Here is a 57,671-nt window from a genome sequence, read left to right on the forward strand (position 1 = left end):
CGAACTTCGCAGATAGAGAATCGGACTGAATTAAAAAGAATCAATCGATAAGGGAAGTTCGTATAATATAAACTAAAACCCCCTCCGCACCAAGCGAAGGGGGTCATTAATAATCTATTCGTAACTCTTCTCAAGCTCGTCTACTAATGTTCCGACATATGCGACGGCTTTTTTGATTGGGTCTGGGGTGGACATGTCGACTCCAGCGTATTTCAGGAGTTCTTGCGGCGTTTTGGATCCGCCCATTTTTAATACTTCTAGCCAGCGGTCGATTGCTGGTTGGCCTTCTTCTTTAAAGAGCTGGAAAACGGCGGTTGACGCTGTGAGTCCGGCTGAATAAGTGTACGGATATAAGCCCATGTAATAGTGTGGCTGACGCATCCAGGTTAGCTTCGCGCCTTCATCGATTTCAACTGCATCGCCCCAGAAATTCTCGAGTGCTTCTCCTTTTTGTTTGGACAATACATCTGCCGTCAGTGGGACGCCTTGTTCTGCCAAGTCGTAAACGCGGCGTTGGTATTCGCCTTCTAATAAGTGTGTAACGAAATTGTGATAGTACGTGCCGAGCAATTGTAAGATAACCCAACGGCGCATGCGTGGGTCGTCTGTTTGTTCTAATAGATGATCAGCAAGTAGTAATTCGTTAATGGTTGACGGTGCTTCGATGAAATAAGTTGATGGACGTGTGTTAAATACATGCTGGTGTTGATTTGCTAAGTGTAAATGGCCAGCGTGTCCAAGTTCGTGCGCTAAAATAAATGCTCCGCGCATCTTGCCGGTGAATGTCAGTAATATATAAGGGTGAACGCCATATGGACTCGCACAAAATGCACCGGTTGATTTACCGATATTATCAGCATAATCTACCCAACGATCTGACAAGCCTTCCTTCATAATCTCCTGATATTCTGGTCCCATTCGATCCAACGATTTTAAAATCGTCTCGGAAACTTCTTCATAAGAGGAAGCAGGATCAAAGTCTGGATCCAGTGGCGCCTTCAAATCTACAAACGACAGCTTCTCCAGTCCGTACATTTTCTGCTTTAACTTTGCGAATCTGCGCATATGCGGTGCTAATTCTTTTTGGATCGTATCCAATTGATTGTGATACATTTCCTCAGATACTTTTTGCGATTGGAGCAACATTTGCGTGACATTTTTATATCCGCGAGCTCGTGATAAAGTGACTTGCTTTTTCACTTCTGTTGCATAGGTTGCAGCGTACGTGTTTTGGTACTGTTTTAGAGTATCGACAAAAGAATGATAAGCCTTATGGCGCACTTCCGTATTAGGTGTTAACTCATATTCATCTTCAAACAAAGCGAATGAGTTCGAATACTCTTCGCCATCTTTTGTAGTAAACGAGTCAAAGTCCATATCAGAGGATTTACTACGTTGGTAAATCATATATGGTGCCTGATGAACTTCACTTAATGATGCTAAGACTTCTTCTGTTTCAGGTGCTAAAGTATATGGCTTTCTTTCCAATAAATCTTCTAATGAGTTGCGAAAAACTTCTAACTCACTATTTTCTTGTAAATATCTTTCGACTGTTCCTTCAGGCAAGGCAAGCACTTCTGAATCAAAGAAGGAGACTTGGGCACTAATCTTCGCCCCAGTTTGAGCTAATTTCCCAGCATTCGCTTGATTGACTGGGTCTGTGCCATCCTCAGATGAACGCAAATTGGCATAAGTTCCAACTAAGATCATTTTCTTCTGTAGTTCTGCTTGGGCCTCCAAACAACCTAATAATTGTTCTGCGCCTTCATGTAATTTTCCTTTATATTGTGTTACTTCAGGTACGAGATTTTCCAATTCATTTAAAGCTTGCTCCCATTCATCATTGGAAGCAAACAGATCCTTTAAATTCCACGTTTGCTCTTCAGGTACTTCCGAGCGGTTTAATCTTTTTGCCATTTTTTTAAAATTCCTCCTCAAATATATTTCGAAATCCTAAATATTATTATAGAATAAACATAGGGTATCTGTCACACAAATCTGAATGTTTTTAATCATAAATTAATTTCCACCTCTAGACGGAGATGAAATCCAACTTCCAAATGCTTTCATTTCAACTTCAATCGATTAACATTTAGGTATCCAACTAAAAGGAGGAGTTTCATGTTAAGTAAATCAGTTGTACAAGATGTCATCAGCCAGGCATTACAAACAGGCGGTGATTTCGCAGAGGTATTTGTAGAAGACACGTTTAAGAATAATATCTCGCTTCAAAGCGGGATCATTGATAAAAGTTTATCAGGAAGAGATTTTGGTGTTGGAATACGTGTTTATAAAGGTTTTCGTAGTGCGTATACATACACAACGGACTTTTCGCGCGACAGTTTATTGAAAACAGCTAAAAATGCTGCACAAGCAATTGAAGGGGAAGGCCAATTGAAAGCTTCGGAGTTGAAGTCAGAGCGAGCGCAACAGCTTCACCCGATCCTTCAAATGCCTCAAACAGTTGAAAAAGCACGCAAAGTTGCCGTAATGAAAAACGCGTCAAATATCGCTACTAGCTATCACGACGCGATCTCTCAAGTAGTTGTAAGATACATGGATGAAGAAAGAAATGTACTCATCGCGAATTCGGATGGGAAATTTATCGAAGACCAACAAGTGCATAGCCGACTAGCGATATCCGCCGTCGCGTCGAACGAAAGTGACATGGAGACGGGATCTTATGGGCCTGGTCGATTACAAGGTTTCGAGTTTATGGAAAATATGGACTTAAACCATTATGCAAAAGAAGCGGCACGAATTGCTGTAACAAATCTTGGTGCGGATCCGTGTCCGAGTGGTAAATTCCCAGTAGTTATCGACAATGAATTCGGAGGGGTTATTTTCCACGAAGCTTGTGGACATGGATTAGAAGCGACCTCAGTTGCGAAAGGGAAATCTGTTTTCTCCAATCAAATAGGACAGCGTGTAGCTCCAGATATCGTCACATATATTGATGATGGGACAATAAAAAATGAGTGGGGATCAATCAATATAGATGATGAAGGAAATCCTACTCAGAAAAATGTGTTAATCGAAAATGGAATTTTAAAAGGATACCTAGTGGACCAATTAAATGGTCGCATCATGGATACCCCTTCGACAGGATCTGGTCGTAGAGAGTCGTATCGCTATGCACCAACTTCTCGTATGACGAACACCTATATCGCTAATGGGGAGTCTACTCCTGAAGAAATTATTGCGAATACAGAAGATGGAATTTACGCGAAGTACATGGGCGGAGGTTCCGTAAACCCGGCGACAGGTGATTATAATTTCGCAGTCAATGAAGCGTATTTAGTTAAAAACGGAAAAATTGACCGTCCAGTTCGAGGAGCGACATTGATCGGAAATGGTCCAAAATCTCTTCAGGCTGTTGATATGGTTGGTAATAACTTAGGTCATGGTGCAGGTATGTGTGGGTCACTAAGCGGGAGTATTCCAGTTAATGTTGGTCAACCGACACTTAGAGTGAGTGAAATCACTGTCGGTGGTCGAAAGGAGGAAGCGTAGATGGATATAAAAGCATTTAAAGATCAGTTATTTAAACAGGGGCAAACTCAAGGGTTTGATGATATCGAATTGTATTACGAGTCAAGTGAAGGGTTAAACTGCCAGTTGGATTTAGGTGAAGTAGATCAATTTTCCACGCAAGAAAAGATCGGTGTATCGCTTAGAGGGAACTATCAAGGAAAAATTGGTTATGCTTACACAGAAAAAATCGATGAAACTTCCATTGACTTTTTAATAGAAAATGCTATTGAAAACGCGAAAATCATTGAAGAGAAAGAACAAAATGAAATCTATGCTGGTGATGGAGCATACGAACAAATGAACTTCGTCTCTAATGAAATTTCACAGCTGACAAACGATGAAATCATTTCTTTTCTAAAAGATTTTGACCGGGAATTATATGCGGCAGATGAGCGTGTCGTAGGAACGAACTTCTTCCAAGTACAAAGGCAAGATTTGAAAACAGCTATGTTTAATACACAAGGTTTGGAACTTGAGGATCACAAGAATTTCTTATTCTTTTTCTTAATGGTAATTGTGAAAGAGAATGATGTGAAGAAATCAGGTACTTATGTGAATGTTGTACATGACTGGAGCAAGCTAGATGCTAAAACGTGTGCAGAAGAAGCAGTAGCGGAAGCGGTATCTTATTTAAATCCAAAAGCTGTAGAAAGCGACAATTACCCTGTTGTTCTTCGGTATGATGCAGTAAGTAGCTTATTAGCAACCTTCACATCTAACTTCTCAGCGGAAACTGCGCATAAGGGATTATCAAAACTGAAAGACAAAGTAGGGGAGAAAATCGCTGGAGATAATATCACCTTAATTGATGATCCTTTTCTTGAAAATGGATTAGGTAGTAGAACATTCGATGGAGAAGGTGTTGGTTCGAAGCGGTTAACAGTAGTGGATAACGGCTCTTTAACTACATTATTCCATAACCGCAAGACAGCCAAAAAAGATGGAATGGAAACAACCGGGCATGCTTCTAGAGCTTCTTATAAAAGTTCGATCGGTGTGGAACCATCTAACTTCTATTTGAATCCTGGAACAAAGTCATATGAGGAACTCGTTAAATCCGTTGATGAAGGAATCATTATTACTGATTTACAAGGGTTGCACTCAGGAGTGAATCCAGTCTCGGGTGATTTCTCACTTGCTGCGAACGGGTATTATGTGAAAGACGGAAAGCAGCAGTATGCAACGAATTTAATGACTGTTGCAGGAAACTTTTATGATTTGTTAAACCAAGTGCGTGAAGTAGGTTCTGATTTAACATTTAAAGGTTCGACAGTGGGTGCTCCTTCTTTATTAGTAGATGGATTATCCATTACAGTAGAATAATTTACTTAAAAAAGGCTCACGCTTAACTAGTGAGCCTTTTTTTATGTAATTATAATAAAACAACAATATATCTTACGCTTCCCGATATTTCCCGGGAAATAGTCATGAAATAAACAATAGGGAATCGTTGCTATTATATAGGTTTTTTTGCTATGATTGAAAGTATTGTGAAGCGTGAAAAAGTACGGGGGTGCAAGTAATGACAAAGATAACAAAAGATGATGTAAAGCACGTTGCAAAACTTGCTAGGTTAGAGTTTTCTGAAGAGGAACTGGAGAGATATACAGACCAGTTAAGTTCTATTTTGAATTTCTCTGAACAGCTAAACGAATTAGATACAACGGATGTAGAACCGACGACGCACGTATTAGATATGAAAAACGTGATGCGTAAAGATGAAGCAAAAGAGTGGATCAAAAAGGAAGACGCATTAAACAACGCACCAGATCAATTAGACGGCCAGTTCCGCGTGCCTTCTATTTTGGATTAATAGGGAGGATCAGTCATGTCAGTATTAGATTTATCAATTAAAGAAATGCAAGAAAAGTTAAATTCAAAAGAAATTTCTGTAACAGATATCGTGAAAGCATCTTATGAACGTATTAAAGAAACGGAAGCTAAAGTACAAGCCTTCGTAACTTTAAACGAAGAAGAAGCTTTAAAAGAAGCGAAACGACTAGATGAAGAAGGAATAGATGAAAAGAAATTCCCTCTCTTTGGTGTTCCATTAGGAATAAAAGATAATATTATGACCAAAGGAATTCGAACGACTTGTTCTAGCCAAATGTTATCTAATTTAGACGATCCATTATATGATGCTACTGTTATTCATAAATTAAAAGAAGCAAAATCAATAAACATAGGTAAATTAAACATGGACGAATTTGCAATGGGTTCTTCTACAGAGAACTCCAGCATGAAAATCACACGTAACCCATGGGATTTGGACTATGTTCCAGGAGGTTCAAGTGGTGGTTCAGCGGCAACAGTTGCTGCAGGACAAGTACCTTTCTCTTTAGGTTCTGATACAGGTGGTTCTGTGCGTGAACCAGCATCTTATTGTGGAGTAGTTGGCATGAAGCCTACATACGGACGTGTATCGCGCTTTGGTTTAGTAGCATTTGCTTCTTCTTTAGACCAAATTGGCCCGATCACAAGGACGGTAGAGGACAATGCACGTATTCTAGAAGTGATTGCTGGAGAAGACGAAATGGACTCTACGAGTGCTAATATCGAAGTACCTAAATTTACAGAAGCCCTAACAGGTGATGTAAAAGGACTTAAGATTGCCGTTCCGAAAGAATATTTCCGTGAAGGCGTAGACTTAAAAGTACAAGAAAAGATTCATGAAGCATTAAAAGTTTTAGAAAACCAAGGTGCAGAGTGGGAAGAAGTTTCCTTACCTCACTCTAAATATGCAATTGCAACATATTATATGATTGCTTCCTCAGAGGCATCAGCGAATCTAGCACGTTTTGATGGGGTTCGTTATGGTCGCCGCGCAGACGATGCAAAAGATATGATGGAAATGTTTACGAAGTCTCGTAGTAAAGGGTTTGGAGACGAAGTGAAACGTCGTATTATGTTAGGTACTTTCGCACTTAGCTCAGGATACTATGACGCTTATTATAAAAAAGCACAACAAGTTCGTACGTTAATAAAACGTGATTTTGAAAATATATTTGAAGACTTTGATGTAGTCATTGGCCCAACTGCTCCAACTACAGCTTTTAAAATCGGTGAGCAAATTGAAGATCCTTTAACGATGTATGCAAACGATATTGTAACTATCCCAGTCAACTTAGCTGGAGTACCAGCGATTTCTGTTCCTTGTGGATTCCATGAAGATAACGGGATGCCAATTGGACTTCAGATTATCGGAAAACATTTTGATGAAAGCACAGTTTATCGCACGGCACATGCATTTGAACAAGCAACGGATTACCACACGAAGCGTCCTGAGATCGGAGGTACGAAATAATGAACTTTGAAACGATTATTGGCCTAGAAGTCCACGTAGAATTAAAAACAAACTCAAAGATTTTCAGCCCAAGTGCCAACGCTTTTGGAGATGAGCCAAACAGCAATATTAATCCGATTGATCTCGGGTATCCCGGCGTTTTACCTGTTTTAAATGAAGAAGCAGTTAACTATGCGATGCGCGCTGCTATGGCACTAAATTGTGAAATAGCTACAAACACTAAATTTGATCGTAAGAACTATTTCTATCCAGATAATCCGAAAGCATACCAAATCTCTCAATTTGATCAGCCGATCGGGGAAAATGGTTGGATTGAAATTGAAGTGAATGGCGAAAAGAAGAAAATTGGAATCACTCGTCTGCACTTAGAAGAGGACGCTGGAAAATTAACACATGGAGAAGATGGTTATTCACTCGTTGACTACAATCGTCAAGGTACGCCACTTGTAGAAATTGTTTCCGAGCCAGATATTAGAACGCCAGAGGAAGCATATGCATATTTAGAGAAGTTACGTAATATTATTCAATTTACAGGCGTTTCTGATGTAAAAATGCAAGAAGGTTCCCTACGTTGTGATGCCAACCTTTCGTTACGTCCATATGGCCAAGATGAATTTGGTACGAAAACAGAACTTAAGAACCTAAACTCATTTACATTTGTGCAAAAGGGACTTGAGTTTGAAGAAAAACGCCAAGAAAAAGTTCTTCGCCAAGGAGGAGAAATCCTTCAGGAAACGCGTCGTTATGAGGAGAAAACAAAAGAAACAATTTTAATGCGTGTGAAAGAAGGTTCAGATGATTATCGTTATTTCCCTGAGCCAGACTTAGTACCTCTATACATTGATGAAGCGTGGAAAGCTCGGGTTAAAAATTCTATTCCTGAATTACCAGATGAGCGTCGAAAACGTTATGTCGGAGAACTTGGTTTAGACTCCTACGATGCCGGAGTATTAACGAATACGAAGGAAATGTCCGATTTCTTTGAATCTGCCATTAAAGAAGGTGCCGATGCGAAACAAGCTACAAACTGGTTGATGGGCGATATCTCAGCACACATGAATAAACAACAAGTAGAGCTTCAAGATTTAGAGATTACACCAGAATCTCTAGCGAAAATGATTAAATTAATTGATGCTGGAACACTTTCCTCTAAGATGGCTAAGAAAGTAGTCACAGAACTACTGAAAAATGGTGGCGATCCTGAAGAAATCGTGAAAGAAAAAGGACTAGTGCAAATTTCAGATGAAAATCAATTAACGGAAATCATTACAGAAGTGTTAGATGCGAACCAACAATCGATCGAGGATTATAAAAACGGTAAAGACCGCGCACTTGGTTTCTTAGTAGGACAAGTGATGAAGAAAACAAAAGGTCAAGCCAACCCACCAAAGGTAAATAAGATTTTAATTGAAGAAATGGATAAACGATAAAGGTTTTTTACATTTATAGGTGAGAGGGGATTAGTCATATGTCGTTTCGATTTAAACGGATTGATCATATACAATTAGCAGCACCTAGAGATACAGAGCCAGAAGCAAGACAGTTTTTTAGTGGAGTATTAGGTTTTGAAGAGGTAGAGAAACCAGAGGCTTTAAGAAAAAATGGAGGAGTTTGGTTCGCTTTTGGCGACCAACAAATCCATGTGGGAGTAGAAGAACCATTTCATCCAGCTGAAAAAGCACATCCAGCTCTAGAAGTGGATGACTTAGATGCCTTGTTACAACATCTTGATGAACATCGTGTGCCCTATCAATCTGATGAAAAACTTCCAGGAGCCAAACGAATTTATTTAAGCGATCCATTTGGCAATCGAATGGAAGTCTTAGAGTGGATCAATTAGTTTGATAGAAGTATAGTAGAAATAGATGAATAGAAACGAAGGTGAGTCTATGGAGCTGAAACGCGCACGATTAATTTATAACCCAACAGCAGGAAGAGAAGCAATGAAAAAAGCGCTTCCTGTTGTATTGGAACGCTTAGAACAGGCAGGATATGAAGCTTCTGCACATGCGACGACAAAAGCGGGATGTGCGATTGACGCTGCCATTACTGCTTGTGAACGCAAATATGATATTGTCATTGCTGCTGGTGGGGATGGTACCGTTAACGAAGTGGTAGATGGGATGGCAAAACAATCTTATCGACCGAAGCTAGGGATCATTCCAATGGGCACAACCAATGATTTCGCGCGAGCAATTCATATTCCACGTGATGTGGAGAAAGCCATGGATATAATTATTAATGGATACTCCAAAAAACTCGACATTGGACGCGTAAATGACCATCATTTCATGAATATAGCTGGTGGGGGCAAATTGACAGAGCTAACGTATGAAGTACCTAGTAAGTTAAAGACTGTCCTCGGGCAATTAGCTTATTATTTAAAAGGCGTAGAAATGTTACCTTCCATCAAGCCAACTCGAGTTCGAATAGAGTATGACGGAGAAGTTTTTGACGACGACATGATGCTTTTTCTAGTCGCTAATACAAATTCGATTGGTGGATTTGAAAAGCTTGCTCCAAAAGCAAAGATGGATGATGGGTATTTTGATTTGTTGATTTTAAAGAAAATCAATATGGCAGAAGCTGTAACCGTTGCGAATAAAGCCTTACGTGGACAACATATTGATAGTGATCATATAATTTATAAGCATGCACAGACGATCAAAGTAGAGTCTCAGAATGAAGTTCATTTGAATTTAGATGGCGAATATGGTGGGAAGCTACCAGGAACTTTTGAAAATCTCTACCAACATATTGAATTTTTCTTACCAGAAGAAGAGGAAGATAATGCGTAAAAGGGGTCTAAAAGTGACCTCTTTTTTGCTTTATTAAATGATACTCTACATAATTAATCATCAATGGATAAGGATGGATACACATGGCTAAACAAACTGCACCAGTAGAGAAAAATGAATTTATAGACGTTACCTTTTCTGATTTGACTCATGAAGGGGATGGAGTAGCAAAGCTTGATGGCTATCCAATTTTTGTTCCATATGGTCTGCCTGGTGAGAAAGCAAATGTGAAAATAATTAAAGTGAAGAAGAATTTTGCGTTCGGCAAATTAATTGACGTGCTTGAAGCTAGTGAAGAGCGAGTAGAACCCCCATGTGAAGTCTTTTATCAATGTGGAGGGTGTCAGATCCAACATATGAGCTACCAACTTCAGTTGAATATGAAGCAAAAGCAAGTACAAGATGTCATGCGGAAAATTGCTCACTTACCTGACGTTCCTGTCCATCCAACGATTGGAATGGACAACCCATGGAATTATCGCAACAAGGCTCAGATTCCTGTCGGGAAACAAAATGGGAAAGTTGTCACGGGCTTTTATCAAAAACGGAGTCACCAGATTATCGATTTGGAACAATGTCCAGTTCAGACAGATATAAACGATCTCATTATTCGAGAGATGAAAGGGATTATCGAGGAACTAGGCATCGAACCTTATGATGAACACCATCACAAAGGCGAAATCAGGCACATCGTAGTGCGTTCTGGTCATCATACCGACGATGTGCAGGTAGTCGTGGTCAGTCGCACGAAAGGCCTAACGAAAGAAAAGCAATTAGTCGAAAAGATCCGTGCGATCAGCCCTCAAATTAAAAGCATTATCCATAATCACAATCCAAAGCAGACAAACGTGATTCAAGGTCGAGATAGCAGAACCCTGTTCGGGGATGCGGAAATTACTGATTATGTGGAAGACCTGTCGTTTTCAATCTCGTCCCAGTCATTTTACCAAGTGAACCCGGAGCAAACGGAAAAACTTTACCAGCAAGCGTTGAAGTTTGCTGAATTAAGCGGAAAAGAAACTGTAATCGACGCTTATTGTGGAATCGGCAGCATCTCACTCTTCCTAGCCAAACATGCGAAGAAAGTCTATGGCGTAGAAGTTGTACCCCAGGCTGTTGATAATGCTAAGGATAACGCTAAACGCAATCATATCGATAATGCCGAATTCTACGTCGGAGAAGCGGAAAAAGTAATGCCGTGGTGGAAATCGCAAGGTCTCAATCCGGATGTCATTGTAGTCGACCCACCACGTAAAGGCTGCGATGAAGACTTACTTCAAGCGATGATCGACATGAACCCAGAGCGAATTGTCTATGTTTCTTGTAACCCTTCTACGTTGGCGCGCGATCTTAAATACTTGGATGAAGGCGGTTATGAAGCAAAGCAGATTCAACCTGTTGATATGTTTCCACAGAGTAATCATGTGGAGAGCGTTACGGAGGTTGTTCGGAAACATTAGAACATCGAGAATTTTTGAAGTTTAATTAAGTTTTTTGAAAATTTATGAAATAATAGTGTTATAATTTACTAACAAGTCAAGAATTTGGTGGAGTCGATATGACAAATACAACTGAAGTGTCAAATGAAAGTCATTTTTTTGCAGTGTTGAAATCAGCAATGAACTTACCTGGTGTGAAAATTAATAGAAATGATTTCTTAAGAAAAGAATTATCGATCTATTATCCAAAAAGTGTAGTTAATTTGGCAATTGAAAAGAATCCAGCAGCTGCAGGAATCCCAAAAGAAAAAATAGAACAGATAGCAAAATCTTGTATAAATTATGAAACAAATAAAGTAACTTTCTTATCAGGGGCTGCAGGTATTCCAGGAGGTATTGCTCTAGCTGGAACAGTTCCTGCAGACACAGCACAATATTTTGCACATATAGTTCGTATCGTACAGAAACTTGTATATTTATTTGGATGGAAAGAATTATATAACGCTAATGAGGAATTTGATGATGAAACTACCAACCAACTAACACTTTTCTTAGGAGTGATGTTTGGTGTGAATTCAGCGAACGTTGCGGTCAGCAAGTTGGCTAAAGTTGCAGTAGTAAAAGTAGAAAAGGATATTGCAAAGCGAGCTCTTACAAAGGGCACAATTTATCCTATAGTTAAGAAAATTGCAGAGAGATTGGGCGTAAAAATGACTAAGGAAGTTTTCGCTAAATCAGTAGGTAAGGTAATACCTCTTATTGGAGGAGTTATATCAGGCGGTCTTACATACGCAACCTTTAAACCTTCAGCAATAAGGCTTAAAAATTATTTAATACAACTACCTATTGCAGATGTGGAGTCTTATAAATCTGATCAAACAGATATAATAGATGCGGATTTTGTTGAAATTAATGAAGATTAAAAGGAGTGTAGAATAGCAGTAATTTGGTCATATGCTTTTAAACAAACAATTTTGCGATTGTAAAGAAGATTGACCAGCTTTGAAATGAATTTATTTAAACGCGCTTCGGGATAGCCCTGAAGCGTTTTTGTATGTACAAAGGTAAAAAAAGCGGTATCAGGTATTCCTTTTATGGCTATCACATTTAATCAAAAAAATGCACAGATAATCGGTGTGAAATCTGATAAAATTAAAGTATAAGTTATTATTAATCAATTATTGTTGAATAAAGGTTTTTTATGGACAAAAAATCTGATAGTAACTCTTGCTAGTTATAAAACTTAAAAAAGATATAGACATAGGAGCGATTAAGTAATGGGAACAGAATTAAATCAAAAACTATTCAGTGCTGCGGATAACCTTCGCAGTAAAATGGATGCTTCAGAGTATAAGAACTATTTGTTGGGTTTAATCTTCTACAAGTATCTGTCTGATAAGCTATTGTTAAAGGTAGTTGAACTGGCGGATGAACCGATAGATACATATGATACACCCGAAAAACAAACAGAGCTCTATCAAGATTTGTTGACTGATGAAGATACTAAAGAAGACTTGATTGCGACATTGGTGGATACACTTGGTTATGATATTGAACCGGCGTATTTGTTTAACGTGCTTGCAAAACAAGCGAAGAAGAATGTCTTTCAGTTAAACGATTTGAATAAAGCGTTTATCCAGCTTTCCACAAAGTATGACGCTTTCAGTGGTTTATTTGACGATGTAGATCTACAGTCTAAGAAACTCGGCTCAGACGATCAACAGCGTAATGTGACAGTGACGGATGTAGTAAAAAAGCTCAATGATGTTGACCTTATAGGCTATGAAGGTGATGTTATTGGGGATGCTTACGAATATTTAATTGGCCAGTTTGCATCTGAAGCCGGAAAAAAAGCAGGGGAGTTCTACACACCCCACATGGTTTCTGACATGATGTCACAGATAGTAGCGATTGGTCAGGAAGATAAAAAGTGGTTCAGTGTATTTGACCCGACGATGGGTTCAGGGTCATTGATGCTGAATGTGCGGAATTACCTCAACCACCCAGATAAAGTGAAGTATCACGGCCAGGAATTAAATACAACAACCTTTAACTTGGCTAAGATGAACTTGATCTTGCATGGTGTGGATCCGGAAGAAATGAGGGTTCGTAATGGAGATACACTGAATAAGGATTGGCCAACGGATGAACCATACACATTTGATTCAGTTGTCATGAATCCACCTTATTCAGCGAAGTGGTCTGCCGATACTACATTCCTAGATGATTCGCGTTTTAACCGTTACGGCAAACTCGCTCCGAAATCGAAGGCTGATTTTGCCTTTGTCTTACATGGTTATTACCACTTAAAAGAAACAGGTACGATGGCAATTGTTCTCCCTCATGGAGTTCTATTCAGAGGGGCTGCAGAAAGTGTAATCCGTAAAAAGTTGTTGGAAGACGGTAGTATTTATGCAGTTATTGGTATGCCACCAAATTTATTCTTTGGAACATCGATTCCAACGACTGTTTTGATTTTGAAGAAGAACCGCAGTACGCGTGATGTATTATTTATCGATGCTAGTCGGGAATTTATCAAAGGTAAAAATCAGAATAAGTTAACAAAAGAGAATATAGAGAAGGTTGTTGATACTTACAATAAGCGTGAAAGTATCGATAAATACGCTCACCTTGCGACGTTTGATGAAATTAAAGAGAATGACTATAACTTAAATATCCCCAGATACGTTGATACGTTTGAAGAAGAAGAACCTGTGGATATGAAAGTTGTTGGTACTGAAATGAAAGAAATTCAACAGAGTAAAAAAGTGTTGCAAAAGAGTTTGTTTGAAGATATTTCTTCTATGAAATACAGCGAAGAAGATGTTGCGTGGATTCAAGGGGCAATAGAGGTGTTTAATTATGAAAAATAGTAAAATACCAGTCATTCGATTTGTTGGTTATAAGGGGGATTGGGAACGTTCTAAATTAAGAGATCTAGTGGAAAAAGCTTATGGTGGAGCTTCAATAGGTCCAACTGATTACGTATCTACGGGTATAGCAACAGTTCCAAAAGGAGCTGTTAATTCAAGTGGAATTGCTAACTTATCTGGTAGTAAGCATATTAATGAATATTTCTTTGAGAAGAACATCAGTTCAGCTGTCTATAATAATGACTTGGTAACCGCCTTAAGAGACTTAGTTCCAAGTGCGCCGAATATGGGAAGAATAGTAAAGGTATATGGAAGAAAAGAAAAATATTTGATGCCTCAAGGAGTCTATAAGTTGACATTAAGACATGATACAAATGAAAATTTTTTGATTTCTTATTCGAACTCTGAAAAATTCCGGAAAATTATTTCTCAGAAAAAAAATGGTTCAACTCAGGTGCATTTAAGAACTTCTGAATATTTAGAGATTGAAGTCATAAGGCCTGAAAAGCAAGAACAACAAAAAATCGGTCAATTCTTCAAGCAACTCGACGACCGAATCACCCTTCAACAACACCAAATCGAATTATTAAAAGAAAGCAAACAAGGATTTTTGCAGAAGATGTTTCCGAAAGATGGCGAACGTGTGCCTGAGGTTCGGTTTGGTGGGTTTCATGGGGAGTGGAATCCTGTGACATTAGGCTCTATAGTAGAAAGAATTACAAGAAAAAATAAAGACTTAGAATCTACTTTACCCTTAACTATTTCAGCTCAATTTGGACTTATAGATCAAAATATCTTCTTTAATAAACAGGTAGCCAGTAAAGATATGAGTAATTATTTTCTAATTAAAAAAGGAGAATTTGCATACAACAAAAGTTATTCACAAGGATATCCGCTTGGTGTAATTAGAAGACTTGATTTACATGAAAAAGGTGCTTTGTCAACATTATATATAGCTTTTAAACCGGTAAACGTAAATTCAGATTTTCTATTATCTTATTACAACACTAATAAGTGGCATAGGGAAGTTATGAAACGTGCTTCGGAAGGGGCACGTAACCATGGATTACTAAACATATCACCAAAAGATTTTTTTGAAACAGAATTAAAGTTACCTAGTGAAATAGTGGAACAACAAAAAATAGGAGAATTCTTCAAAAAACTCGACGATACAATCGCTATTCACGAAAAAGAACTCGATCTATTAAAAGAAACCAAAAAAGGATTCCTACAAAAAATGTTCGTTTAGGAGGTGATACATATGCAAAATCTATCACATCGTTCGGAGGCTGAAATTGAGAACCATCTGATTGAGGTACTAGGAGAAGGCTATAACCAGTGGACGTTTCGTGATGACCTAAAATCCGAAGCCGATCTTTGGAAAAACCTTCGGCAAAAGATCACACAGAATAATCTTTCTGAACTCGGTGACCATCTGTTAACAGATAAAGAGTTTGAGGCGATCAAGACAGAATTGCTTTTACGCACGCAAACGCCTTTTGATGCTGCCAAATGGTTAAAAGGGGAGAATGGTATTGCCCGGATTACGATTGAGCGTGAGAACAGTGACTTGGGCTTCGTTTCACTCATCCTTTACTCCAATCAGGATATTGGTGGCGGAATCTCTAGTTATGAAGTCGTCAATCAAATTGCGAAAAAGAGTGCTACAGGTGAAGGTAGAGATCGTCGTTTTGATGTGACGCTTCTTATCAACGGGCTCCCAATCGTGCAGATCGAACTAAAAAAAGTAACGGCGAAAGACGGCGTCTATCAAGCCTTTAACCAAATTAAGAAATACTCTGAAGAAGGCGTGTTCCGAAACAATATTTTTTCCACTTTACAATTGTTCGTTGTCTCGAATGAACAGACTACAAGGTATTTCGCGAATGCCATGCCAAAGAATATGCACAAGAAATTCATGTTCAGTTGGCGAACGAAGGATAACAAGAAAGTGGAGAACCTTTACGAGTTTTGTAAACAGGCACTGAATATTCCGGATGCACATCGATTGATCGCTAACTATACGATTGTCAGTGAAGATCAGGACAACAAAACCCTGGTGGTGTTGCAGCCTTATCAAATTCACGCCATTGAAGCTTTATTTACTGCAGCCAATAAGCATCAGTCTGGTTATGTGTGGCACGCCACGGGATCTGGGAAGACACTCACAAGTTTTGTTTCGACGAAACTGTTGGCTAAGAAGTCAGGTATCGACCGGACAATAATGCTTGTCGACCGGAAAGACTTGGACAATCAGACGACCAATGAATTTACCAAGTTTGCTTCAGAATTTAATACTGGGATTTCTTCAGGAAACAGCCCTGCCAACAGTTTAATTGTCGGAACCGGTAGTTCTCAGGAGTTAAGTAAAACACTTCTTGCTGATGCGAACTCGAATGTCGTTATAGTCACGACTCGTCAGAAACTGGATGCAGCTTTAAAGCATGCAAAGATGCAGGAAGAACAAAAGGGGTCGAATCGATATCAAAAACTGATGGGCCAGCATATTGTGTTCATCGTGGATGAATGTCACCGTGCATTGAGTGCCGAGAATATGGAAGAGACCAAAGCTTTCTTTCCGAACTCTACATGGTTTGGCTTTACAGGAACTCCGATCTTTGAAGAGAACAAAAAACAGGCAAAAGGGAAACTGGCCAGAACGACCCATGATCAATATGGGGAAGTTCTTCACACCTATACGATCAAAAACGCATTGGAAGACGCCTCAGTCCTTGGTTTTCAAGTGGAGCACGAAACGACCGTTGAACCTGTATCGTTGAATAATTTGATTTATAGTAAACTTCAGGATAATGAAAACTATAGCAATAGCTCAGCTGAATCTATTAACAAAGAAATTGATGAGATGTCCGGTATTGAGAAGGAAACGTATATCAACAAGAGCTTTTATGAACTGGATGGACATATTGATAAAGTCATCAAGAAAATTCTTCGTCCAGACAATGCGTATACCAAGTTTGATTTTAAGAATGGAAAGCCGACAAAATCAGCTATTCTCACAACTAGCTCCATTGATATGGCCAAGCGTTATTACCATGCTATTAAAGCCATGACAAAAGAGGATAATTGGATGGATCAAGTATTCCCAGACCGACCAATTCGAGAAGGGCGTACTATGGATGACCCGGATTTCCCCCGTATTGCGATTACGTACTCTTTAGATGAGAATACGGAAAATGCCATGGAGCAACAGGAAGAAATGCAGGAGATTATCGATGATTATAACCGATACTACCAAACTGCCTGGTCTCTACAAGATATTGAACGTTACAACGGCGATATTAACAACCGGTTGGCCAGAAAGCGTGCGGAATTTAAACAGCATGGGCGTCAGGTGGATTTAGTTATCGTTGTGGATCGTTTATTGACAGGCTTTGATGCCCCAACTATTCAAACATTATTTGTGGATCGGAATCTTGAATATGCTGGATTGATCCAGGCATTCTCAAGAACGAATCGGACGTATCCAGATAAGACAAAAGGGCTTATTGTCACTTACCGTAAGCCATTTACGATGGAAGAGAATGTGGCAAAAGCAACCAAGCTGTATTCGGAAGTCAAAGAAGAATCCGGATTAATCTATCCAAGCTATGATTCTGCTAAGAAACGTTTCAAAAAGGCTCACAAACAATTCGTGCATATCGTTGAGAATGAGGGAGAAATTGATGAACAAGCGTCAATTGAAACCCGTGTAGACTATGTGAAAGCCTTCCAGGAGTTAAATAACGCGTACGAAGCTTTAGTCACTTATGATAGCTATAATAACGACATGTACACATCAGAAACCTTGCAACAACAGGTGGATGTCTTAAAAGAAGAAGTTGGAGTTTATGAAACAGTGAAAGGGTCGTTAGTAAAGGTTGCTAGTGAAGAGGATCCTGAGGAAGAACCTGACTTTTCTGAGTTAACCTTCTACAGTAATGACAAAGCTAAGCTATACGACATTGATTCAAGCTATATCGATCAGTTACTAGGAACCTATGAAGCTAATAATCCCGATGTACGTGACGAGATCGAAAAAGCTCTTCAGAAATTAAATAAGGCTGAAACCGTAAAAGATGTCTATCGGGAGATTTTGAATGCTATTGATGAAGAGGAAATTGCGGATGAGGATGATATATTCGCAGTGAAACGCAGTTACTTTACGGGCAAAAAAGAAATAATTGTCGAAGGATTCAGTACGTACTGGTGTGTTTCAACTAATGAACTATATGCCTCAGCCGTTCAGTACATGATCGGAATGGATTCGATTCCGAATATGAAGAGCATCATCGAAAGTAAAGATTATGAGACATTTAAGACCCAACACCCTGACGTAAAACCATTTCAGTATCCACAAATGATGAAGCGTGAGTGGCAAAAGGTACTGGATGAACAAATTGTACCGCTGGATGATGAGTTGAGGTAGAAGCATTTAAACTAGCCGATTATAAATAATTTTGAGGAAAAAGCGAATTATAGAATGATAGTAAAAAGCACCATACCCGTTGTTACTGAAGGGAAGATTTAACTTCAGTCAAACATGGGTAAGGTGCTTTTATTAAGCTCTACAAGAATATGTGGTCTTTATATAGTAGTTTACTTCAATTTCTTATGAGCTATAATCTCAGAAACCACAAAAGCAAGGTCGTCATTTCCATAGAGAGATAACACTTCAAGCACAGTTTCCGAATCAATATAATCTGACTCGTACCTTGACACGGTTAGTTCTAAGGCATCGGTCAGTTCTTTATTAACTTCCTGATATGGATAGGCTTCTTTATAAATAACTACAGGATCTAATTCATGATTGATGCACCATTGGGCGAATATCAAGATCATCATTCTTTCGCCTTCTTGGTAATTGCGAATAACTTCTTCTTCACGGCTCCGGTCCATATAGACTCTCCCTCCTCTAGTAGAACAAGAAAAACTCTTTTTATAAAGAAATATAGATAGTTTTAAAAAATTAAATTCTATTAAAAAAGGAATCCGTTCATAGTTCCCTTTCCTAATTATCTCTACTTTAATAACTCATGCTTCACCAACACTGCTCTAATCATAAAATAACTTACATCGTCTCCAAGTGTTTCTTTAATCGGTTTCAATTTTATCTCAGAAGGTGTAACCCCTTCTACTTCAGCTAATACATGCCGTTCAATTTCTTCTGAGAATAACTGATCGAGATCCCATTCATACCCTTCTTGGTAAGCCTTAAAGAGATGCTTTTCAATTGTAATGGTTGAAAACCCACGTTCTTTTGCGATTTCCTCGATTGTGCTGCCGTTTTGATAAAAACCTAATGATATCAAATGGCTAGGTCGATCATCTGCTGTTGATTTTTTCTCAAAAGTAGGAATTACTTCTGTGACAACATCCTCATTTTTTTCATGTGCGTTCCTGAATTCATCCAACTTGTCTAAAAACAGTTCCCCATATTGCTCATATTTCCGTACGCCAATTCCTTTAACTTGAAGCATATCCGACTTCGTTCCAGGTAGTTGCCCTGCTAGCTCCTTCAACGTTGCATCGGAGAAGACGACAAATGGAGGTACTTCCTGCTCGTCGGCAATTGATTTACGTAATTCACGTAAAGCTTGGAACACTTCTTCTGAAAAGCTTGTTTCCAAAGGTTTCTTCGTTTCTTGAACTTTCATGTAGACAAGTTCTTCATTTTTTAATACTGCTACGGACATTTTGGTTAATTTCAACACTGGGAATTGGGCATCTGTAATCGTTAAATACCGATCAGCTACTAAATAGTTGATCAATTGGGAAATCTCTTTTTCTGTATATTGTTTGAGCAGTCCATAGGTTGATAGGTTTTGAAAATTAAAATCGATTATTTTTTGGCTCTTGGATCCTTTCAACACCTTGGCAGTCATAGAAACGCCGAATCGTTCGCCCATTCGTTTGACACAGGAGATAATCATCTGTGCTTCTTTGGTCACATCTTCTTGCTTGCGATCGTCCAAGCAATTACTGCACTTTCCACAAGGCTCACTTGCTTCCACATCTTCAAAGTAATCTAAAATATATTGCTGCAAACAAGATGTCGTGTGGCAAAAGTCGATCATGTCTTGTAGTTTTCTATATTCCTGTGATTTCTTTTCCTCTTCCAGTGAAGATTGTTCAATTAGGAATTTCTGAAGCTGAACATCTTGAGGCGCGAACAACAAATGACATTCACTATCAATGCCATCTCGCCCAGCTCGTCCCGCTTCTTGGTAATAAGACTCAATATTCATTGGCAAGGCATAGTGAATGACGTAACGGACGTTTGATTTATCGATTCCCATTCCAAAGGCGTTCGTTGCAACCATCACTTGAAGGTCATCGTTTGTGAAAGCAGATTGAGCTTCTTTTCGCTCGTATTCAGAAAGTCCTGCATGATATTTTCCTGCTTTGATTCCTTTTCCTTTTAAAAAGGTATAAAGCTGGTCGGTCGTTTTTCTAGTCGGTGCATAGATAATCCCCGCTTCTCCAGTTAGATTCTTGATCAAATTCATCACATAATCCCTTTTATCAGCACCTTTGACGACATTAAAACTCAAGTTATCTCTGCTGAATCCAGTTACTACTGCATGATCATTATGGATTGTTAAAAGATGTTTAATATCTTCAATCACTGTCTGGGTAGCTGTTGCGGTCAGTGCGATATAAGGAGCTTGGTTTGAAAGCTTTTGAATAGTCGGGACAATTGACCTGTAACTTGGGCGAAAATCATGACCCCACTGGGAGATACAGTGCGCTTCATCAAAAGCGATCAAGGATAGTTTCATTCTGTTCAATGACCGAAAAAACACGCCCGATTCAAAACGCTCTGGTGCCACATAAACAAGCTTGTATTCTCCGTTTACCATCGCTTGAAGACGAGATTGTTGTTCTTCATTACTAAGGGAACTATTAATATATGTAGCTGGAATTCCAACCGTATCTAGCGCATCCACTTGGTCTTTCATTAGGGAAATGAGAGGGGAGATGACGATTGCGGTTCCATCTAAAACAAGACTCGGAATCTGGTAACATAGCGATTTACCTCCACCAGTTGGCATGATAGCGAGTGTGTTTTGTTTATGTAAAATATGATTAATTACCTCTTCTTGACCATGTCTGAAGGAGGAATAACCGAAGAATTCATTAAGTTTGTCGGTGGCTTGTGTAAGCATGGGGAATCATCCTTTGTTTTTAATAAGTAAGTGTAGTAAGTATATCACGCAGATAGGTGGTTTGGCTGTAGGGGAAGGCAAGTAGTTTCGAGGAATAAGATTTGTGGATAAAGTGGAAGTATCGTCGTTAATGTATGACTTTCGGACATGTTCCTATCACTTTCGTGCATAACGTCCAGACTTTCGCACATACTTTGGTAATTCTCGCACATAAGTACTGAGTTTGGAACATAAGAGAAGATTTCCGAGCATATCTCTTCCACATTATAAAATTGATGGTGGCCATTAGTTAATGACCACCTCACATATGAAAAAATTATTCCACTGTCACACCAATTTTATCTAAAACAAACGCATACGTTTCTGCCGCTTCTTTCAAATGATTGAAGCGACCAGAAGCGCCGTAATGCCCGGCACCCATATTCGTTTTCAATACAATCGTATGGTCATCTGTCTTAAATGTTCGTAGGCGAGCAACCCATTTAGCTGGTTCCCAAAAAGCGACACGGGGATCATTAAGACCAGTGGTGATATATAAATGCGGATAGGCTTTGGCTTCGACATTATCGTAAGGACTATAGGACTTCATATAAAAATAGTCATCCCTCGTACGCGGGTCGCCCCATTCATCCCATTCTAATGTAGTAAGTGGAATTGTTTCATCGAGCATCGTTGTAACGACATCGACAAACGGTACTGCCGGCACAATGACTTTGAACAAATTGCCTGCCATATTAGCAACCGCACCAACCAACATCCCACCAGCACTGCCGCCAACCGCAGCCAATTGACCTGGTGTTGTATACCCTTCATTAATTAAATAATTAGCGACTGCAACAAAGTCAGTAAATGTATTACGCTTTTGCTGCATTTTTCCGTCCTCATACCAATGTCGACCCATCTCAGAGCCACCACGGACTTGAGCAGTCACAAATACAACTCCTTGATTTAACACCGGAAGTCGGTATGGGTTAAAATGAGGGTCTTCCGTGGCACCGTATGATCCGTATCCATCAAGAATCAACGGTGCTGTTCCAGAATCGAGTGCCCCTTCTCGGTAAACCACGGTCATCGGCACACTTACTCCATCGTCAGCTTTTGCCCACCACTGCGCTTGACGGTAATCGGAAGGATCGTAGTCCCCACTGACAGGTGCTACTTGTAGTTGATGCCTTTCACCTGTCTTTAAAGAGATGCTATAAGTTGTTTTCGGAGTAAGTAGCGATTGATAGTGAACGATCACTTCTTCTGCTTCATAGCTTTGTCCAGATTCGACCGAGACGGTGTAGAGAGGCTCATCCCACTCCAATTTAACTAATTCGCCGTCTTTCACATACCAAATTTGCGTTAAACCATTTTCGCGTCCATATAGAAACAAGCTATCACGAAACGGATACATAGCGAGAAGATAACGGTTTTCATTATAAGCAACAACATTTTCACGGAATTGTAAGTTGTCTAAGGGACATCGCAGCAGTTGGAAATTCACCGCGCCTTCATTAGTCAAAATCAGCAAGTCATCTCCCCAGTGCTCCACATCATATTCAATTCCTTTGCGGCGAGCATCAATTAGTTGAATTCCAGATTGAGGATCATGGGCATCAATCATGTGCATTTCAGTCGTGGTTTTTGAACGTGTTTCTACAAAAATAAATTTCCCACTTTGTGATTTGAAAATATGTAACACAAACGTAGTGTCTACTTCTTCGTAAATAAGTTCATCTTGATCAATATTCGTCCCCAATTGATGACGCCATAGACGATAAGGGCGCTGTTGTTCATCAACGGTTACGTAAAAGATATATTGTCCATCATAACTCCACTCCATACTACCAAATAAATAAACGTTCGGAATCGTGTCTGCTAAGTGTTCACCCGTTTCGAGATTTTTAATTTTAAGGGTGTAACGATCGGAACCGTCTCGATTTTCTAAGTATGCAAGCAAACGATGGTCAGCGCTTACCCGTTGAATCGTAACATTTAGATAGTCACTCGTTTCCGCTAACTCGTTCACATCGAGAGTCACTTCTTCAGAAGCATCCGCTAACTGCTCGCGACTTGCCGCTTTTTTACGTGCATGCATAGAATACTGCAGGTCTTTATCAATTCTCGAGTAATAAAAAAAGTTACCATGTTGAACAGGTGCCTCAGATTCAGAGTCAGGAACACGTTCGATCATTCGCTCATAAATTTTATCGGTTTGTGTTTTAAGCGGGGTCATGACCTCGTCAAAATAACGGTTCTCTGCTTCAAGATAATCAATAACGTCCGGATTGTTCCGGTCTCTCATCCAATAATAATCGTCTTCTCGCACATCTCCATGCAAATCATGAGGGTGGGGAATACGTTTTGCAATCGGTGGTTTCATATAAATCTCCTCTCTTTCTACCTATATATTTCGATAAATCATTTGGAAAAACCTTCTTATACAAAAATATTGATAACCAAAAATATGGTAAATATGATAGACTTGGATTACAAAAGGTGGATTTACTCTTAAAAGGAGCTGAACATAAATATGCCATTATCACAGGATGAAAAGTTGAACTTACTGGAAACGCTAGAAGATCGCTTTAATGTCAATCAACATCGCCATGAAAAGGTGGATTGGTTAGATGTTAAAACAATTCTTGAAGGTTCTGAAGAGAAGCTAGTTACGCTATCCAAGATGGAGGCGTCAGGTGGCGAGCCTGATGTTGTAACGTTAAATGGTTCAAAGGAAATTCTATTTATCGACTGTTCTAAAGAAAGTCCAAAAGGGCGTCGAAGTGTATGTTATGACAGAGAGGCTTTAGAATCCCGGAAGAAACATAAGCCAGAGAACAGCGCAGTAGATTTGGCAAATGAAATAGGTATCCAAATATTAGATGAGGAGCAGTATAGTTATCTACAACAAATAGAAGCGTTTGATTTAAAATCATCAAGCTGGATTCAAACTCCGAAACGAATCCGGGACCTAGGTGGCGCCCTATTTTGCGATCGTCGCTATGATACCGTATTTGTGTACCACAATGGGGCGGAGTCCTATTATAGTGCTAGAGGATTTCGGGGAATCCTGCATATTTAAGATTCTCAGATTTTAGGGGGATGCATTATGTTGTTTAACGAAGTATTCATGCACGTTTCATTATTAATTTTAGTGGTCATTGCAGTAGCTCTTGGTTTTATCTTCTTTATGTCTACATTTTTTAAGAACAAAAAACTCTCGTACCTTGTTTTAACTGGTCTTATTTTGGCTTCCATTTCACTGATAGCTAACGGATTTGAAATATCAGTTTTCATGGGAATTGGAGCTGGAATAATCTTTATTGCCTTAGGAATTGGTAGCTACATTACAATTAAAAATAAACAAGAAAGCGTGTAAGGTAGCATAGAATTAGTCTAATCTATTCATTTTATCTACCATTTCTTCAAAGCTTAACGGACCAATATGGGCTGGCATTTGTAAGATTCCTTCTGAGTTAATAAAATAAGTGGTTGGCAATGTCATGATTTGATACTCAGCAGTTACTATTCTTGAGGTGTCCAATAATATTGGAAAATTAACACCGTCAATTTCATTAATAAAGTTACTGATTTGATCTTGGTTTGTTTCTGTGGTAACTGCATATACCTCTACAGGTTCGTCCGAATAGTAATTCATAAACTTCACCATATCTGGCATTTCATCTCTGCATGGTTCACACCAAGTTGCCCAGAAATTAAGCATGATTTTATTCCCTCGCAAATCAGATAGTTTTACTTTATCTCCATTTAAGCTTGTTAACTCAAAATTAGGCACAGCTTCGCCTACTTCCACACCACTTAAGTCAATATCAACGTCATCAGGTAGTACATAGATATGGTCAGAATCAGAAGTGTCCCTATCATCTAATTGTTGAAAGATAAGTAAAATTATTAAAGTCGAAAGTGTTCCGATTGCTATTATAGTCTTAAGTTTCATTTTACAACCACCTCAATATAGAGAACGCTTAATAATAAACAATGAATTTCTACCTCTCATACTTGTTCATTTAAAATAGATGATGACGTACTCATTTTACCAAATAAAAGGATATTTGTGTGAAATATAGAATAGGGTTTATAAAGGGGGAATTTGATGAATCATGGAAACTATGACTCGCAGCGTACGATGGTGGAAGCAGAATCAAGAAAGATGGATGCAGATTACAGAGCCCAGAAAAGCTTTCTTAATGACGAAGATGTTTCATTTGGTGCATGGCTTGGGATTCTACTTTTAATCGCTATTCCATTTATAAATATCATTTTCTTAATCGCACTTGCAACAGGAGAGCGAAATGAGAGCTTGAAGAACTTTGCGAAAGCAGCACTGCTTATTATCGTAGTAGGGTTTATTTTAGCAACTATATACAATATGGTTACATTATAGCTAATTAAATTATCATTTATTAGGAAAAGTAGGAGGCTCCTTATTGTATAAACATAAATCAAACATTCGACAATCGTTAGCATCTGCTGAGTCTAAAAGAATTGAATCCGAACGTAACCATAATGGTAGCGGTGGGTTTCGAATTAACGAACAAGTATCCTTTGGGGGATGGGTTTTTATTCTGTTCCTCCTTGTCATTCCAATTGTAAATATCATTGCGTTAATCGTTCTAGCTGTGGATGAGAAAAATGAAAGCTTGAAAAATTTTGCGAGAGCCATGCTTGTAATGATTTTGATTGGCGGGATGGGTGTATGGTTTTACAATGCTATCGTGTAACAAGCTATAGTGAATAGAAGTTACGTAAAATCAAAAAAATTTCTATTTTACACCATGATAAAAGGAGTTAATACATTTTCATGTTATCCAAATCAAAATTACAGCGCGTTACATCTTACATACTCACTAAACTTGCAGGTTCGGGTTTTCTTTTCTTACTTATAATTATTTTTAGTTTATCTTCTCAGAATTTTGGTTTCTATGAGCTATCTAAAACTTTAGAAGAACCATTCATGTATTTCCTGTTTTACGGTTATGCTATTTTTGCTTCTCTTATAATTGATTTGATTTTAGTAAATGCCCCAAAGGAGTTATATTCTTTCAGAGCTATTTTGTATCCTATTTTTGGATTTCTCTTTTTCCTTGTTCATTCCTTTCATTATTGGGCTTTTTTATTGGGAGCAATAGGGGCTACCATAGCACTTATTTATTGGATGGCTACATATTTTGCTGAAAAATATAGCTTCTTTAAATGGGGATTTTCTATTGGAATTCCTTTGTTTATATTGATAATAATAGTAGTTGATCACACTCAAATTGAAAATCTACAAGAAACGAAGGGTGATCAAAGCTACCATGCGAGTGTCGATTATTTTAATGGAGAGCTTTCTATCCCAATAGATATTGAAGACAGCGAAGCTTTTTTATTTACTTATAAGGTAGAAGCAGAAGCAAATAACCACGGTTTTAGTATTGAATACGATGGCAGCTATATTCCTCCTGTACATAAAATAGAAGAGGATGTGTATAAAGTGGAAACGGAAGAGGATGGAACATATCACTTCGTTTTTACCGGTACTAATTTTGAAGGTGAACTCCTTTTAAAATGGGTCTTAATGGAAGAGTGATACCCCTGAAAAGGGTATAAGGACCATCTGGAACAATGATTAATCAGTAAGGAGGGCACGTCATGGACTACACAGAGGCTTTTGAAACGAAATGGATAAGGTACACGTTCAATATCATGCTCGCAATTCTAATAGTAATAGCATTTTATTTCTTAGACCAAGGTAATGATCAGTTAGGTTTGATTCTAATTTTGATTATTATGATGAAAACTTTTCGTCAAATAGTAAAAGGGGTTAAGGATAAAAAGAAGTATAGTTTGATATTTGAAGTGTTGTTCTTCGCTTTTTGTTTAGTATTCTTAATTTGGGCGGTAATCATAGATTTATAGTTGGTTGATAAATTACACTAGGTTTAGTGAAATTTCTTCTTAGCCTTGTAAGTATCCATTTAATCTTCAAAAGGCACATATTCCATAGGTTCTGAACAATGTTCGTATCCATTTCTACGATAATAATCAATTGACTCGTCACTCGGCCACACGAATACAAACTCATATTGTTGTTGATCAACCCAGCTGTGGATTGCCTGTAAAACCTTACTACCAATACCTTTCTTTCGGTAGGATGGGAGGGTATATGTATTGGTTAGGTAAGCGAATGGACGTGTGACTCTACCTGGTCTTGGGACTTTATGAATTAATTCGATATAAATATGCGAAATAATCACGCCATCTTCTTCAGCTACCCAAATAAACCATGTATCTTGATTAATCGCATGCACTAGAAAAGCGTGACATTCTTTTTCAAACTCTTCATAAGAAGCCTTTCTCTTACTCTCATCATATTCAATCGTAAAATCCCATCTCATTTTAATTAGTTGTTTCAAATCTTTCATTTCAGCAAGTCTGATATTCACATTATCATTTCCTTTCGAGGGTTCATATAGTTTATTTAGAAGTAATTCGTAAAAAATAGCCATCTGGGTCAGCTATTTTAAATCCTCTCATATCCCATGGGTAAGTCTCTACCTCCACTTCAACCGGATAATGATTATCAATACATCTTCTGTAAACTTTTTCTAACTGATCTACGACGATAATCAATTCAAACCCATTTCCTTTCACATTGCTTTTAGCCTTATTGTTAAAATAATGATCGTCCTCCAATACAGCTTCTGAGGTGATTAACAAAGAAAAGCAATCATAATTAAATCGTCCACATTTCTCATTCCTACCTTGCATTTCTAATCCAATGATATTTTCATAGAATGATAATGATTGTTCTATATCTTTAACATACAATTCTACTCTGAACAGCACACTCATAGCTATCTACCCCCTTTAATTACTCTTTTTTTCTACATACTTCAATCGTTTCTTACCGGCATTTCGCAAGTTACGTGATTGTTGATTAGAACTTCCAAACCTTTCGGAAAAAGCATTTACTAGAACGATTAACGTGAAAGCCAATATAAAAAAACCTATTAGCAACCATAGCAAAATATCCAATCCAATCACCCCCATACAAAATGAATTGATTACTTGTTTAAAATTTACAAATGAATTAATTATGATAATCTAAACTTACCAAAGAATTTAGTAACAATTCAAGTAATTGTAAATTATTAAAAAATTGTAAAAGGAAGATGTAGGGTGCAGGTTAGGAAAGCTAAGCATGAAGAGGTCGATCTTCTAAGTGAAATCGCTATGAAATCAAAAGCTTATTGGGGCTATTCTAAAGACTTTCTTCATAAGTGTAATGACGAATTAACTGTCACGAAAGATTCTATAGATCATAACTTTGTTTATGTCATAGAGAAAGATCGTAAACTTATAGGCTTTTATAATCTTTCTATTAATCAAAAAGAGTTGGATGCTCTTTTTATCGCTCCAGATTTCATAGGTAAAGGGGTAGGAAGAGTCTTATGGAGTGACTTAATAGAAAAAGCAAAAGAATCAAATTTGAAAGATTTCACTATAGAAAGTGATCCGGAAGCTGCAGGATTTTATGTAAAAATGGGAGCGGAAAAAATAGGCTATACTAACTCTACCGTATTCCCAGGTCGTTCACTTCCGGTATTTAAAATGAAAATTATCTAGATTTATGAAGTACATAAAAAAGGAGTTATAAAAATGGATCAAATGCTAAAAAGAATAAAAAAACTGTCTGAATTAGAACCAAAAACATTACAAGAAATGTCGTTGAAAATTTCAGAAGAAGCCGGTGAAGTCTCTCAAGCAGTATTATCGTATACGAATGCAAGTGGAAGTATGTATAAACAACTAGAAAGCAGTGATGTGAAGGAAGAATGTATAGATTTGGTTTTAGTATCACTGGCACTATTTTATAAATTAAGCGGTGACGACGTTGAATTGGATCAATTTATAAATAAGAAGCTTGAAAAATGGGAAGACCATATGAATTCATAAATTAATTTAGTTGATGGGGTGGTTTTATGAAACAGAAATTAACGAATCGTATTTCGGAAGTAGCTAATAATATACAATTCTCTGGGACTGTGCTAGTAACGAGAAATGACGATGTAGAGCTTGAAACAAGCTATGGCTATGCAAATCGTTCAGAACAAATCGCAAACAATAATCAGACTCGCTTCGGGATTGCTTCTGGGTGTAAGTTATTTACGGCAATTGCTATTTGTCAGTTAGTTGAAAGTGGGGAAATATCCTTTGAAACGAAACTTAGTGATTGTTTGAAGTTTAACTTTCCACAATTTGATCGATCTATAACTATTCATCATTTGCTAACTCATACATCAGGGATTCCAGATTATTTTGATGAAGAAGAGATGGACGATTTCGAAGAATTGTGGGTAGAGCAACCTATGTATTTACTCAGGAATTTAGAAGACTTCTTACCTTTATTTCAACAGAAAGCAATGAAGTATAAAATGGGGGAACGTTTTCATTATAATAATGCTGGATATATTCTGCTAGGATTAATAGTTGAACATATTAGTGGTATGAAATTTGATGCTTACATCAAGCAACATGTTTTCGGTAAGGCTGCTATGAACTCCTCTGGTTACTTTGAATTTGATGCCTTACCTAAAGATACAGCGATTGGATATATTGATTTTGATGATGGAGATTGGAAAACAAATATCTATTCTCTTCCTGTAAAAGGAGGATCTGATGGTGGCGCCTTCACAAATACACGTGATATGAATCAACTGTGGAACGCATTATTTAACCACAAGCTTTTAAATGAAACATATACAGAAAAACTTTTGACTAAACATACTGAAACCGATGAAGATGATCAATTTTATGGCTATGGTATTTGGATCGAACAGGAGGAAGAGACGATAACTAAATACCATGTGATGGGTTACGATCCTGGTGTTAGTTTCCATTCTGCCTATTATCCTAACCAAGAAAAAATAGTTACCGTATGTTCCAACCAATCAGAAGGTGCGTATGATATTTTTCTAGAAATTGAAAAGAGTAATGTGGAATAGCTCTACCTAATTCAAGTACAGACATAAAAGTTTCACGGAAATCTTTAAAAACGGTTTTAAAATTTCTTATAAAAAGGAATAACAAGAGTAGACTTTAAATTATAAGGAGGTCTACTAATATGAGTAAAGTAGCAATTATTACAGGTGCAGGAAGTGGCTTAGGACAGTCTACCGCAAAAAAACTTGCGGAAAAAGGTGTCCATATAGTCGTTGTCGATATTGATGAAGAGGGTGGACAGGAAACGGTTAATTTAGTGAAGCAAGCAGGTGCAGATGCATTCTTTGTTAAAGCTGATGTTTCCAAAGCTGATGAGGTGAAGAATTACGTTGATCAGACGGTTGAGAAGTATGGAACGATTGACTATTTCTTTAATAACGCAGGAATTTCCGGAAGCGGTAAAATGTTTTTAGAAACTGATGTAGATGAAATTAATAAAATCGTTGAAATTAATATGCTAGGTGCACTTTACGGAATGCAGTACGTTGCTGATGTGATGGTGAAAAATGGTGGTGGAGCGATTGTTAATATGGCATCCAGTGCAGGTGTAATGGGACAAGCAACCGTTGTAACTTATTCAGCTACAAAACATGGCGTTGTCGGTATGACAAAAAGCATGGTTGCAGAGTATGCGAAAGACGGGCTGCGTGTAAATGCGATTGCACCTGGGCCAACAGAGACTCCAATGGTTAAGAAATATTTTGAGGATAATCCAGAAATGAAAGAGAGTTCTGAACAAGGAATCCCTCAGAAACGATTAGGAACACCGGAAGAAGTGGCTGAACTGGTTACGTTCTTACTCACATCAGATGCTCACTATATCAATGGCGATGTCATTCGCATTGATGGTGGATTTACGAGTACGAAATAGAAAATGTATCTAAGAATTAAATGAAATAAGTAGCTTAGTAAAAGGGACAATACGTCTCTTATACTAAGCTACTTTTTGTTTGGTTACATTTTTAAATCATGTTTTTCTTCTAGGAATATTTTGTTATAATCTACCTAATTATTGGATTTACCTAGAAAAATGCAACAAACTAGAGGTGAGAGAATGGAACAAAGAGAAGCCTTTGAAACAAAAGGGGCTCAGTACATATATAAAGCAATTATCGTAATTTTTGTATTGGTTGGAGCTTATTTTGTAGGGCAAGACACACTTCATTCAGATACGTATGTAACTATTGTTGCTATATTAATTATAATGTTGATTATAATTAAACGTTTGTAAAAATCGATTAAAAATCGTGAAAAGGATAATATTATATCCAGTATATTATTTTTGCTGGTAGGTGTTTGGTTTATTTATACCTTTTTAGTATTAATCTTTGAATATTAGTTCTCTGAAATTATGCAAATAAGGAAGTAAGATAGCAGTTAATAATCCCTAAATAAAAAAACACCCCAAAAGCTTAAGTCTAACTTGAACTCTACTTTTGGGGTGTTTCATTACTATTCAATTTTTCTATTCAGTTGTAAGTTCTTTTTAGTATGATTTAGCGCCTAAGTACTTAGGTGCCCAATAAGAGTTATTCATATCACCGATCGTAACTCCATTGGAACCAGCATGAACGAATTCACCATTACCTAAGTAAATTCCCGCATGAGATGGACCTGCAGTGTATGTTTCGAAAAATACAATGTCTCCGCGTGAAGGAGTTCCTGCATCATTTCCTCCAGCCCAGATTCCGCTCACGGTACGAGGAAGGTCGATTCCTTCTTGGTTAAATACATAATTTAAAAATCCGCTACAATCAAATCCAGCAGGTGAAGTTCCACCCCATGCATATGGCGCACCGATATGCTGCATTGCTTCATCAATTAATGATTCTGCGCTAGATGTTGTTGTTTCGTCCGGAGAAGAGTTGTCTGGTTGTGAAGAGGATTCATCTGCATCTTCATTCACGGTTAAACTCTGTCCGACTATAATCAAATTACTAGAAAGGTTGTTTAACGTTTTCAAACTAGAAACGGTAGTGCCATAATCACTAGCTAATTGGGAAAGTGTATCTCCTGATTGAACTGTGTGAGTACTAGTTTGTATGTCGGTATTTTCTTCTTCAACGTTTGAATCGTTGCTACCATTACCGCTTAATGTAAGTGATTGACCTGGATAGATTAAATGATTAGATAAATCATTTAATGACATAATACTAGATACTGATGTGTTATTGTCACTTGCAATTCCAGAAAGCGTGTCTCCTGATTGCACGGTATGTACTGCTGCGTCTGAATTTGTATTGGAAGTTGAATTATTGCTAGTAGACCCTTCGCTTACTGTAATGGTTTGTCCAGGATGAATAATGTTACTAGATAGGTTATTAAATGATTTTAACTCCTGAACGGATGCATCGAAATCTTGAGAAATCTTCCATAAGCTATCGCCTGATTCAACTGTGTAAGACTCATCTGCATGAGCGTATGTTTGACCTGCGACAACTAATCCTGTTGTAAGTGCCAATGTTGTAATTGTCTTTTTAATGATGACGCCCTCCTTGTATTTATACAATGTGTTTTGTGCGATAAATGAATTCTATAAGAGAATAGTAGATATGAAAAGGGCCTATTTTATGCGAAAAAATTCAAAAAATCCCGCAGCCATGGTATGCCATAGGTTGCGGGATGACTTGCGACCATTTAATCATTTTGAGGGTATAAGTCATTCGCCCTGCGTAGTATGACGTTCTGTTACGTAATTGAAATGTTCTTGTAATCTAGTTAGCTAATTTTATAATGTGCAACCTCAATCTTACAAAAGGAGCTCTAAATTAGCTCATTCATAAAAACACCCATTCCACATTAGAACGGGTGTACATAAGCAATCTATCTAAATAAACTTAAAAATCGATCCCAAATACTTTCATCATCATCTTCAACTTCGTCATCTTCATCATCCTCATCATGAGTGATTTTTTCCGTTTGGATGACGAATTGAACAGTACGAATTTTTTCGTTGTCTTCCGAAGTAAAGGAAACGGGTTCAAAATCGGAATGGTCAAATTCGTCCATCATTTCGTCGATTTCTGACTGCATTTGTTCTGGTAAATCACTTGTTTCTGAAGCTAATTCACCTGTGCCATCTTCCAGTTCGTTTACTCCAATCATAAATTCGTGAACGCCATCTGCCAAATCGCCAACCCCATTATGAAGTTCATCATAGGAGTAAGCCAATTGATTTACACCATCCGTATAATCAATTAATCCAGCATGAAATCCGGCATATTCATCTGTTAAACTAGCTATTCCAGATTGTAATTCACCTAAACCTCCGCCATCCATTTGTTCCATGTTGTTATTTAATTCATTTGCCATTCTATCTAAATTATAAGCAATGTTTTCAATGGAGTCGTTCATTTCATTTAAAGTTGGTTCGACAGCAGTAAAGGCATCACGAACTGCATAGTAAGTGCCACGAGCGTTTAAACTAGCTTCATAGGATGCAACTAGCTGATCTAAGACGTCCGCATCTGCTTCTGTATTGTAAAGTGCTTGAATCTCTTCTTCACTTATTTCATTATTTGGAATGGTAGCCATTGTTTCGTCAAGTGCTCCAAAAGCTTCTTGATAGTTTATCCGTAACGTTTCTAGTCCATCAGCTACTCCATATAATCCTCCACTCATTTCTCGAAGGCCATCTTCTAATTCTCTCAGTTCACTTAGGTCCGTATCACCTGTTTCAGCTAGATTTTGATTGATTTGTTGAAGTGCTGTTTGAATAGATTGAGAACCAGAAACAAGGTCACTTGAGCTACCTTCCAGTTCATACGCACCGTTTAAGAAAGCAGCAGATCCATCTTGTAATTCAACCACACCATCATTCAATTCACTAATCCCACCTTGAAGATCGCTTACGCCGTCATGAACATCCGCTATACCATCAGATAACGAGCCGAGTTCATCGACCATCTCATCCGTTTCCGGCGAATCGACAGACATATTATTTGGAATGGCTGAAATTTCAAAGCCTCCAAATTCGAAATCTGTCGCATTTGCTTCCACCGAAAAGTCCCCATCTTCTTCAGGCAAAACGGTAAAAGTAACTTGTTGATCTTGACCCGCACTAGCGACAGTCCCATCTGCAGCTTCCACTTGACGAAAAATATCTGACTCTAGCGTCATAGATATTTGTAAGAGATAATTTTCGTAGAAAGGAAGAGTGTCTTCTTCAAGACCTTCTGTTTCAATTGCGATTGTCACCTGTCCGTCTTGACCAAGCATCTCTTCCGGTTCCATTTCTTCACCATCTAAAAAGTAATTAATATTAAATGACCACGGCAAGGCTTGCTCATCAACATCCCCTTGGTAATAGAACGGTTCAGAATCGGTAGCAGTGAACGTTACCTGTCCGTCATCATTTTCCATATCTTCTAGATTGGTTAAGTTATGCACCTCAGCGTAAGTACCACTATCAGTGAGTTGGCCAGGTTCTGTAACATCGAATTGATTGATTACATATAGAGATTGCTGCGTTCCAGAAGCGGATAAATTGGAATATATCACTTCATGCTTCGCCTCATAACTACCTTCTGAATCCGTATCCTCCTGCTCGGTATCTTCTGTATCAGCAACACTCGCAGGGCCTGCTGTCGTGGTAAACACCAATAACCCAATTAATCCAAAGCTAATTAACCGTTTAAATGTCATTTATCATTTCTCCTTGTGAAAATTTGATTTCCATGTGGTTTTACCAATTAATTTATCGAATACAAGTAATAGTGCCGGTAGTAAAAAGACCACCATAATAAAGGCTAACAGTGCCCCGCGTCCTAATAATAAACCGACCGAGCCGACAATTGGATTCGATGAGGTAATCCATAGAATGAACCCGACACTTGATAAAATCGATGCGGAAACAAATATGGCAAAGATTTTTTCATTAATTGTTTTCACAATAGCTTCTCTTGCGGACATCGATTGTCTATATTTCATATAGTTCTCCGTGAATAAAATACCATAGTCGACAGTGGCTGCTAATTGCACGGTGCTGACGACAAGATAACCGACGAACACAAGTGTAGAGTCCATAAAGTATGGTACAGACAAGTTAAACCATACCGCAGACTGAATCGTGATTAATAGAATGACAGGCATTAAAAGAGAGCGGAAAGTTACAAACAATACCATGGCAATCCCAATTACCGTTAACCAATTGACCACAGTGTTATCGCGCTCTACAGTGTCTTTAATGTCAAAGAGTGTGACACTTTCACCAAGTACTGCAGTTTCTTCCCCGTAAAATTGTTCTGATGTATCTCTAACCTCTTCCACAAGAGAGAATGCACGGTCGCCTTCACTGCCCGTATTGGTGTAAAGCGTAATTCTTGCAAATTCCTCACTGTAAAAAGCAGAAGTTTGTTCTTCTCCTAAATAACCTGGTGGGATCGCTGTGTCGACCATGTTTACATAGGCGATTGCACTTGAAACATCATTTAAGGATTCTAGTTCTTCCACTAATGCCTCTTCATTGGCAACATCACCTCGAGGTACAAGTACCACCATGGGGGTGTTCTGCCCAAAGGTTTCATCAATTAAAGCTTCATCTCCACCGAGACGAGAATCTTCCGGTTGATCTCCCATCCCGTAAATAAAGGAAGTTTGACCTTGCCCTAAGAAAGCAGGAACAAGCAATAATCCCACTATGATTAATGCTGGAATTCGGAACTTCAGCACGTTAGGCCCTAACTTCTTGAAAGAAGGCATGAATGGACGGTGCTGTGTTTTATCAATCCATTTATAAAACATCAATGTCAGTGCAGGTAAAAAGATAATGACGCTGATATAACTAAATACAATTCCTTTTACGAGATTGAATCCTAAATCAGCACCTATCTCGAAATTCATAAACGTAAGTGCGATAAATCCGAAAAAGGTAGTAGTCGCACTAGCAGTAATTGCCGGAAAAGACCGTTTCATCGCAAGTTTCATCGCCTCTGTTGGATCTGCTACACGCCTTCTATATTCGGCAAAACTATGTAGCAAGAAAATCGCATAATCGAGAGAAACGGCGAGCTGCAGAATCGGTGCCACCGACTGCGTTACGAAAGAAATTTCTCCAGTGAAAATATTTGTTCCTAAATTAATAACTACCGAAACACCAATTGCAGTTAAGAAAAAGACAGGTTCCACCCATGAATTAGTAGAAAAGATTAAAATGATAATAATAATCGGAACTAACAGCATGGCAGCATACATGGATTCAGAACTCGCCATTCGTTGAGACTCTGCCGTTTCTGCAACTTCACCACCAACTGCATTGTCTTCCCCAATCAGTTCGTATATTTCATCCGTTGCGGATACCTCATAACCTTCCTCAATAAAAGCGGTGATCAAGGCATCCTTCTCTGAGTAATATTGATCAAGAAGATCATCATCCATCATGGCAATAGGAGTTTTTAAGTCAGCAGTATCATCTAACCATGTAACACTCGTGACACCTTCCACCGCAGCGATATTTTGTTTATAATCCAAAGCTTCTGGGACCGAAACGTCTTGGATAAGAATTTGCGTGTTCTCAACTGGTTCATCAAATGATTCCTCCATAAGATCGACAGCTTCCATCGAAGGGGAATCGTCTGGTAAATAATCCATCATATTGTGATTGACAGATACGAACAACGTCGCAACGGAACTTATCAAAGCTACAAGGATAAATATCCAAACGACAGGTTTTTTATGTTTAATAATTTTATCTGTAAATGAACTCATACTCCATCTCCTACTTGCAAAATAAAAGGGTACACTTTAGCATTATATGGACACAGTGTTGGATATTCAACAAACAGTATAATTGATTTTGTACGTTGCCCAACATTTTATAATCATATGTTGGTTATCCACAGAATTGTCATAAAGGAGACAGTCTTATGAGTGAAAAATTGGATCGCCGAAAGAAGTACACAAGGATGATATTAAAAGAAACATTAATTGAATTACTATACAAGAAGTCGATTTCATCCATTACAGTAAAAGAGCTATGTGAACAAGCAGACATTAATCGATCTACCTTTTATACACACTACCAAGATCACTATGACCTATTAAATAAAATAGAAGATGAGCTTGCGAATGATCTAAGTAGTTACCTGCAACGTTATAACTTTTCAGAGCAAGAGGAATCGGTGAAGATGACGCAAAAACTAGTAGAATATGTACAAGAAAACCAGAAGATATTTAATACGTTATTAAATCATAATGCAGACCCAGCCTTCGAAAAACGCATGAGTGATATTGCGCGCCAATTCTTAATGTCTAACTGGGAGAAAGTGAATCACACGAATAGCGCCCAATCGAGCTATTTAAGTACATTTACAATAAGTGGCGCAATCCATGTAATTAAAGAATGGCTAGAAAATGATCAAAAAGAACCTCCAAGTGAGTTGGCGGAATTAATTTATCGTCTTTCCACAGGAGCACTTTATACTCAAGAGAAGTAATTAGCTTTGTTATGGTAAACTTATAAAAAAAGGAGAGATTTTGATGGAAGCGAATAGAAAATGGATGGCACTTCCAAAGGACATTAGAAACAGATTGAAAGATAACGTGTTTTGTGGTAATTGTTCAGGAGCAACGACGATTGTTAACTTTATTGTGGAAGAAAATGAAGCGGGGATTATACTTCAGGGTGAGTGTAAACATTGTGGTAAGCGTGTTGCTCGGGTGGTTGAAATGGATTCCTAGCATGCAAATTGTTCCTTAATATTCCTTATTCTTACCCCAACACATTGCGCTCTGTGTAGAAAACCCTTAAAATGTAAATAACTGAAGACGACAAGAATTTACAGATTGGGGTGACAGGGATGAAGTTAAATGTAGAACAACGTAAAATTGTGGAATTGGAGCCTAATGGCCATATGATGGTGAAAGGCGTTGCGGGTTCTGGAAAAACGACTGTTTCAATAAGAAGAATCCCATTTTTACATCAAAATTACTGTCATGAAAACGATGACCGAATTTTACTCGTTACATATAATAAAACGCTTTTAAGTTATATCAAACATCAATATGAAAAGCTTCAAGAAGAGGAACAGGACCTATTAGAAAATTTGTTTCAAACAAATGCAGAAGTACAAATCTCAACTATCGATAAATTAATGTTTTATTATTTTATGAAATACCAAAAACGCCACCAATCGAATTTGGAACTGGCCTCACAGACACAAGAACGCCAAGTGCTAAACAGAGTGATTCATTATTTGAAAGAACAATACCAAGATATTAAAATTATCTCTCCTAAATATACCAACTTCTTACTAGATGAAGTAAGCTGGATCAATGCATGTCAGATAGAAACAGAAGAGGAATACCAGACGATTGATCGTGTGGGACGCGCAACTGGTGGCGAAAATTCCCCACAAAAACTATTGAAAAATTCAACGGTTCGTGCGGCAATATTTCATTTAATGGATGTATTTAATCAAGCGCTTGCAAAAGAAGGCTTCATTACTTTCAAAAAAGCGAACCTCTTAGCTTTAAAAGAAGCCCAACAAGTTAATCATGGGAAGTTCACACATATTATTATAGATGAAAGCCAGGATCTCACGAAGGTTCAACTAGAATTTTTAAAACATGTCTATCAAGGAAAAACTCATTCTTCGATTATGTTTGTGGCAGATAATACGCAAAGTATATACTCCCAGTCATGGTTAGGGAAAGGGAGACCATATACCTCTATCGGCTATGATATGAGTGGGAAATCTCGTACATTAAGTAAAAATTACCGGACAACGACGGAAATTTCAGAAGCGGCTTATCAATTGATTGAACATGACGAAACCATTCAATCAAATGTGGATTTCGTTAAGCCTTCTTTGATTGACCGTTCTGGACCGAAACCAATCTACCGTTTTTTCTTAAAATCAGAAGATCAAATGAACTATTACGTACAAGAAATTAAATCGTTGCAAGCAGATTATCGTTTATCTGATATATGTATTGTGGCTAGAGAAAAACGATCACTAGAAGATCTTAGTTTAGGACTAAATCGAGCTGGAATTGCTAATGAAGAGTTGAATACGAGCAATCCAAATTTCGATTCGGAAAAAGTGAAACTAGTGACCATGCATTCTATTAAGGGGTTAGAGTTTAAAGTTATCTTGCTTGTTGATTTGAATGATGGCATTCTTCCTAATGATCAGTTATATGACTTTGATGAAGAGAAAACAATGGATACGGAAGAAAGAAAGCTGTTATATGTTGGAATGACCCGTGCCAATGAGTTGTTATATATGTCATCTGTACGAAAACCATCAAAATTTATTAAGGATTTGGATTTTGATCACTTGCGCATGCAACGTGATTCGAAGATGAAGCCGTTTCAATCGATCGCTTTAAATGATTACATGAAGAAGGATGCAATTTTTGATCTTAATTCGAAAGAAGAAGCAGTAAGACAGTGGTTAACCAAACAACTTATCGCTACGTATGGGTATACAACGGATTTAATAGATTTTGAGTACCCTGTGCAACAATTTTCTAAGCGAGGGTATGTTGATGTAGTAGTTAGTATTTTTCATAATGGTGAAAAAGTGCCGTATATTTTTGCAGAAGTGAAACGTTTCGGTGATGGGATAGAAGAAGCGACGGAGCAATTAAAATCATATATGAACACAAATGACACAGTGAGGTATGGAGTAATTACAGATGGAATTGATCTACTTGTTACTGATCGTGATGACATCGTAAACGACATACCACCTTGCCAACCACATTTTTTACCAGAGACAAAATATAAGCAAACCTATATGAACATTAAAACGCAGCGAGCATATCAATACTTGACTGAAATCAATGATCCAAATCATGTAGAAATCAAGGATACGGAAGCAGAGATGACAATGGATTATAATGAATATTTATCTGTTCCAGTAGTTGGGAATGTGGCAGCGGGTATTCCATCAGAAGCAATCGAAGCCTTGGATCATATGATTGAGTTACCCAAAGATTGGACAGTTTCTGAACAAGATACATTTGCATTAACAGTTACAGGCGATAGCATGGTGAATGCCGGTATCGACCGTGGAGATACGGTGATAGTTAATCGGCAAAACACAGCCGAAAACCATGACATTGTTATCGCAGTCATTGATCAAGAAGCAACCATGAAACGATTAATGTTAATGGGTGGGTCAGTCTTACTTATTCCTGAAAATAGTGAATATGAGCCCATACACATGAATCATGAAGATGTCATGATCAATGGAAAGGTTATTGGCGTGTTGAAAAAGAGGTAATAAGTACAATCTCGATAATATTACTCGAGCCCATTTTCCAAAGGAGGATATGGACTCGAGCTTTATTTTTATTAGGAAATATAAGGAGTCAGCTCTATTCTTTTGGTTGCTACTGACTCCACGAATTTTTCGTTATGATCAATACCAATCATCGTCGGTTGGTATGTGTTTAGAGCTTGAATCAATTGATCGATCACCATGAAATCAAGATTATTTGTGACTTCATCCCAGACAAATAATTCATTTTTATTTATTAGTGCGTGGGCTAGGAGGATTTTCTTTTGTTCACCGGCACTCCAACTAGGTTGACTTTGATTTGTAAATCGTGAGCGATGCATCCCAAGTTGATGTAGTAGGTACCAGAAGCCCTCCTTTTCTTCATTTGTAAGATTAAAGAGAAAAGAAGTATAGTCAAATTCAGTTAACATGGATTGTTTTAAAGATGATATATGGTGTGGTAGTCGAACATCATACTCTCCTATTGTTTCAAAAGATTTATTTCCAAGAATATATTCTAATAATGTTGTTTTACCAACACCATTTTTTCCTTCAATAAAAAGACGTTCACCAGGTTGAACATCTATGGTGATTGGAACAAAAAGAGGTTGATTATCTTTCAATATTGTGAAGTCTCTTAAAGATAAGATCTGTTTGACTGGTTGGGTTACATTTATTTTTAGTGCAGTTTCTTCTTCGGTATTGTGTATAAGATTCTTCTTCTCCTCAATCATTTCATCTGTTCTTTTTTTAATTGCTTTTGATCGCTTCATTTGTTTTGCAGCTAGACGTCTTTCGGAAGAATCCTTCGTACTATTTTCTCTCTTATTTCCCCAGACATTTACTTGTCTTGACACATTGTTCAATCGCTTAACTTCAGATTTTAATTTATTGTTCTTTTCCTCTGCCGCACGATCAGCATTGTCTTTTTCTGTTCTCCATGTTTCAATATTTCCTTTTAATAAATCTATAGACTGCTTATTCATTGCGAGAACATGGTCGACAAAGGAATTCAAGAACTTCTCATCATGACTTACGACAATGAACCCATTTTTAGAATTTAAATAAGTACTCACGATATTTCTTCCGTGAATATCTAAGTTATTCGTAGGTTCGTCTATTAAGGGAAATGCGTTCTCATCTAAAAATAATTCAATTAATAAAACCTTTGTTTTTTCCCCACCACTCAAAGACTTATATGGCCGTTTTAAGATTTCAGTTGAAAAGTTCATTTTAGTAACTTCAACTTCTAGTTCCCAACTTTCCTTATGAGCGTTATTCTCAAGTAACAGATCTTGCACGTAGAAGTTTCCTTGTCTTTCACTTATTGTTTTCGGGAAGTACTTGAAGGTTAGTGGCGAATCGATATGACCGGCAAATACAACTTCATGTAATAAGCATTTTAAGAACGTAGTTTTACCTCTACCATTTCTACCGAGAAGTGCTAATTTCCAACGTTCATTTATATTTAAATTCACATCACTAAATATAGGTTCTACCATAGAATCATATTTAAAGGACAAGTTATTTATCATAATATTTTTGGTCACATAAAACTCTCCTCTCATAAAAACTAGTGAAAATAAAAAAACTACCTCATTTTCGTGAGATAGGAAAAAAGAGTACGTTTAAAATGGTAGTAATAGTTTAACTTCACCTGCTACAACACATTTTTAAACATATTCATTCAAATAATCCTAGCTCAGAAAATGAATCAAAAACATACTTAATTGACTTACCCAATAAACTACTTGGAAAGTGTTAAGAATGTGATTCTAATTTTCTTTAAAGTTAGGATTATTTAATCATTTTATTGTCATTCACCCTTCTATAGTTAAATTATAATTACCCTATATCAAACGGTTTTCTTTGTCAACTAAGCAATTATTACTTACAAAAGAATATTTCGCATTTATGCAGGAAGAATGAAGGTTTTAGTTGAAAATTGTATAAACAAATACTGGGAGGAACTTATATTAAAAGAGAAACCTATTTAAATAAGTTTGGAAAATATAAGTCCGGAAAATCATGTATCTATATAAATAAACTAGATGATATTGATCTAAATGTTTTGAGAAGCATGAATGAAACTTCTGTTGAGTATTTGGAGAATAAATATTAAAAAATCAAATGGGGGTAGCTTGTAAATGAAGCCTACAATTATGGTGGTGAATACATACCATTTCAATGCAGCTAATGACCTGATCAATGTAGAGCCAGCTAATATACTGTCTGACACAAAGCAGAAAGAACTATTGCAGGTTATTAATCAGTTAAAAGAATATAATCCAAGTAAGATTATTATTGAAGCACCTGCAAGTCGTTTCACACAAATATATAGTAACTTTTCATCTTATATACAAGGTGAGTACGACTTACAAAAAAATGAAAGCGAACAATTAGGTTTTCGCCTGGCTGAAGCTTGCGGACATAAGCAAGTTTATCCTGTTGATTGGAATGAAGATGTAGGTGTACCAGATTTCTTTGCGTGGGGACAACAAAATACCCCTGAGAAAATAGAAGAATTAACTTCTCTTTCTAATCAACTTTTTCCAACTGAGTTTAGTTCCTATAATATTAAAGATGCTTTAAAGTATTTGGATGGAATTTTCGATCAGAAAAATGCAGAAGTATATATGAAAATCGCTCAAATTGGGAATTCGAAGGAACCCGTTGGTATAAATTGGTTAGTTAAATATTGGCATTATCGTAATTTAATTATATGTAGAAATATAATACAGCTTATTGACCAGAAGCATGACCGGTTACTCGTTTTATATGGAGCTGGTCATGGTTATTTACTGAAGAAGTTATTGGAAGAGAGTGGCGAAGTTTATATGGAGAGAGTAACCAAGTACTTATCAAGCGACTAACTTATCATCGACTTGTGAATAGAGAAAGATTCTAAAAATAGAAAATAATGAAAAGGGAGTATGACATGAACTGGATCATCGATTATCAATGGGAAGTTTTTATTTTCATAGAAGTTTTATCACTTATTGCGTTATTATTATTTGGTTTTTTTAGGTATTACTTAGCTCGAAAAAGTACGAGTTTATTATTTATCTACTTATTTTTAGTGTTTTTAATTATAGAAGCTGCATTAGCAATGATCGTCTACCAACATACCGGTGAGATCTCCACCTTTCAAATCGTTATTGTCGTTTTCGTTATTTATGCTCTGACATTTGGGTTGAATGATTTTAAAAAGCTGGATCGTTGGATGCGTAAAAAAGTTGGGGAGTGGCGAAATATTGATTTACTTACCGAAAAAGATCGGATGATTTATGAAAGGCAAAAAGATCCGAAGCACATTGCTAAAGTAAATCGAATGAGTGCCATGATTCACCTTATTATATTCGTGATTGCACAAACGATCTTTTGGATGATGGGCACGGATAGTCTGGATGAAGCTATGAGTTATTTAACTGACCTTTCCTGGTTTGAATCGGGGGAGTATGAAGATTCGCCATATCCGAACGAAACGATCTATAGTATTGGAATGTTGTGGGCAGTTATTTTTGTGGTTGATTTTATTTACTCTTGGAGCTATACAATTTTTCCGAAAAGCTCATAATTGAAATGGAGTGAAAGTGATGATTCATAAAAGAAATACATTTCAAATAAAACCAGAATATATTAGTGAATTTAATTATTTATTCCACAAATATATTTACCCAGAATTTATTAAAAAAGGCGCGAAATTAATTGGGCGTTGGACGAACGAGGCGCAAGATGAGGTTGTAGAAATCTGGGAATTTAATAGTAAAGCGCACTATGAAAGTGTTAATTTTGAAATAGATCAAAATAAAGAAGAGTGTGAGAAATTAAATAGCTATGTAACGGAAAGTAAAGAAGACTTCCTAACAACAACTGTTCCCCAAGGAGGAAGCTATCACCCACCTAAACATATTATGTCTGTCAGCGGCTATATCACAAATGAGAAGGGGGAAGTTTTGCTTGTACGTAATTTTCATCGATCGAACACATTGGAAATACCAGGTGGTCAAGTGGAGGAAGGGGAGACATTAGAACAAGCGATTCACCGAGAAATTTTAGAAGAAACTGGTGTGGAAGTGAAGTTAATTGGAATCACTGGAATATATCAAAACATGTCTAGAGGAGTTACTTGTGTCGTTTTTAGAGGAGAATACTATTCCGGAACAATCAGAACGGCTGAAGATGAAACTTCCGAGGTTTTCTTTGCACAGTTAACGGAAGAAAACTTAAACGATTATATTACTCGAGAGCACTTTAGAAATCGGACTTTGGACGCGATGCACGCTAACTATTTACCATACGAAGCATTTTATTTAAGACCTTATGAGTTAATTACTAGATATGAAAGTCATGTAAAGAATGACTAAATCAGAGGTGTACATATGAACATTGAATTAATTGAGCCCGAAAAACATTATGATATAATTACTTCTTTTCGAAAAGATTCGTTTGAGGTCAGCTTTGGAAATGACGAATCATTTGATCCAGAGGATTATGTGAAATGGGTGGATTTAAAATCGAAGGAGTTTCCAGAGGGCTTTGTATTATTTTTCCAACACGGTGAGCCAGTTGGCCAAGTAGAGATGACGATCAAAACATATAGGGAGAAGTTAATTGGCTATATTCATTTGTTTTATATCATTCCACGCTTACGGGGAGAAGGACTAGGGGATCAGTTATATCAGTATGCATTACGCTATTTTAACAGTAAAGGTGTAAGCGAATTTCATTTGCGAGTCGCTCCTTCTAATCTTAGAGCAAGAGCATTTTATAAAAAGCTAAAAATGGAAGAGATCGGTTATGAACAAGAAGGTAAGGTAATTAGAATGAAAGGAAAAATAATCAATTAAATATTTTGAAAAATAGGTATTTATATACATTCCGTTATTGATATTTTAAGCTATATTAAAATTAATGAGAAAGAAAGTAGGATGAGCGAAATGTAGTATGAATGAAAGTTCGTCATTGTGAAATGATGAATAATAGAGTGGCTGGAAGATTTAATTTTTTAGCTTTATCATACTAACATTAAACTTGTCGGAGGTGACCCCCTTATTGAAGGGGAATAATTGGATATTATACTATTTATAAATTTACTTTTAGTAGCCATATTGATTTTATTAACTGCTTTTTTTGTTGGGGCAGAATTTGCGGTTGTGAAAGTTAGACTTTCTAGGTTAGATCAATTGATTGCAGAAGGAAATAAAAAGGCTGTAAAAGCTAAAAAAGTTGCAGAAAAGCTTGATTACTACTTATCTGCCTGTCAACTTGGTATTACGGTAACTGCATTAGGTCTTGGTTGGTTAGGAAAACCGACCGTGGAGAGGATTTTGTATCCTGTATTTGATAACTTAGAAATATCTCAAGCTTTAGCAGCTGTTGTCTCATTTGTGATTGCTTTTTCGATTGTTACATTTCTTCATGTAGTAATTGGTGAATTAGCTCCTAAGACATTGGCGATTCAATTTGCTGAAAAAGTTTCGTTATTACTCGCACCACCATTATATTGGTTCGGGAAAATTATGTTTCCTTTTATTTGGTCGTTGAACGGTTCTGCAAGAGTATTCCTGCGCTTATTCGGGGTGAAACCTTCTACGGAAGAGCAAGCTCATTCAGAAGAAGAACTTAAAATTATTCTTTCTCAAAGTTATCAGAGTGGAGAAATTAATCAATCCGAATTAGATTATATGGAACGGATTTTTACGTTTGATGAAAGAGAAGCCAAGGATGTCATGATTCCAAGGACGGAAATGATTACATTGACACCAGAGATGACGGAAGATGAAGTGATGAAAGTAATCAATCATTATCAGCATACAAGATATCCTGTAACAGAAAACGGCGATAAAGATAAAATTATCGGATATATAAATGTGAAAAAATTATTGATGGGCTATATCGGAAATCAAAAGGCTAAACTGATTGATTATATGCAATCTATTCCTTCGTTACCTGAACATACACGAATTCAACAAGTATTTATGAAAATGAAAAGTAGTCGTGTACATCTAATTCTTCTCCTAGATGAGTACGGAGGCACAGCAGGAATGATTACGATGGAAGACATTTTAGAGGAGATTGTTGGAGAAATCCAAGATGAATTCGACATGGATGAAGTGGAAGATATAAAAAAAGTCGATGAACAAACCTTTCACATCAACGGGAAAACGTTAATATCTGAAGTAGAAGAAAAGCTAGGAATTGAGTTTGAAGAGGAAGTTGATACGATCGGTGGCTGGGTTCAGATGCACCGAATAAATGAGGAATCTAACGCTGAACTTTTATCAAACGGAAACCGCTGGACGATTTTAGAAATGGATCATTTGCAGATCAAACGAGTTGCTGTTGAATTATCTGCGGAATAAAGGTAAATAGAAACCCTGCCAGCAGGGTTTCTATTTTTTATGGCTTTGCTACGTTTATACAACCTACAGAACCTTTGTATCTCTTAAGGTCTCTTTTAGGAAATTATCTAGTAATCGTTTACCCGTTGCCGTGCCTATAGACTCTGGGTGAAACTGCCAGCCCAAAACTGGATAACCTTGATGTTCGATCGCCATGAGTTCCCGGTCATCCATAGCAATTGCTACCTTTTTGAAGAAGGGAGGAAGACTTAATGAATCCACTACTAGTGAATGGTATCTCATTACTTCTAACGGTTGAGGAAGGTACTGAAAAGCTCCACTTCCTTGATGTCTAATGAGGGAACGTTTGCCGTGCATCAGTTTTGATGCTTTACTAACGGTTCCACCGAAAGCTTTAGCAATAATTTGATGTCCTAAGCAAATGCCTAGTATCGGGATTTTCTCATAATAGTGCTGAACAATTTCAATGGAATGCTGCGCTTCTTCAGGTCTTCCTGGGCCCGGAGAAAGCACAATCGCTTCAGGATTCATTTGGTTAATGTCTTCAAACGTAATATTGTCAGGCCTAACAACTTGCACATTCTTCCCAAGCTCTTGTAAATATTGTGATAAGTTATATGTGAATGAATCATAATGATCAATTAATAAAATCATTTATTGTACCTCCAATAAAGACTTTGCTTTTTGTAAAGTCTCCTCAAATTCATTCCTAGGAATGGAATCGTAAACGACACCAGCACCCGCCTGTACATGTGCAACTCCATCCTTAAGGACCATCGTTCTGATTGCCAGTGCGAGATCAAGGTTACCGTTTAAACCTAAGTAGCCGACAGCACCTGAATAAACTCCTCGTTTTGTCTGTTCCATTTCGTTGATTAATTGCATAGCTCTAATTTTTGGCGCTCCACTTACAGTACCTGCTGGGAGACATGCGATCAAAGCATCAATTGGCTGGCAGGACTCATCTAAAACACCTTTCACTTCAGAAACAATGTGCATAACCGTTCGATACCTTTCAATCAACATGTATTTGCTTAACTGGATCGATCCAGGGATGCTGATTCTCCCAAGATCATTCCTTCCTAAATCAACTAACATTTGGTGTTCTGCAATCTCTTTTTCATCTTCAAGTAATTCTTTAGCTAACATCTGATCTGCTGCTTCGTTTTCCCCCCTTTTCCTAGTCCCCGCAATTGGATTTGTCGTCACGTTTTTTCCATCTACTTTTATCAAACTTTCTGGGGAAGCACCAAGCACTACGTAATCCTCGAAATCAATATAGAACATATAAGGTGATGGATTTACTTTTCTTAATTTACGGTAAAATGAAAATGGGTCTCCTTTATAAGGGCTGCTTAATCTCTGGGATAAAACGACTTGAAAGATATCCCCTTCTTCAATATGATGACGTGCTTTATGAACTAATTGCTCGTAATCTTCAGGGCTCATATTTGATTGGTACTCCTTAGCATGAAACGGCTCACTTTTTTGAGGAGAATTTAGATAAGTTAACTGGTATTCCATTTCATTTAGAGCTTGTTCGTGGTCGACAGATTCATTCGTAATCCACTGATCTACCACCACGATATAAATCTTTTGCAATAAATGGTCATAGACAATCAACCTGTCGTAAAACAAAAAATGAATATCAGGCATTTCCAGTTCATCTCGCTCAGCTTCCTCTATTGGTTCAAAGCGTTTAGCTACATCATAGGCGAAATATCCAATTCCACCTGAAGGGAAAGGAAGTGGAAACTGTTCTTCCACGGTATGTTCTAAGTGTTGTTTTAACCAAGTGATAGGATCATCTTTGCGCTGCATGGTTTCTTCTGTTTTGAAATCATGCAATTTCATATGGGTACTGTCAGCTTTCATTTCAAAAAATGGATTCGAGCCGAGGAACGAAAATCGACCTGAGTTTTCATGCTTTAAGGAACTTTCAAGTAAAAATTTATGGGTACCCTCTATACTCATGAAAATGGAGATGGGTGTATGTTGATCGCCTTCTAATTCTCGGTACGAAATTTTAATATTTGTCATATGGAATTCCTCACTTCATTTATATTTTCTTCTTAAAAGAATCTGTTAAAAACACAACATTCATCTAACACAAAAAAACCTCTTCAAACACAAAGTTGTGCTTGCAGAGGACGATTTCATCGCGGTACCACCTCAGTTGAAAAGAAATACTTTTCCACTCGAATGAGTATCCAGCCATAATGTGAATTACTGTTGAAATGGTATAAAAAAGGGTTTCCTGTCCTAAATAAGGACGGGAAACCCGTGGTGCCACCTTTGTTAACTGACAACAAATAGCCAGCTCACTTCAACAGTATCAAAGCATAAGCTTGAATACCTGTCTCTTGTAACGATGAGACGTTCGCTGACCATACTAATAACTGTAGTTACGTTGAGTCAGAGGCTCAGAAGGCCATTCCTTTTCACGTGCACACTAGTTTTCACCAACCACTAGCTCTCTGAAGTGCCCCATCAAAAGTACTCTTCTTCTTCAATGCCATTCCGTTATGAATATTGTTATTTATCATATGACGGACTTTATCAAATGTCAAGACGAAGAGGAATTATAATAGTGATTTTTTTGAAAGTATTTCTTTCACAAATTTTTTCATTTTTGCAGGAAAACTTTTTTTAGAATCGAAAAATGCTGGTGAGATCGAACTGGAAATGGAATTGTAATAAATTATTCCGAATATAGACTTTAGGGGGATTGAATTTGGGGGTAATTAATAAAGTTCAAGAAAGATATAGAGAAAGTAATAAAAAATTATATTTTTTGGGATTGTTTTTTTCTTTAATAGCCATATATTTTGCTTTACATGTAATTTATATATCCGTTACAGGGCTTATGGGTTCTCATTCTGATGAAGTACCTCTTATTCTGCAAATGGGTATCTATATATTTTTAAGTTTGACTTTTGCGGTTGAACTACTCCAAGCGATTCTTCTTAAGCGAAAAAAATATATTTTTATGTTCGTTTTTGTTTTGTTGATCTTTATGTTGATGATGTATAGCTTATTATGGATGTATAACAATTAATATTTTTATGGAGGAACAGCTAAGTCCGGTTATAAACGTTCCATCTCATGTTTTTTCGGGTATAGAAAGTAGGAGACGAAAAATATAGAGGAGGACTTACGATGAGTGAAATCATAACTCAATTTGAACAAACAGCGGATGATATTTTAGCATTGAAAGGTCATACAGAAGCGGCTTTAACTGAACCAATCGCGGAAGGAAAGTGGTCAGCGCGTGAAATCATTGCTCATATGCAATATTGGGATCAGTACAATCTCGAGCACATTGTGCCACATATGAAACAAGGGAAGGAACTACCATCTTTCCCAGATCATGATGCTCAGAATGAAGAGGCGATTTTGTTTATTAAAGATGATTCGATGGAAGCACTCTTTGAAAAGTTTGTAACGACACGCAGAGATCTTGTAGAACATTTGAGGGCAGTTGACCCTGAGGTGACTTTCACGTTCGGAAAAGGGAAACGTGAAATTAATCGTGATACTTTTACAGAGATCTTTGTGAAACATGACCAACATCATTTGGAACAAATGCAAACAAAGTTGGATAGATAAAGCTGTTTGAAAAGGAGTGGGGTATTATACGCATATTGTGGGATTTAGATGGAACGATTTTTGACACGTATCCTTTCTTTACTGAAATATTTATTCAAGTATTGGATAGACCAGTTGAGTCACAAGACGTTCATAACAAGCTTAAGATTTCGTTTTCACATGCCATTCAGTATTACGGTTTAGACGTGACACAAATAAAACAGATGAAACAATTGGAACGAAGTGTGGACCTAAACACGATCAAACCATTTCCCAATGTGATAGATGTATTATCAACCTCAGAAGTTAATGTCATCATGACACATAAAGGGGAAGAAGAGACGAGAGCTATTTTAAACCATTATGGGTGGACTACGTATTTTGATGAAATACTGACGATCGACAGTGGCTTCCCACGCAAACCAGATCCGGCTTCTTATCGTTTCTTATATTCAAAGTATAACCTAGACCTTGCGATAGGTGATCGTGAAATTGACACCCAACCTGCAAAAGAAATTGGGATGAAGACATGTTTGTTTCAAAACCCCGAAGGAGAAGCTGATTTTCATTTGTCACATTATAAAGATTTTTTTAAACAAGTTAATTTACATCACTAACTTCGGATATTATTCCCACCTATTCGTTTTACGCATAGAATAAAACGAATGCCTAGAAATGTAGGGGGAATAGGAATGTATAATCGACAGAATTGGTGCCAATGCGGGCATCAACAGATGAATCTGGGGTGGCATCAGCCAAATATGAATATGCCAGCTGGATATGGGGCTCAAATGAACACGCCTTATGGTCAGCCGAATATGCCTTATGAACAGTGGATGCAGAAAGGGCAAGGGATGAAGGATCATGGTGGCGAGCCATATGTGGTAAATATTGAAGAGGTAACGAAGCAAAACCAAAACTTTCGAACCGCGCTCTGGACGGGTGAACATTTGCAAGTAACATTAATGAGTATTGAACCTGGGGATGATATAGGCTTAGAGATGCACCCAGATGTAGATCAGTTTATCCGAATAGAAGAAGGTCAGGGCCTTGTTCAGATGGGAGATCGACAGGACCGACTTGATTTTAACCAGTATGCGTCAGATGATTTTGCGATCATGGTCCCTGCTGGAAAGTGGCATAACTTAATAAATACAGGGCATCGACCGTTAAAAGTATATTCGATCTATGCCCCACCTGAACACCCTTTTGGTACCGTACACCGAACGAAAGCAGAAGCGTTAGCAGCTGAAAAACATCACCATTAGAACGGATGAACACATGACAGTTCAAGGAAGCAAGAAGGAACTCTTGTTAAAATTGAACTGTTTTTATTTTGTTTTTTATTGGATATTATTGTATTTAATGGTATGGTATTAACATAATTAATGGAAGAGATTCAATTACTTACTTTCCTTTTCGTCATAAGAGGTGTCGTTCAAAATGGTGTGAAGGCTTGGATGGTAAATACTTATGGTGTCGATGGGTATGATCAAGTATTAATTTACATGCAGGTGACAGGGTGGATTTTATCCGGGGTGCTTATAGCTGGGTTTGTTTTTGTAGGACATAAGGTAAATACATTCAGTTCGAACCAAGCATAAATCAATTTTAAGGAAAGTATTTGAATGTTGAGGTGTTACGTTGGAAATTATAACAGATCGGCCGTTGTTTGGAGCTACAACGAAGCAACTTTTAATTAAAATAGATGATCAAAAGCAAGGATCTATATTGAGATACTTTGATTCTAACAGATCTGATAGGAGGAATCCGGTTTATCACGTGAATGTAGTGGTTCAATCGGAATCTAATGAGTATGAGATGATCCAAACTGCATTTTCAATGAAAGAAGGTCACCGGTGGGATGTGAAAAGGAATGGAGAGCTTATAGGTCGTGCCGAAACGGGCTATTTAACAAAAAAGCATTGCATTTACTATCAATCTCTTTCTAATGAGGAGTTAAAGATTGAAGCGAATACTTTCTCTAGTTCTGAAATAGAAATAAATCAGAATAAAGTTGGAGAGACGAAGCCAAAAGGTCAATTTGTGAATAGAACATATCATACCTATTTAAATGAGGAACATATAGGCATGGATATGCTTTTAATCGCCGGGCTAATCCACGTGTTTTGGTTATCACATCAACGAGGATAAATAAGTAAATAGGTGGTTGTAATCATCATGATGTCTATGTAAATTTCCTTTAACCTAATCGTAATCCCAATTATTCCAGATTATGTTACAATAAGTATATTGATTATTTCTGAGGTGATTCTTTGAAATTACGTTCAAAAACAACAATAATAACACTTCTTTCTATTCTAACCATTACTTTGATCGCATTGTGGGGAATTGGTTATATAGGTATTTGGATAAATGGTATGCAGCATGTCGCTAGTAGTGATAATGGGTACAGGTCGTATGTTGAGCAAGTAGAAGGAGAACATTCTGTAGAAATAGATTTACTGAACTTTAATAGCAATGAAGGAAAAGTATTATTTGAAGAGGGTGATCATAAAATTTATGTATCTGATGTATCCCTCCAAAATGGTAGTGGCTACCAAATTAATTTTCGTTCGAAAGGTACATATGGGTTGGATGGAGCCTACTTACTTTCTGCTGTAGAACATTCTAGCTCGCCAAGCATAGAAGCTAAAGTAAGAGGAAAATATAATGGGGAAACTTACCGGTTAAATCCAGCTAATGTTTCTTCAGTAAAACATGAGGGGGATGAATTTGGTTTTTATTTATTCCCAATTGATTCTGATTTCGAAATAGATTTGGGTGTTGATTCCACGATGGAAGTGGTGATTTCAGATTTACAGCTGAATCTGTGGTTACGTAATAATCATCTAAATTTTTAACGATTTCTTGTACCCCTATTCGTTCGCCTAAAAAGGATGTATACTTAAGGTATAGTTAATTTCAAATGAACTTTTCATAGAGTGATATGTAATATAAAGTCGAACGAAATAGTAGGTGAATGAATGGAAGTAAATCAATTATCTGATCGTTTCAATAAATTTGCAGAAGAATGTAAGGGATCTAGTGAATTATATGAACATCTTTCCGGCGAGATCGCGAAAGATGAAAAGCTTCTACAATTAAGTTCGTATGCACAAGATGGGCAGCCTGTTCCAAATCTCTTATTTGGCGCTGTTCACTTTTTATTATTAAAAGGAATGAAGCATGATTTAGAGAAATTCTATTTAACTATGGTTGAATCTCCTTCCGAAGTAGCAAACTCCTTTCCACCTTTCAAAGATTTTTGTCTAACATACCAACCAGAAATACAGTCGATTTTAGAATCGAGATTAGTCCAGACCAATGAAGTACGAAGATGTGCTTATTTATATCCAGCTTTTAGTATGGTCTACGAAGCGTCTCATAAACCTTTAACATTAATCGAAGTTGGTACCAGTGCTGGTTTACAGTTGTTGTGGGATCAATTTAGTTATTCATACGGGTCAGGAGAGATGTACGGGAAACTTGATTCAGAAGTTCATATCAGTTCGAGTGTTATGGGAGGTGCACCCCCTGTCATGTTGCGGGTAGCTCCACCAGTCTCCATGCGTATCGGTTTGGATTTACATGTGAATGATGTTGCTGAAGAGGATGATTTCTTATGGTTGAAAGCATTGATCTGGCCTGAACATGCTGATAGAAGAGAGTTGTTTGAACAAGCAGCTAGCCATCTGAAAGATCATCATATCCGTTTAATAGAAGGTGATGCGATAGAACTGTTGCCAGAATTAATTAATACAGTACCAAAAAATACGATGATTTGTGTCTTTCACACCCACGTGGCTAATCAAATGACGGAGGACCAAAAATCTAAGTTAACGGAACTAATTCAAACAATTGGAGAAGAACGTGAAATAAGCCATTTATATAATAATATGTACGATGAACGACTTCATCTTGATATGATTATAGATGGAGAGGAACAAACGTATGAAATCGGCAAAACCGATGGCCACGGTAGATGGTTTGAATGGAATATAGATAAAAGCTAGAAAGCCGTATTTACGGTTTTCTAGCTTTTTTTCTATGCAAGTAAAAATAATCATTACATGTCATAAGATATTTCTGGATATAAAGTGAGTTTTGTGGATTAACTTAACTTTTTATGGATATATACACAAGAATTCTGGATATTCTTCCCACTATTCTGGATATAAAAAAATCTCGTGGATAAACAATGAGAATTCTGGATATAAAGCTGCTTTTCTGGATAAAAATCTACTTTTCTATTTTATGCTGAAAGAGATTTCAACGGCTGACGCGCGGTTTCATCATCCATTAGTACTTTTTTGGAAACAATGATCTTTCTCCAAGCAATTTCAAATTTTAATAGTTAGTTCTTATTTCCCCAAACCAAGTCTCTGGTATCTACCTTTTGCGATTTGGTAGGATCCATAGAGGGATAATCCAACAGCGGTAAGTCCAAGCAACACTTGACCATAAGGTTCATTGGATAATTGAGAAAGGGCACCATCCAATCCTTCCGATTCATCAGGGTCATTTTCCCAAGCAGTCTGTAGTAAAAAGAAAGTAACCATCAACAAAATGACAGATCTTGCTATCAATCCTAGTCTACCTGAGTACTTCGTGAATTTAATTTCCTTTTTGTTCATGTTCTTTCTATCAAAATCCTCTAGAAATTTAGCAAAAGCACCTCGATAAAATTCGTTGATTGCATGCGCTCCAATGGCCAGAGCGACTATAACAATGAGCCATCTCCCAAATGGTTGATCTAATAATACAGCAGAAAAGCTTTCTTCTGCATCACTTCCACCACCACTACTCCTTGCTTGTACAGTAAAAAGAAAGGCTTGATATGCTAAACCACTATAAATAAGTGCAGTCACAAAGCTTGTTGCTCGAACAGCTAAACCATTATTTTCAGGATCTTTTATAATATCTACAAACAGCCAACCTACATATAATAATAACCCTACACCAATTAGCCATAGCAAGATTTCTCCGAAAGGCATAGTCGCTAGAGACTGGAACATACCAGAGGGGCCGGATTCATTTCCTTGTACACCTATTGCTGCTAACAAAGTAAGTATTCCTACTAAAACAAATACGATTCCCTTTGCCATAAATCCAATTCTACCAAACCTTCTAATCCACGGTTTGATTTCTTCTTTTGCTTGTTCTTTAGACGGAACAGACGTGGTTTCTTTTTTTGTAGTCATTCTTTGTACACCAGCTTCATTTCTTTTGACATCTTTCTAAACATTCCCGATTGTCCTTTAGTAGAAACCTCAAAAGATAGAATTTTAAAGTAAAGGCAGATAACTTAAAAAGAGCACTTATCAGGATTTGAACCCCTGACAAGTGCTTCTTTTGTTTATACATTTAGTAATTCACGTATATCATTTTCATTTAAGCTTTGGAAATTCGTTTCTCCTGGCTGAATGACATTTTCAATTAATTCTCTTTTTCGTTGTTGCAAGGCATGGATCTTCTCTTCAATCGTTCCTTTTGTAATCAATCGATATACTTGCACGACATTCTTTTGACCCATTCGATGTGCTCTTCCTGCCGCCTGCTCTTCAACAGCGGGATTCCACCATAAATCATAAAGAATAACAGTGTCAGCACCAGTTAAATTTAGTCCAGTTCCACCGGCTTTCATTGAGATTAAGAAGATGTCTTTTTCTCCTTCGTTAAAACGATTTACTAGTTCCACTCTTTCTTTGGATGGAGTTTGACCATCTAAGTAAAAAACGTTTTCGCCGATCTTACTAAGATTATCATAAATGATTTTTAACATGCTTGAAAACTGTGAAAAGATTAATATTCTATGCCCGTTTTCCCTTGCAGTTTCAATCATATCAAGGAGTTGGTTAAGTTTACCTGACTCTCCTTCGTATTCATCGATAAACAGAGAAGGGTGACAACAGAGTTGACGTAATCTTGTTAACCCAGCTAATATTTTCATCCGACTTTTTTGAAATCCTTCTTCGGAAATCGCACTTGCTGCTTCTCCTTGGATTTTTTCTAAGTATCCTAAATAAAGCTGTTTTTGTTCTTTCGTTAACTCTGAATGATTAACAGATTCTATTTTATCCGGTAGTTCTGTTAATACATCTTGTTTTACTCTTCGTAAAATGAATGGTCGACTCATTCGAGCAATTTTTTCTTCCGGCAAATTTTTGAATTCTTTTTTTGGTGGGAAGAAACCGGGTAAAATCACATCAAATAAGGCCCATAATTCTTCTAGTGAGTTTTCAATAGGTGTTCCACTTAAAGCAAATCGGTTGCCAGCACGAATTGCACGAATCGCGCGTGCCTGTTTGGTTAAATGGTTTTTGATTGCCTGCGCTTCATCTAGAATTAGCGTAGAGAAGGTCAGCTCTTTATAGGACTCTACGTCTCTTCTGACAAGCGGATAGGATGTAATCACCACATCTACGTCATCCAAGTTTTCAAACAAATGCTCTCGCTCTGTAATGGTTCCATGAATCACTCGAATATTCATACTCGGTGCAAAGCGTTCGAATTCCGCTTGCCAATTATATACGAGTGAAGCGGGGGAAACCACTAAAGCTGGTTGCATGGACTCAGCTTTGGATTGCTTCTCAGATAATAAGAAAGCGATACTTTGTAATGTTTTACCTAAGCCCATATCATCGGCCAAGATTCCTCCGAACCGGTAGCGGCTTAATGACTTCAACCACTGAAAACCTACGTTTTGATATTGTCGTAAATCAGCGTGTAAGTTTTCTGGGATGGAGGTTTCAAACACTTCTGGATTACGTATATCTTGAATTAATTTTTCAAAAGCTTCGTTATAATTTTTCTTTAATTGCTGAGACATGAATTCATCCATTTGAAGACCACGAAAGGCAGGTAAAGAAATTGGCCCTTCAGCTAGGTCATTTGGATTTATATTCATTTCTTGAACAAAATGATTCATCTCATGTAGCGCTTCATCCTCTAAAGAGACAAAAGCTCCATTTGGTAAACGATAATACCTTTTTTTCTCTTTTACAGATTGGAGTAACTTACTAATTTCCGATTGATCAATATCTCCAAGGTCGAATTGGACTTCTAGGAAATTTTCACTTGAGTCGAGGTTCACATCCAGTCTAGGAGATTGAATTTGTTCCATGAGCATGCTCTTAACTTCGTGAGTTAAATAGACATCTAGATGCTCTTCCATTTGAGGAAGAACCTCATATAGAAAGATAAAAATGTCGTTTTCATCATTTAGGTATAAATGCGTGCCATTAAACTTAAAAGATGCAAATTCAATCCATTGCATAATCGATGTTTCTTTTTCCATATCCCGCACCAAAATTTGTTGTGAATCGGTTTTAGTCACTTGTTCCTGCATCGGATCAATGGTGACAGACCCATAGTGATAGGCCAA

At 37.4% G+C, this 57,671-nt stretch carries 55 protein-coding genes and 1 other annotated feature (1 of these 56 running past the window's edge); of the genes, 39 read left to right on the forward strand and 16 right to left on the reverse strand.

Going from position 1 to position 57,671, the window contains the following annotated elements; all coding sequences use genetic code 11:
* Positions 1-114: 114 nt before the first annotated feature.
* Positions 115-1,917: an oligoendopeptidase F gene (pepF, locus tag G532_RS0106535; RefSeq protein WP_027964076.1), complete on the reverse strand. Its 1,803-nt coding sequence runs from the start codon at positions 1,915-1,917 to the stop codon at positions 115-117.
* Between the two features lie 204 nt (positions 1,918-2,121).
* Here pepF and G532_RS0106540 point away from each other — a divergent pair, with 204 nt between their 5' ends.
* From G532_RS0106540 to G532_RS0106595, 12 genes are all read left to right on the forward strand, one after another.
* The gene (locus tag G532_RS0106540; RefSeq protein ID WP_027964077.1) at positions 2,122-3,513 is read left to right on the forward strand and encodes a TldD/PmbA family protein; all 1,392 of its coding nucleotides are present in this window, start codon (positions 2,122-2,124) and stop codon (positions 3,511-3,513) included.
* On the forward strand, positions 3,514-4,857 hold the full coding sequence (locus G532_RS0106545) for a TldD/PmbA family protein (protein WP_027964078.1): 1,344 nt from the start codon (positions 3,514-3,516) through the stop codon (positions 4,855-4,857).
* Between the two features lie 199 nt (positions 4,858-5,056).
* Complete coding sequence (gatC, locus tag G532_RS0106550; RefSeq protein WP_027964079.1) at positions 5,057-5,347, forward strand: Asp-tRNA(Asn)/Glu-tRNA(Gln) amidotransferase subunit GatC; 291 nt, start codon at positions 5,057-5,059, stop codon at positions 5,345-5,347.
* 15 nt (positions 5,348-5,362) lie between these two features.
* The gene (gene gatA, locus G532_RS0106555; RefSeq protein WP_027964080.1) at positions 5,363-6,838 is read left to right on the forward strand and encodes an Asp-tRNA(Asn)/Glu-tRNA(Gln) amidotransferase subunit GatA; all 1,476 of its coding nucleotides are present in this window, start codon (positions 5,363-5,365) and stop codon (positions 6,836-6,838) included.
* Entirely contained in the window at positions 6,838-8,268 is a 1,431-nt protein-coding gene (gene gatB / locus G532_RS0106560) for an Asp-tRNA(Asn)/Glu-tRNA(Gln) amidotransferase subunit GatB (protein WP_027964081.1), read from the forward strand. The genes gatA and gatB overlap by 1 nt, the downstream gene beginning before the upstream one ends.
* Before the next feature lie 38 nt (positions 8,269-8,306).
* Positions 8,307-8,678: a VOC family protein gene (locus G532_RS0106565; RefSeq protein ID WP_027964082.1), complete on the forward strand. Its 372-nt coding sequence runs from the start codon at positions 8,307-8,309 to the stop codon at positions 8,676-8,678.
* A gap of 55 nt (positions 8,679-8,733) precedes the next feature.
* Positions 8,734-9,636 (forward strand): diacylglycerol kinase, encoded by a 903-nt coding sequence (locus G532_RS0106570; RefSeq protein WP_027964083.1) that lies wholly within the window; start codon positions 8,734-8,736, stop codon positions 9,634-9,636.
* An 83-nt stretch (positions 9,637-9,719) separates the two neighbouring features.
* Positions 9,720-11,096 (forward strand): 23S rRNA (uracil(1939)-C(5))-methyltransferase RlmD, encoded by a 1,377-nt coding sequence (gene rlmD / locus G532_RS0106575; protein ID WP_027964084.1) that lies wholly within the window; start codon positions 9,720-9,722, stop codon positions 11,094-11,096.
* A 98-nt stretch (positions 11,097-11,194) separates the two neighbouring features.
* Positions 11,195-11,998: a hypothetical protein gene (locus G532_RS0106580; protein WP_027964085.1), complete on the forward strand. Its 804-nt coding sequence runs from the start codon at positions 11,195-11,197 to the stop codon at positions 11,996-11,998.
* 354 nt (positions 11,999-12,352) lie between these two features.
* Positions 12,353-13,948 carry a type I restriction-modification system subunit M gene (locus G532_RS0106585; RefSeq protein WP_027964086.1) on the forward strand — a complete coding sequence of 532 codons (1,596 nt, stop codon included), beginning with the start codon at positions 12,353-12,355 and terminating at the stop codon, positions 13,946-13,948.
* Entirely contained in the window at positions 13,938-15,197 is a 1,260-nt protein-coding gene (locus G532_RS0106590) for a restriction endonuclease subunit S (protein ID WP_027964087.1), read from the forward strand. The genes G532_RS0106585 and G532_RS0106590 overlap by 11 nt, the downstream gene beginning before the upstream one ends.
* A 12-nt stretch (positions 15,198-15,209) precedes the next feature.
* Positions 15,210-18,374: a type I restriction endonuclease subunit R gene (locus tag G532_RS0106595; RefSeq protein WP_027964088.1), complete on the forward strand. Its 3,165-nt coding sequence runs from the start codon at positions 15,210-15,212 to the stop codon at positions 18,372-18,374.
* Positions 18,375-18,544: 170 nt separating this feature from the next.
* Here the strand turns inward: G532_RS0106595 and G532_RS0106600 are convergent, their stop codons facing one another.
* The 3 genes from G532_RS0106600 to G532_RS0106610 all read right to left on the reverse strand — a co-directional run bounded on the left by G532_RS0106600 (position 18,545) and on the right by G532_RS0106610 (position 23,482).
* Positions 18,545-18,844, reverse strand: a complete 300-nt coding sequence (locus G532_RS0106600) for a hypothetical protein (RefSeq protein ID WP_027964089.1) — start codon at positions 18,842-18,844, stop codon at positions 18,545-18,547.
* Positions 18,845-18,966: 122 nt separating this feature from the next.
* Positions 18,967-21,114 carry a DNA helicase RecQ gene (gene recQ / locus G532_RS0106605; protein ID WP_027964090.1) on the reverse strand — a complete coding sequence of 716 codons (2,148 nt, stop codon included), beginning with the start codon at positions 21,112-21,114 and terminating at the stop codon, positions 18,967-18,969.
* Between the two features lie 316 nt (positions 21,115-21,430).
* The gene (locus G532_RS0106610; protein WP_027964091.1) at positions 21,431-23,482 is read right to left on the reverse strand and encodes a S9 family peptidase; all 2,052 of its coding nucleotides are present in this window, start codon (positions 23,480-23,482) and stop codon (positions 21,431-21,433) included.
* Between the two features lie 150 nt (positions 23,483-23,632).
* On the opposite strand from G532_RS0106610, the gene G532_RS0106620 reads away from it, so the two are divergent.
* Both G532_RS0106620 and G532_RS0106625 read left to right on the forward strand, forming a co-directional pair.
* Positions 23,633-24,181: a DUF4256 domain-containing protein gene (locus G532_RS0106620; protein ID WP_035512685.1), complete on the forward strand. Its 549-nt coding sequence runs from the start codon at positions 23,633-23,635 to the stop codon at positions 24,179-24,181.
* A 27-nt stretch (positions 24,182-24,208) separates the two neighbouring features.
* Positions 24,209-24,478: a hypothetical protein gene (locus G532_RS0106625; protein WP_027964094.1), complete on the forward strand. Its 270-nt coding sequence runs from the start codon at positions 24,209-24,211 to the stop codon at positions 24,476-24,478.
* 12 nt (positions 24,479-24,490) lie between these two features.
* Here G532_RS0106625 and G532_RS0106630 read toward each other — a convergent pair whose 3' ends face one another.
* Positions 24,491-25,057 (reverse strand): redoxin domain-containing protein, encoded by a 567-nt coding sequence (locus G532_RS0106630; protein WP_035512687.1) that lies wholly within the window; start codon positions 25,055-25,057, stop codon positions 24,491-24,493.
* A 156-nt stretch (positions 25,058-25,213) separates the two neighbouring features.
* On the opposite strand from G532_RS0106630, the gene G532_RS14900 reads away from it, so the two are divergent.
* The 4 genes from G532_RS14900 (at position 25,214) to G532_RS0106650 (ending at position 27,018) form a co-directional block, all read left to right on the forward strand.
* A complete protein-coding gene (locus G532_RS14900; protein ID WP_035512690.1) occupies positions 25,214-25,504 on the forward strand; it encodes a hypothetical protein in 291 nt (96 codons plus the stop codon).
* A 43-nt stretch (positions 25,505-25,547) separates the two neighbouring features.
* Entirely contained in the window at positions 25,548-25,841 is a 294-nt protein-coding gene (locus G532_RS14905; RefSeq protein ID WP_035512693.1) for a hypothetical protein, read from the forward strand.
* Between the two features lie 80 nt (positions 25,842-25,921).
* Positions 25,922-26,689 (forward strand): hypothetical protein, encoded by a 768-nt coding sequence (locus G532_RS0106645; RefSeq protein ID WP_027964096.1) that lies wholly within the window; start codon positions 25,922-25,924, stop codon positions 26,687-26,689.
* 62 nt (positions 26,690-26,751) lie between these two features.
* A complete protein-coding gene (locus tag G532_RS0106650; protein ID WP_027964097.1) occupies positions 26,752-27,018 on the forward strand; it encodes a DUF6442 family protein in 267 nt (88 codons plus the stop codon).
* Positions 27,019-27,077: 59 nt separating this feature from the next.
* Here G532_RS0106650 and G532_RS0106655 read toward each other — a convergent pair whose 3' ends face one another.
* The 3 genes from G532_RS0106655 to G532_RS16045 are packed head-to-tail and all read right to left on the reverse strand — an operon-like array spanning position 27,078 to position 28,137.
* Positions 27,078-27,545 carry a GNAT family N-acetyltransferase gene (locus G532_RS0106655; RefSeq protein ID WP_027964098.1) on the reverse strand — a complete coding sequence of 156 codons (468 nt, stop codon included), beginning with the start codon at positions 27,543-27,545 and terminating at the stop codon, positions 27,078-27,080.
* A gap of 31 nt (positions 27,546-27,576) precedes the next feature.
* The gene (locus G532_RS0106660; RefSeq protein WP_027964099.1) at positions 27,577-27,954 is read right to left on the reverse strand and encodes a VOC family protein; all 378 of its coding nucleotides are present in this window, start codon (positions 27,952-27,954) and stop codon (positions 27,577-27,579) included.
* A gap of 15 nt (positions 27,955-27,969) precedes the next feature.
* Positions 27,970-28,137, reverse strand: a complete 168-nt coding sequence (locus tag G532_RS16045) for a hypothetical protein (protein ID WP_156882554.1) — start codon at positions 28,135-28,137, stop codon at positions 27,970-27,972.
* Between the two features lie 144 nt (positions 28,138-28,281).
* Between G532_RS16045 and G532_RS0106670 the strand changes: the two genes are divergently transcribed.
* From G532_RS0106670 to G532_RS16050, 5 genes are all read left to right on the forward strand, one after another.
* Positions 28,282-28,728 carry a GNAT family N-acetyltransferase gene (locus tag G532_RS0106670; RefSeq protein ID WP_027964100.1) on the forward strand — a complete coding sequence of 149 codons (447 nt, stop codon included), beginning with the start codon at positions 28,282-28,284 and terminating at the stop codon, positions 28,726-28,728.
* A 33-nt stretch (positions 28,729-28,761) separates the two neighbouring features.
* Entirely contained in the window at positions 28,762-29,058 is a 297-nt protein-coding gene (locus tag G532_RS0106675; protein WP_027964101.1) for a MazG-like family protein, read from the forward strand.
* A 26-nt stretch (positions 29,059-29,084) separates the two neighbouring features.
* Positions 29,085-30,107, forward strand: a complete 1,023-nt coding sequence (locus G532_RS0106680) for a serine hydrolase domain-containing protein (RefSeq protein WP_027964102.1) — start codon at positions 29,085-29,087, stop codon at positions 30,105-30,107.
* A 119-nt stretch (positions 30,108-30,226) separates the two neighbouring features.
* On the forward strand, positions 30,227-30,976 hold the full coding sequence (locus G532_RS0106685; protein ID WP_027964103.1) for an SDR family NAD(P)-dependent oxidoreductase: 750 nt from the start codon (positions 30,227-30,229) through the stop codon (positions 30,974-30,976).
* A gap of 183 nt (positions 30,977-31,159) precedes the next feature.
* A complete protein-coding gene (locus G532_RS16050; RefSeq protein WP_156882555.1) occupies positions 31,160-31,336 on the forward strand; it encodes a hypothetical protein in 177 nt (58 codons plus the stop codon).
* A gap of 255 nt (positions 31,337-31,591) precedes the next feature.
* Here G532_RS16050 and G532_RS0106695 read toward each other — a convergent pair whose 3' ends face one another.
* The 3 genes from G532_RS0106695 to G532_RS0106705 all read right to left on the reverse strand — a co-directional run bounded on the left by G532_RS0106695 (position 31,592) and on the right by G532_RS0106705 (position 36,810).
* Positions 31,592-32,566, reverse strand: a complete 975-nt coding sequence (locus G532_RS0106695; RefSeq protein ID WP_051189090.1) for a C40 family peptidase — start codon at positions 32,564-32,566, stop codon at positions 31,592-31,594.
* A gap of 362 nt (positions 32,567-32,928) precedes the next feature.
* Positions 32,929-34,749, reverse strand: a complete 1,821-nt coding sequence (locus G532_RS0106700; RefSeq protein WP_027964105.1) for a coiled-coil domain-containing protein — start codon at positions 34,747-34,749, stop codon at positions 32,929-32,931.
* A gap of 3 nt (positions 34,750-34,752) precedes the next feature.
* Complete coding sequence (locus G532_RS0106705; RefSeq protein ID WP_027964106.1) at positions 34,753-36,810, reverse strand: efflux RND transporter permease subunit; 2,058 nt, start codon at positions 36,808-36,810, stop codon at positions 34,753-34,755.
* Positions 36,811-36,968: 158 nt separating this feature from the next.
* Here G532_RS0106705 and G532_RS14910 point away from each other — a divergent pair, with 158 nt between their 5' ends.
* From G532_RS14910 to lexA, 3 genes are all read left to right on the forward strand, one after another.
* On the forward strand, positions 36,969-37,538 hold the full coding sequence (locus G532_RS14910) for a TetR/AcrR family transcriptional regulator (protein ID WP_035512698.1): 570 nt from the start codon (positions 36,969-36,971) through the stop codon (positions 37,536-37,538).
* A gap of 43 nt (positions 37,539-37,581) precedes the next feature.
* Entirely contained in the window at positions 37,582-37,782 is a 201-nt protein-coding gene (locus tag G532_RS0106715; RefSeq protein ID WP_027964107.1) for a hypothetical protein, read from the forward strand.
* 119 nt (positions 37,783-37,901) lie between these two features.
* Entirely contained in the window at positions 37,902-40,334 is a 2,433-nt protein-coding gene (gene lexA, locus G532_RS0106720) for a transcriptional repressor LexA (protein ID WP_027964108.1), read from the forward strand.
* A gap of 71 nt (positions 40,335-40,405) precedes the next feature.
* On the opposite strand, the gene G532_RS0106725 is transcribed toward lexA, so the two are convergent.
* Positions 40,406-41,881, reverse strand: coding sequence for an ATP-binding cassette domain-containing protein (locus G532_RS0106725; protein WP_027964109.1), 1,476 nt, complete (start codon positions 41,879-41,881; stop codon positions 40,406-40,408).
* 597 nt (positions 41,882-42,478) lie between these two features.
* On the opposite strand from G532_RS0106725, the gene G532_RS0106730 reads away from it, so the two are divergent.
* From G532_RS0106730 to G532_RS0106750, 5 genes are all read left to right on the forward strand, one after another.
* Positions 42,479-43,204 (forward strand): DUF5694 domain-containing protein, encoded by a 726-nt coding sequence (locus G532_RS0106730; protein ID WP_027964110.1) that lies wholly within the window; start codon positions 42,479-42,481, stop codon positions 43,202-43,204.
* Between the two features lie 65 nt (positions 43,205-43,269).
* On the forward strand, positions 43,270-43,908 hold the full coding sequence (locus G532_RS0106735; protein WP_027964111.1) for a hypothetical protein: 639 nt from the start codon (positions 43,270-43,272) through the stop codon (positions 43,906-43,908).
* Positions 43,909-43,927: 19 nt separating this feature from the next.
* A complete protein-coding gene (locus tag G532_RS15830; RefSeq protein WP_035512705.1) occupies positions 43,928-44,698 on the forward strand; it encodes an NUDIX hydrolase in 771 nt (256 codons plus the stop codon).
* 15 nt (positions 44,699-44,713) lie between these two features.
* The gene (locus G532_RS0106745) at positions 44,714-45,181 is read left to right on the forward strand and encodes a GNAT family N-acetyltransferase (RefSeq protein WP_027964113.1); all 468 of its coding nucleotides are present in this window, start codon (positions 44,714-44,716) and stop codon (positions 45,179-45,181) included.
* Positions 45,182-45,400: 219 nt separating this feature from the next.
* Positions 45,401-46,696, forward strand: a complete 1,296-nt coding sequence (locus tag G532_RS0106750) for a hemolysin family protein (RefSeq protein WP_027964114.1) — start codon at positions 45,401-45,403, stop codon at positions 46,694-46,696.
* 63 nt (positions 46,697-46,759) lie between these two features.
* Here the strand turns inward: G532_RS0106750 and G532_RS0106755 are convergent, their stop codons facing one another.
* Both G532_RS0106755 and trpE read right to left on the reverse strand, forming a co-directional pair.
* Complete coding sequence (locus G532_RS0106755; protein WP_027964115.1) at positions 46,760-47,350, reverse strand: anthranilate synthase component II; 591 nt, start codon at positions 47,348-47,350, stop codon at positions 46,760-46,762.
* Positions 47,351-48,736, reverse strand: coding sequence for an anthranilate synthase component I (trpE, locus tag G532_RS0106760; protein ID WP_027964116.1), 1,386 nt, complete (start codon positions 48,734-48,736; stop codon positions 47,351-47,353). It abuts the gene before it with no gap.
* A gap of 225 nt (positions 48,737-48,961) precedes the next feature.
* Positions 48,962-49,218 (reverse strand) — a binding site (T-box leader).
* 212 nt (positions 49,219-49,430) lie between these two features.
* Between trpE and G532_RS0106765 the strand changes: the two genes are divergently transcribed.
* The 8 genes from G532_RS0106765 (at position 49,431) to G532_RS0106800 (ending at position 54,300) form a co-directional block, all read left to right on the forward strand.
* Entirely contained in the window at positions 49,431-49,754 is a 324-nt protein-coding gene (locus tag G532_RS0106765) for a hypothetical protein (RefSeq protein WP_027964117.1), read from the forward strand.
* A gap of 101 nt (positions 49,755-49,855) precedes the next feature.
* Positions 49,856-50,305, forward strand: coding sequence for a DinB family protein (locus tag G532_RS0106770; RefSeq protein ID WP_027964118.1), 450 nt, complete (start codon positions 49,856-49,858; stop codon positions 50,303-50,305).
* A 35-nt stretch (positions 50,306-50,340) separates the two neighbouring features.
* The gene (locus G532_RS0106775; protein ID WP_342662648.1) at positions 50,341-50,901 is read left to right on the forward strand and encodes an HAD hydrolase-like protein; all 561 of its coding nucleotides are present in this window, start codon (positions 50,341-50,343) and stop codon (positions 50,899-50,901) included.
* 75 nt (positions 50,902-50,976) lie between these two features.
* Positions 50,977-51,552: a cupin domain-containing protein gene (locus G532_RS14920; RefSeq protein ID WP_027964120.1), complete on the forward strand. Its 576-nt coding sequence runs from the start codon at positions 50,977-50,979 to the stop codon at positions 51,550-51,552.
* 120 nt (positions 51,553-51,672) lie between these two features.
* On the forward strand, positions 51,673-51,888 hold the full coding sequence (locus G532_RS0106785) for a hypothetical protein (RefSeq protein ID WP_027964121.1): 216 nt from the start codon (positions 51,673-51,675) through the stop codon (positions 51,886-51,888).
* A gap of 40 nt (positions 51,889-51,928) precedes the next feature.
* The gene (locus G532_RS0106790; protein ID WP_027964122.1) at positions 51,929-52,438 is read left to right on the forward strand and encodes a tubby C-terminal domain-like protein; all 510 of its coding nucleotides are present in this window, start codon (positions 51,929-51,931) and stop codon (positions 52,436-52,438) included.
* A 122-nt stretch (positions 52,439-52,560) separates the two neighbouring features.
* Positions 52,561-53,148 carry a hypothetical protein gene (locus G532_RS0106795; protein ID WP_027964123.1) on the forward strand — a complete coding sequence of 196 codons (588 nt, stop codon included), beginning with the start codon at positions 52,561-52,563 and terminating at the stop codon, positions 53,146-53,148.
* Positions 53,149-53,271: 123 nt separating this feature from the next.
* On the forward strand, positions 53,272-54,300 hold the full coding sequence (locus G532_RS0106800; protein ID WP_027964124.1) for a DUF2332 domain-containing protein: 1,029 nt from the start codon (positions 53,272-53,274) through the stop codon (positions 54,298-54,300).
* A gap of 348 nt (positions 54,301-54,648) precedes the next feature.
* Here G532_RS0106800 and G532_RS0106805 read toward each other — a convergent pair whose 3' ends face one another.
* On the reverse strand, positions 54,649-55,488 hold the full coding sequence (locus G532_RS0106805) for a DUF1206 domain-containing protein (protein ID WP_027964125.1): 840 nt from the start codon (positions 55,486-55,488) through the stop codon (positions 54,649-54,651).
* A gap of 155 nt (positions 55,489-55,643) precedes the next feature.
* A protein-coding gene (locus tag G532_RS0106810; RefSeq protein WP_051189091.1) for a DEAD/DEAH box helicase crosses the window boundary here: on the reverse strand, positions 55,644-57,671 show its 3' portion. 1,173 nt of this gene lie beyond the right edge of the window; the window shows 2,028 of its 3,201 coding nt (coding positions 1,174-3,201); its start codon lies off the right edge, out of view; it ends in the stop codon at positions 55,644-55,646.

This window comes from Halalkalibacillus halophilus DSM 18494, assembly GCF_000423105.1.
Lineage (GTDB): Bacteria > Bacillota > Bacilli > Bacillales > Alkalibacillaceae > Halalkalibacillus > Halalkalibacillus halophilus.

Coding starts and splice junctions, on each gene's coding strand:
- pepF (WP_027964076.1), bottom strand. CDS start 1,917: ATGGCAAAAAGATTAAACCGCTCGGAAGTACCTGAAGAGCAAACGTGG.
- G532_RS0106540 (WP_027964077.1), top strand. CDS start 2,122: ATGTTAAGTAAATCAGTTGTACAAGATGTCATCAGCCAGGCATTACAA.
- G532_RS0106545 (WP_027964078.1), top strand. CDS start 3,514: ATGGATATAAAAGCATTTAAAGATCAGTTATTTAAACAGGGGCAAACT.
- gatC (WP_027964079.1), top strand. CDS start 5,057: ATGACAAAGATAACAAAAGATGATGTAAAGCACGTTGCAAAACTTGCT.
- gatA (WP_027964080.1), top strand. CDS start 5,363: ATGTCAGTATTAGATTTATCAATTAAAGAAATGCAAGAAAAGTTAAAT.
- gatB (WP_027964081.1), top strand. CDS start 6,838: ATGAACTTTGAAACGATTATTGGCCTAGAAGTCCACGTAGAATTAAAA.
- G532_RS0106565 (WP_027964082.1), top strand. CDS start 8,307: ATGTCGTTTCGATTTAAACGGATTGATCATATACAATTAGCAGCACCT.
- rlmD (WP_027964084.1), top strand. CDS start 9,720: ATGGCTAAACAAACTGCACCAGTAGAGAAAAATGAATTTATAGACGTT.
- G532_RS0106580 (WP_027964085.1), top strand. CDS start 11,195: ATGACAAATACAACTGAAGTGTCAAATGAAAGTCATTTTTTTGCAGTG.
- G532_RS0106585 (WP_027964086.1), top strand. CDS start 12,353: ATGGGAACAGAATTAAATCAAAAACTATTCAGTGCTGCGGATAACCTT.
- G532_RS0106590 (WP_027964087.1), top strand. CDS start 13,938: ATGAAAAATAGTAAAATACCAGTCATTCGATTTGTTGGTTATAAGGGG.
- G532_RS0106595 (WP_027964088.1), top strand. CDS start 15,210: ATGCAAAATCTATCACATCGTTCGGAGGCTGAAATTGAGAACCATCTG.
- G532_RS0106600 (WP_027964089.1), bottom strand. CDS start 18,844: ATGGACCGGAGCCGTGAAGAAGAAGTTATTCGCAATTACCAAGAAGGC.
- recQ (WP_027964090.1), bottom strand. CDS start 21,114: ATGCTTACACAAGCCACCGACAAACTTAATGAATTCTTCGGTTATTCC.
- G532_RS0106610 (WP_027964091.1), bottom strand. CDS start 23,482: ATGAAACCACCGATTGCAAAACGTATTCCCCACCCTCATGATTTGCAT.
- G532_RS0106620 (WP_035512685.1), top strand. CDS start 23,633: ATGCCATTATCACAGGATGAAAAGTTGAACTTACTGGAAACGCTAGAA.
- G532_RS0106625 (WP_027964094.1), top strand. CDS start 24,209: ATGTTGTTTAACGAAGTATTCATGCACGTTTCATTATTAATTTTAGTG.
- G532_RS0106630 (WP_035512687.1), bottom strand. CDS start 25,057: ATGAAACTTAAGACTATAATAGCAATCGGAACACTTTCGACTTTAATA.
- G532_RS14900 (WP_035512690.1), top strand. CDS start 25,214: ATGAATCATGGAAACTATGACTCGCAGCGTACGATGGTGGAAGCAGAA.
- G532_RS0106645 (WP_027964096.1), top strand. CDS start 25,922: ATGTTATCCAAATCAAAATTACAGCGCGTTACATCTTACATACTCACT.
- G532_RS0106650 (WP_027964097.1), top strand. CDS start 26,752: ATGGACTACACAGAGGCTTTTGAAACGAAATGGATAAGGTACACGTTC.
- G532_RS0106660 (WP_027964099.1), bottom strand. CDS start 27,954: ATGAGTGTGCTGTTCAGAGTAGAATTGTATGTTAAAGATATAGAACAA.
- G532_RS0106675 (WP_027964101.1), top strand. CDS start 28,762: ATGGATCAAATGCTAAAAAGAATAAAAAAACTGTCTGAATTAGAACCA.
- G532_RS0106680 (WP_027964102.1), top strand. CDS start 29,085: ATGAAACAGAAATTAACGAATCGTATTTCGGAAGTAGCTAATAATATA.
- G532_RS0106685 (WP_027964103.1), top strand. CDS start 30,227: ATGAGTAAAGTAGCAATTATTACAGGTGCAGGAAGTGGCTTAGGACAG.
- G532_RS16050 (WP_156882555.1), top strand. CDS start 31,160: ATGGAACAAAGAGAAGCCTTTGAAACAAAAGGGGCTCAGTACATATAT.
- G532_RS0106700 (WP_027964105.1), bottom strand. CDS start 34,749: ATGACATTTAAACGGTTAATTAGCTTTGGATTAATTGGGTTATTGGTG.
- G532_RS0106705 (WP_027964106.1), bottom strand. CDS start 36,810: ATGAGTTCATTTACAGATAAAATTATTAAACATAAAAAACCTGTCGTT.
- G532_RS14910 (WP_035512698.1), top strand. CDS start 36,969: ATGAGTGAAAAATTGGATCGCCGAAAGAAGTACACAAGGATGATATTA.
- G532_RS0106715 (WP_027964107.1), top strand. CDS start 37,582: ATGGAAGCGAATAGAAAATGGATGGCACTTCCAAAGGACATTAGAAAC.
- lexA (WP_027964108.1), top strand. CDS start 37,902: ATGAAGTTAAATGTAGAACAACGTAAAATTGTGGAATTGGAGCCTAAT.
- G532_RS0106730 (WP_027964110.1), top strand. CDS start 42,479: ATGAAGCCTACAATTATGGTGGTGAATACATACCATTTCAATGCAGCT.
- G532_RS0106735 (WP_027964111.1), top strand. CDS start 43,270: ATGAACTGGATCATCGATTATCAATGGGAAGTTTTTATTTTCATAGAA.
- G532_RS15830 (WP_035512705.1), top strand. CDS start 43,928: ATGATTCATAAAAGAAATACATTTCAAATAAAACCAGAATATATTAGT.
- G532_RS0106745 (WP_027964113.1), top strand. CDS start 44,714: ATGAACATTGAATTAATTGAGCCCGAAAAACATTATGATATAATTACT.
- G532_RS0106755 (WP_027964115.1), bottom strand. CDS start 47,350: ATGATTTTATTAATTGATCATTATGATTCATTCACATATAACTTATCA.
- trpE (WP_027964116.1), bottom strand. CDS start 48,736: ATGACAAATATTAAAATTTCGTACCGAGAATTAGAAGGCGATCAACAT.
- G532_RS0106770 (WP_027964118.1), top strand. CDS start 49,856: ATGAGTGAAATCATAACTCAATTTGAACAAACAGCGGATGATATTTTA.
- G532_RS14920 (WP_027964120.1), top strand. CDS start 50,977: ATGTATAATCGACAGAATTGGTGCCAATGCGGGCATCAACAGATGAAT.
- G532_RS0106785 (WP_027964121.1), top strand. CDS start 51,673: ATGGAAGAGATTCAATTACTTACTTTCCTTTTCGTCATAAGAGGTGTC.
- G532_RS0106800 (WP_027964124.1), top strand. CDS start 53,272: ATGGAAGTAAATCAATTATCTGATCGTTTCAATAAATTTGCAGAAGAA.
- G532_RS0106805 (WP_027964125.1), bottom strand. CDS start 55,488: ATGACTACAAAAAAAGAAACCACGTCTGTTCCGTCTAAAGAACAAGCA.